The following is a 57671-nucleotide window of genomic DNA, read 5'->3' as shown; positions in this document are numbered from 1 at the left end:
GTTCTGGCCGGCGGTCGTGGCAGCCGCCTCAACGAATTGACCGACCGGCGCGCCAAGCCGGCGGTCTATTTCGGTGGCAAGACGCGCATCATCGATTTTGCCCTGTCCAATGCGCTCAATTCCGGTATTCGCCGCCTCGGCGTTGCCACCCAGTACAAGGCGCATTCGCTGATCCGCCACCTGCAGCGCGGCTGGAACTTCCTGCGGCCCGAGCGCAACGAGAGCTTCGATATCCTGCCGGCCAGCCAACGCGTATCGGAAACGCAATGGTATGAGGGCACGGCCGATGCGGTTTACCAGAACATCGACATCATCGAGGCCTACGGGCCCGAATACATGGTCATCCTGGCCGGCGATCACGTCTACAAGATGGACTATGAGCTGATGCTTCGCCAGCATGTCGACGCCGGCGCCGACGTCACCGTCGGCTGCCTCGAAGTGCCGCGCATGGAGGCGACCGGCTTCGGCGTCATGCATGTCGACAAGAAGGACACCATCATCTCCTTCATCGAGAAACCCGCCGATCCGCCCGGCATTCCCGACAAGCCGGATTTTGCCCTGGCCTCGATGGGCATCTACGTGTTCAAGACCAAGTTCCTGATGGAGCAGCTGCGCCGCGACGCGGCCGAACCGGGCTCGAGCCGTGACTTCGGCAAGGACATCATCCCCTATGTCGTCGAGCACGGGAAGGCGATCGCCCATCGCTTCGCCAAATCCTGCGTGCGCTCGACCGCCGAGAACGAAGCCTACTGGCGCGATGTCGGGACAGTTGACGCCTATTGGGAAGCCAATATCGACCTCACCGACATCACGCCGGAGCTCGACCTCTACGACCGCGACTGGCCGATCTGGACCTATGCCGAGCTGAAGCCGCCGGCAAAGTTCGTGCATGACGAGGATGGCCGCCGTGGCTCGGCGGTATCCTCGCTGGTCTCGGGCGATTGCATCGTCTCAGGCGCGTCGCTGAAGCGAAGCCTGATCTTCACCGGCGCGCGCATCAACTCCTATTCGACGCTCGAGGACGTCGTCATGCTGCCGGACTGCCAGGTCGGCCGCAGCGCGAGATTGAAGCGCGTGGTGATCGATCATGGCGTCAGGATTCCCGAAGGACTCGTGGTCGGCGAGGATCCCGTCCTCGACGCCAAGCGCTTCCGCGTTTCCGAAAAGGGCATCTGCCTCGTCACGCAGGCCATGATCGACAAACTGGGATTGTCGTGAATGCAGGTCCTGTCGGTCACGCCCGAGATATTCCCTCTGATCAAGACTGGCGGGCTTGCTGACGTGACCGGCGCGTTGCCGATCGCGCTCGCCGGCAAGGGCGTGACGATGCGTACGCTTGTTCCCGGCTATCCCCAGATCATGGATGCCTTCAAGAAGAAAAAACCCGTTCACCACTATCCGCTGCTGCAAGGCGGCAAGGCTTCGGTCCATGCCGTCCAGATCGCCGGGCTCGACCTGTTCGTGCTCGACGCGCCGCATCTGTTCGATCGCCCCGGCGGCCCCTATGGCAATGCCACCGGCGCCGACTGGCCGGACAATTGGCGGCGTTTCGCGGCCCTGAGCCAGGTTGGCGGCGACATCGCCGGCGGCGCCGTCTCGGGCTACCAGCCGGACATCGTCCATGCCCATGACTGGCAATCGGCGATGACGCTGGCCTATATGCGCTACGGCAAGGCGGTCGGCACGCCATCGATGATCACCGTCCACAATCTCGCTTTCCAGGGCCAGTTCGGCGCCGGCATCTTTGGCGAACTCGGGTTGCCGGCGGCGGCAATGGCACTCGACGGCGTCGAATATTATGGCGGCGTCGGTTTCCTCAAGGCTGGCCTGCAGGCCGCCTGGGCTATCACCACAGTCAGCCCGACCTATGCGCAGGAGATCCGCTCGCCGGAATTCGGCATGGGGCTCGATGGCCTCATCAACATGCGGTCCGTCGATCTCTATGGCATCGTCAACGGCATCGACACCGAGATATGGAACCCTGAAACCGACAAGCATCTGGTCTCCAACTACACGGCCAGGACATTGAAGGCGCGGCACCCCAACCGGACCGCCGTCGAGGATCGTTTCAACCTTGACCGCGACGACAGTCCGATCGTCTGCGTCATCAGCCGGCTCACCTGGCAGAAGGGAATGGACATACTGGCAACGGTCGTCGACGGGATTGTTGCGAGGGGTGCCCGCCTGGCGATCCTGGGGTCCGGCGACGCCGGCCTCGAAGGCGCGCTGCTGGCCGCCGCCGCCCGCCATCGCGGTCGCATCGGCGTCGTCGTTGGTTATGACGAGGCGCTTTCCCACACCATGCAGGGCGGTTGTGACGCCATCGTCATCCCGTCGCGCTTCGAGCCTTGCGGACTGACGCAGCTTTACGGCCTGCGCTATGGCTGCGTGCCGGTCGTCGCCCGCACCGGCGGTCTTGCCGACACCGTCATCGACGCCAATGAAGCGGCGATTTCGGCAGGTGTGGCGACCGGCTTCCAGTTCGCACCCGCCGATGCCGGCGCCTTGCTGCACGCCATCCGCCGGCTGGTCGCGGCGCACGCCAACCCTACGATCTGGACGTCGATGCAGCGGCAAGGCATGAAGGCGGATGTCTCGTGGGATAAAAGCGCAGAAAAATACCTCGAACTCTATCGCTTGCTGCTTTCGAAAAGGGCTGTCTGACGCATGATACGCACCGTCGCCACCAAACCTTATCTCGACCAGAAGCCCGGCACGTCCGGGCTGCGCAAGAAAGTGCCGGTGTTCCAACAGGAGCACTATGCCGAGAACTTCATCCAGTCGATTTTCGATGCGTTGGACGGGTTCAAGGGCAAGACGCTGGTGATCGGCGGCGACGGCCGCTTTTACAACCGCGAGGTCATCCAGAAGGCCATTGCCATGGCGGCGGCAAACGGTTTCGGCAAGGTGATGGTCGGGCAGGGCGGCATCCTGTCGACGCCGGCCGCTTCGAATATCATTCGCAAATACAAGACCTTCGGCGGCATCATCCTGTCGGCCAGCCACAATCCGGGCGGCCCGCACGAGGATTTTGGCATCAAATACAATGCCGGCAATGGCGGCCCGGCACCGGAAAAGCTGACCGACGCGATCTTCGCCAAGACCAAGGTGATTTCGAGCTTCAAGATCGCCGATATCGGCACGGTCGACCTCGACACGATCGGTACCGTCGAGGCGGGCGGCATGACCGTCGAGGTGATCGATCCGGTCGCCGACTATACCGAGCTGATGGAAAATCTGTTCGATTTCGATTCGTTGCGTGGGCTGTTCAAGTCAGGCTTCCGCATGCGCTTCGACGCCATGCATGCCGTGACCGGTCCCTATGCCAAGGAGATCCTGGAAAACCGGCTCGGCGCGCCGAAAGGCACCGCCCGCAACTTCATTCCGCTGCCGGATTTCGGCGGCCACCACCCAGACCCGAACCTGGTCCACGCAAAGCACCTCTATGACGAGATGATGGGACCGGAAGCGCCGGATTTCGGCGCCGCCTCCGACGGCGACGGCGACCGCAACCTGATCATCGGCAAGGGCATTTTCGTCACCCCGTCGGATTCGGTGGCTATCCTCGCCGCCAATGCTCATCTGGCGCCGGGCTACAAGGCCGGCCTGAAAGGCATCGCCCGCTCGATGCCGACCAGCGCCGCAGCCGACCGCGTCGCCGAAAAGCTCGGCATCGGCATCTATGAAACGCCGACCGGCTGGAAATTCTTTGGCAATCTGCTCGATGCCGACATGGCAACGATCTGCGGCGAGGAAAGTGCCGGAACCGGCTCCAATCATGTCCGCGAAAAGGACGGGCTGTGGGCTGTGCTTTTGTGGCTCAATATCCTCGCGGCCCGGGGCGAAAGCGCCAAGCAGATCGTCACCGAGCACTGGGCCGCCTATGGCCGCAATTACTACTCACGCCATGACTACGAGGAGGTCGAAACCGACCGGGCCAATGCGCTGGTCGACGAACTGCGGGCCAAGCTCGCTTCCTTGCCCGGCAGCAGCGTGCGCGGCATGAAGATCGCCAGCGCCGACGATTTTGCCTATCACGACCCGGTCGACGGCTCGATAGCCAGGAACCAGGGCATCAGGGTGCTGTTCGAAGGCGGATCGCGCGTCGTCTTCCGTCTCTCCGGCACCGGTACCTCGGGGGCGACGCTGCGCGTCTATATCGAGCGCTACGAGCCGGACCAGTCCAGGCACGATCTCGACACGCAGGAGGCGCTTGCCGACCTGATTGCGGCAGCCGATGATATTGCCGGGATTCGCAGCCATACCGGCCGCGCCAAGCCGAGCGTGATTACGTGAGCCTGGCGCAGCGCGCCGAGACGGTTGAGGGGTGTTGGACGGATCGCCGTAGGTGCCAGGCTGGAGCACCCCTCATCCGTCGCCTTTGGCGACACCTTCTCCCCCAAGGGGAGAAGGGGGAGCCAACCTGCAATCGCCCCAAACTGCCTACGATCCGTTGCTGTGAGTGCGCGTGAGTCAGCTCGGTGCCACCGTCACCCGCGGCGGCATCCGCTTTGCCGCATGGTCGTCCGCGGCCAGCCGGCTCTGGGTCTCGATCTTCGATGAGCGGGGAGAGAGGGAGATCGACCGGCTCGCACTCCAACCGGAAGGCGAGGGCGTTCACGCGCTTTTCGTTGCCGGCGTCGCCGCCGGCACCCGATACGGGCTTCGCGCCGATGGCGACTATGCGCCCGAGACTGGGCTTTGGTTCGATCCCGACAAGCTGCTGGTCGACCCCTATGCCGTCGAGATCGACAGGCCCTATGTCTATGACGGCAGGCTCGCCGCGCGCCGGGGCGAGGGCACCGACACTGCGCCGCTGCTGCCGAAGGCGATTGCCGCCACCCTGCCGCAGCCGGTGCCTGCCTTGCCGCCGCTGTTCCAGCCCGGCGGCCTGATCTATGAAGTGCCGGTGCGCGCCTTCACCATGCTGCATCCGGACATCCCGAAGCACCAGCGCGGGACGATTGCAGCGCTTGGCCATCCGGCCATCGTCGAGTATCTGAAAAAACTCGGGGTCGAGGCGGTCGAACTGATGCCGGTGACGGCATCGATCGACGAGCGGCATTTGCCGCCGCTCGGGCTGCGCAATGCCTGGGGCTACAATCCCGTGACCTTCATGGCGCTCGATCCGCGCCTGGCGCCCGGCGGTCTCGCCGAATTGCGGCAGACGGTTGCCACGCTGCGTGGGGCCGGCATCGGCGTCATCCTCGATCTTGTCTTCAACCACACCGGCGAAAGCGACAGGCTTGGGCCGACGCTGTCGCTGCGCGGCCTCGACAGCCGCGCCTACTACCGGCATCGGCCGGACGGCAGCTTGATCAACGACACCGGCACCGGCAACACCGTCGCTTGTGATCATCCGGTCGTCCGGGGAATGGTCCTCGACACGCTTCGTCACTTTGTCTGCCATGCCGGCGTCGATGGTTTCCGCTTCGATCTGGCGCCAATTCTGGGGCGGGTCGATGGCGCGTTCGACGCCGCTGCGCCACTGCTCATGGCTATTCGGAATGATCCGGTCCTTGGCGACCTGGTGCTGGTCGCCGAGCCTTGGGATATCGGCCCGGACGGCTATCAGCTTGGCAATTTTCCGCCACCCTTCCTCGAATGGAACGACAGATATCGCGACGACATCCGCCGGTTCTGGCGCGGCGATAGCGGCATGGTCGGCGCGCTCGCCACCCGGCTTGCCGGCTCGTCCGACGTGTTTGCCAAGCCAGGCCAGCAGACGAGCCGCAGCGTCAATTTTATCGCCGCGCATGACGGCATGACGCTGGCCGACATCGTTGCCTACGAGCACAAGCACAATGAGGCCAATGGCGAGCAGAACCGCGATGGCCACGACGACAACCTATCCTGGAACAATGGCGTCGAGGGCGAGGCCGGCGACCGGGCGATCGTTACGACCCGTTTCGATGACCGGTGTGCGCTGCTGGCCACGCTGTTTGGCTCACGCGGCACGATCATGCTGACCGCCGGAGACGAATTCGGCCGCACCCAGAAGGGCAACAACAACGCCTATGCGCAGGATAACGAGATCACCTGGCTCGACTGGGCCGGCCGCGATCAGGCGCTGGAACAATACGCCGTTTTGCTCGCCGCGTTGCGTCGTTCCGTGCCGGCGCTTTCCGGCACGCGCTTCCTGACTGGAGAGCCGCCGCCCGGATCAGAAAAACCGGACGCGGTCTGGCTCACTGAAACCGGCACGCCGTTCGACGAGGCAGGCTGGCACGATCCGGAGCGGTACCGCCTGGTCATGATGCTCGGCAGCGATGATCGCCGCCTTGCCGTTGTCATCAATGGCGATCGCCGGGCGTGTATGTTCACGCTGCCGGAGCGCGACGGATTTCGCTGGAAGCCAGCCATCGAAACAACGGACGGCGCAGCCGGAATTTCACGGCCGGTGCCGGGGCGAACGGTGATCTTCATGATCGAACACGAAGCCGCGCAGGCTCAGATAAAGGAGAACCCGATTGGCAAGTGACCACGCCGAGTGGTGGCGCGGCTGCGTCATCTACCAGATCTACCCGCGCTCGTTCCAGGACACGACGGGGGACGGCAGTGGCGATCTGCGCGGTATCACGTCGAGGCTGGCGCATGTCGCATCGCTTGGCGCCGACGCCGTCTGGCTGTCGCCCTTCTTCAAGTCGCCGATGGCCGATATGGGCTACGACGTCTCCGACTATACGGCCGTCGATCCGATGTTCGGCACATTAGAGGATTTCGACGCAGTGGTCGCCGAGGCGCACCGTCTCAGCCTGAAAGTCATCATCGACCAGGTTCTGTCGCATTCGTCCGACCGGCACGCATGGTTCGTCGAAAGCCGCGCGAGCCGCGATAATCCCAGAGCGGACTGGTATGTCTGGGCCGATCCGAAGCCAGATGGCACCGCGCCCAACAACTGGCTGTCGGTCTTCGGCGGCCCCGCCTGGGAGTGGGACGCGACCCGCAGGCAATATTACATGCACAATTTTCTCGCCTCGCAGCCGGACCTCAATTTCCACAATCCGGAGGTTCAGGACGCCCTGCTGGAAACGGTGCGGTTTTGGCTGGAGCGCGGCGTCGACGGGTTTCGCCTCGATACGGTCAATTACTATGTCCATGACCTCTGGCTGCGCAGCAACCCGCCCCTGGCGTCAAGCGTCGCAGGCACCAACACCGAAACCAATCCCTACCTCTATCAGGAGCATTTGTTTGACAAGACGCAGCCCGAAAACCTCGCTTTCCTCAAGCGGTTTCGGGCGCTGCTCGACGAATATGAAAGCCGCGCCGCTGTCGGCGAGGTCGGCGACGAAGCCCGTTCGTTGCAGACGCTCGCCGCTTACACCGGCGGCGGCGACAAGCTCGACATGTGCTACACTTTCGATCTGCTCGGTCCGCAATTCTCGGCGGCGCATGTGCGTGGATGTGTCGAAGCGTTCGAGAGTGCTGTCTCCGACGGCTGGGTCTGCTGGGCGTTTTCCAACCACGATGTCGTTCGCCATGTAACGCGATGGACGAGGCCCGGCGGCGATCCGGAAAGGATGGCGAAGTTCTCGATCGCTCTGCTGTCATGCCTGCGTGGATCGATCTGCCTCTATCAGGGTGAGGAACTCGGGCTGGAGGAGGCGGAATTGGCGTTCGAGGATCTGCGCGATCCCTACGGCATCCGCTTCTGGCCCGGCTTTAAGGGCAGGGATGGCTGCCGCACGCCGATGGTGTGGGAGAAAGGCGCCAACAATGCCGGTTTTTCGATCGGCAGGCCGTGGCTTCCAATCCCGGAAAGCCATCGCGCCCGCGCGGTCGATATCCAGAACGGCGAAGAAAAGTCAGTTCTGGCCAGCTACCGGGCGATGCTGGCGTTGCGCAAGCAGCATGCGGCGCTGGTACAGGGTTCGATCCGCTTTCTCGATGCCGAGGGCGATGTGCTTGCCTTCATTCGCGAAGGCGGCGGCGAGACGCTGCTGTGCGTTTTCAACTTCGCCGAGGAGCCGGCCAACTGGCCGTTGCCGCAGGGTATCGATGTCGCAGAGACGATCGACCTTGGCGCTGGTGCCGCCTTGCAGGAAAGAATTCTGTCGCTGCCGCCCTTGGGCTGCTTTCTCGGGCGAGCCGGCTGATCTCGCTATTGTCAGCTCACTGAACGACGATGTCGGTGCTGTTTGAAGGTCAAGATCGTCGGATCGTTGTTGCGATCTCAACGGCTGCAGAACCAGACCCCATTGACCCGCATCAATATCATGCGATCCGCTGAGGGCATTGCCCGTCCCTCGAGGTGCAAGGGTTTTCGTGCAGGATCTGACGTGCGGGTTGTTTCAAAATTGCTGCCGCTAGTTGCAACTTGTGTTTACCACTCACGGGTTAGAGTTACCCAAAGGCGGTTGGCGGAATGACGGCATCACATTATCTCCTGACACGCTTCGGGAAGCTCTCGCCTTTCAGGCAGACCTGCGTCGTGGTTCTGGCAGCCATCATCGGCGCGGATACACTCACGCTCGTTTTCTATGGTATCTTCTTTGCCGACCGCCTCCTCTTGGACTTGTTTTTGACAACGGTCATCACGATCGCGGTTGGATTTCCGCTCGGCTATTTCTTCCTGAGGCAACAGTTGAAGCTCGCCTTGATGGCCGCCAGGCTCGACCGGGCGGCACGCCTCGACCACCTCACAAGCCTTGCCAACAGGAAAACTTTCTTTGAGGAGGCCGAGGCAATCGTGGGTTCCGAGGCCTTTAGGGAAGGCGCCGTACTGTTCATCGACGCCGATCATTTCAAATCCATCAACGACACCTTTGGTCATGCCATCGGTGATGCCGTCCTCCAGGAAATGGGCAGTGTTATTCGGAGCTCGATTCGGGAAAGCGACTTGGCGGCGCGCATCGGCGGCGAGGAGTTTGCCGTGTTCCTGGTCGAAGCTGGCCGCGACAAGACATTGGAAGTAGCCGAGCGCATCAGACAGAACATGCGCGGCGTCAGGCGGGCAGTCGGCATCGAGGACCGAGAAATCACCGTCAGCATCGGGATTTGCGTGCACGGACCAGGCCAAACCTTGAACGACATCCTGCTGCGCGCTGATCAGAATCTCTATGTGGCAAAGAACAGGGGGCGCGACTGCATCGTCGCAACCACCGGGTTCGGACCGGTATTCGCGTGATCGTGACTGGCACGATTGCTCCACCTAACCAAACCCGGATCGGAATTAGAGAGAGGATGAACGCGTCGACGTTCTCTGCGCCTGCGGTTACGCTCTCGCATCCCCGCATCAGTGCGAACCGATCCGCCAACGACCCTCATCTTTGCTGCCACGCCATTCGCGGCAATGCCGCCATCAGCATCGGCCCGACCGAAAATCCCTGTCCTCGCCTTCTCGGTTAGCACCCGCAGACAGGCTGCAGATCGAACGGGTGGCTTGCATGACCCATCATGTGAGGCTAACTATCGCCTCACATGGAATGGAGAGTGATATGCTAGCGCTCGGAAATGTCGCCGACGTGTTGGGGCTGCCCGTTAAAGAGGTGGCAGCGCGGTCGCCCTTCGGGCTGATCTCCCGGATCGAGGATGGACTTCCCATTGGCGCACTTGAGCGCGTTGCGCATCTTCTGGCGCCTGGCGATGCTCAGTTCAAATACCGGCTGATCCCCAAGGCGACCTACGAGCGACGCAAGACGGTACATCGCCTCTCGTCGGACGAGGGCACACGATTGGCCCGCGTCGCGCGCGTCTGGGGCCTTGCCGTCGATGTCTGGCAGAACGAACAGGAAGCGCGCGATTTCTTGTTTCGGCCGCACCCGATGATTGAGGACAAGCGACCGATTGACGTCGTTATCATGAGCGAGTTCGGTGCCGAAATGGTGGTCGATATTCTCGCAGGTCTGAAGTACGGCAGTGCTGCGTGACGGCGCAGACTCTCGATCGCACACTATCGTCCTTTCGTATCGGCGATCCGGCCGGCACTTACCCGATCTTCGATGCGACCGGCTCGACAATCGCGCCAGGGCGATGGAACACGCCCGGAAGTCCTATCATCTACACCAGCGAGCACTATTCGACGGCCCTGTTGGAAAAGCTGGTGCATGGCAGCGGCCGACTGCCGCCCAACCAACACTACATCGAAATCACAATCCCGCGCGGACTGAGCTACGAGGTCTTTTCCCACCCGTCACTGCCCGGCTGGGACACGATGCCGGCGATGGTCAGCCAGGGATTCGGGGAAACCTGGTGTCTAGAACGGCGCAGCGCCATCCTGCTGGTGCCGAGTGTCGTGGCGCGTCTGGATTGCAATGTGCTGATCAATCCGGCGCATCCGGAGTTTTCAAAGATCCAGACAAGCCTGCACCAGCCGGTCTACTGGGACCGGCGGCTGTTTGGCGCGTAGCGGGGAGGGGCTTTCTCAAGAGGCATTGGTGAGATTGACGCGGAACCGGTCACGTCGGCGCTGGTATCTGCGTATCATCGCTCGGCCGAGGCGTGGCCGAGCTGCTTTTGCGCATAGCGCTTGTCGACCTCGGCCGACGAGGCAAGTCTGGCGCGAAAGCGAATGGCCGGAGAACTTGGCCCCCGTTCGGCTCCCGACGGCGCGGCGCGCACGCTGGCGGCAAGCGGAACCAATGGTCCTGAAGCCGCACGTCCGGCACTGTTTGTTGAAGGCAGCTCGAACATCGTCTGCGGGCAGCCGAGTAGGCTGCATCAGAAGTCGTTCCGGCCTGACGAACAGCGATCCGCCAAGAGCGAAAGCATCCGCAACATTGACAGCAGCAGCTGAAAAGGCTCGGTCCATGGTTTCGACCGCTGTTCTGCCGGTCGCGAAGTAGCTGTCGCTGCGCCTTACTTAGGGTGACCTCACGAGTCTGTTGAAATAAAAAATCACCACGTTACTGTTTGGCCACCAGCTACCGGAAAGGGAACCGGCGGCGCGCTCAAAGGGGCCAGCGAATCGGTTTCGGGGCGTCAACACTCAAGAGGCGTAGCGCAAGGGCCGCCTCGACAGGGAGAACTTCATGCTGAAAAACATGCTGAAGGCGACGGTGTTCGCCACAACCATGGCTTTGGCTGCCGGAACGTTCTACACGCCAGCCTTGGCCGAGGTCGTCTACAACAGAGGCAGCGCCGCCGAATCGGAGTCGCTCGACCCGCACAAGACCTCGACAATCTACGAAGCAAATATTTTGCGTGACCTGTTCCAGGGGCTGACCATGCAGGACGCAAAGGCGAACCTCATCCCGGGTGCCGCCGAAAGCTGGACAGTGTCGGACGACGGCACCGTCTACACCTTCAAGCTGCGCAAGGGCGCCGTCTGGTCGGATGGCGCTCCGGTGACGGCAGATGACTTCGTCTACGCTTTCCAACGGCTGGAAGATCCGGCCACCGGCGCAGAATACGCTTCGATGCTCTATCCCGTGAAAAACGCCGAGGAGGTGAACACCAAGAAGGCGAAGCCCGAGGAGATGGGCGTCAAGGCAATCGACGCAAACACTCTGGAAGTGACGCTGAAGGCGCCGACGCCCTATTTCCTCGAAATGCTGACCCACCAGGCGGCGTTTCCGGTCAACAAGGCCTCCATGGAAAAGCTCGGCGCCGATTGGATCAAGCCGGGCAATCTGGTCTCCAATGGCGCCTTTACCCTGGCGGAGTGGGTTCCCAACGACCACATCAAACTGGTCAAGAATCCGAAATTCTGGGATGCTGCGAGCGTCAAGCTCGACGTCGTCAACTACATCCCGACCGAAGATCGCTCGTCGGCGATGAAGCGCTTCGAGGCCGGCGAACTCGATAGCTACGACGACCTCCCGACCGAGCAGCTCGCCGACCTCAAGGCCAAGTTTGGCGATCAGATTCGCGTCGGGCCCTACCTCGGCACCTACTACTTTGCGATCAAGACCGACAAGGCGCCGTGGGACAACGTCGAACTGCGCAACGCCATCTCCATGGCAGTCGACCGTGATTTCCTTGCCGAAAAGGTCTGGCAGAACTCGATGCTGCCCGGCTATTCGATGGTGCCTCCAGGCATCGAGGGCTATACGCCGGCAATGGCCAAATACGCGGATATGTCGCAGATCGACCGCGAGGATGAGGCCAAGAAGGTACTCGAGAAGCTTGGCTATACGCCCGAGAAACCGCTGAAGATGGAAATCCGCTACAACACGTCGGAAAACCACAAGAACACTGCGGTCGCCATCCAGGAGCAGTTGAAGCCGCTCGGCGTCGAAGTCACGCTTCTCAACACCGACACCAAGACCCACTACTCCTTCCTTGAGCAGAAGGGCGACTACGACGTGGCGCGTGCTGGCTGGATTGCCGATTACAAGGATCCGGAAACCTTCCTCGGCATCTCCCGCAAGGCAAGCGGCAACAACTATTCGGGCTACAATAGCCCGGAATTCGAGAAGGCCATGGACGAGGCGGCCGCCGCCGGCGGCAAGCCCGAAGAGCGCATGAAAGAACTCGCCGAGGCCGAGCGCATCCTCGTCGACGAGGTCGGCAACATCCCGCTTCTCTACTACAGCTACAAGGATATCGTTTCTCCGAAGCTTCATGGCTTCGAGGACAACGTTATGGACGTGCATCCATCCCGCTTCATCTCCAAGGACTGATCTCCTTGGCCGGACTGCCGCTCCTTTACAGCGCCGCGCGTCCTTCGGGACGCGCAGAGGGCGCTGTAACGCCTTGATTACGCCTGATCCTTTCCGAACTTCGGTTCGGGGTCATGCGTCAGGGGCGGCGGTTCCGGTTTGCTAGCAAAGCGGGGAACCGATGCTGCGATACGTATTCCGGCGGCTCCTGACCGCCATCCCGACGCTGTTCGTCATCGTGACCCTGGCGTTCTTCCTGATACGTGTCGCCCCGGGCGGCCCGTTCAACCAGGAGCGGGGCCTGAGCCCCGAGATCAAGGCCAATCTTGAAGCGCAGTTCGGCCTCAACGACCCGCTGTGGCTGCAATATGTCCACTATCTCGGCAATCTGCTGCGCGGCAATTTCGGTCCGAGCTACAACATGCCGGATTTCACCGTCACCGAATTGTTTGCCAGGGGCCTGCCCGTTTCAATCCAGATCGGCGCCTCGGCCCTGATCCTGGCGCTGCTGCTCGGCGGCCTCCTCGGCACCATCGCCGCGCTCAACCAGAACAGGCTTGCCGACTACTCGGTGATTGCGCTGGCTGCCGCCGGCAGCACCATTCCGACCTTCGTCATCGCGCCGGTGATCCAGCTTTTATTCGGCCTGACCTGGAAACTGCTGCCGATCGGCGGCTGGGGCGACGGCGCCCTGCTCAACAAGATCGGCCCTGTGCTGACCCTCGCCTTGCCGCAGATCGCCATCGTCGCCCGCCTGATGCGCGGTTCGATGATCGAATCATTGCGCTCGCACCACATTCGCACCGCACGTGCGCTCGGCCTGTCGGACTGGTCGGTGGTCGTCAAGCATGCGCTGCGCGGTGCCATATTGCCGATCGTCTCCTTCACCGGCCCGGCGGCGGCGGCACTGCTCACCGGCTCGATCATCGTCGAGACGATCTTTTCCATTCCCGGCATCGGCCGCTATTTCGTCGAGGCCGCGCTCAACCGTGACTACACGCTGGTCATGGGCACCGTGGTGGTCATCGCGCTGTTCACCATCGTCTTCAACCTGATCGTCGACGTCATGTATGCCTTCGTCGATCCGAGGGTGCGCTATGACTGACATCGCAGCCACCGCTCCGGCCATCGTCGGCCGCTCCCTGTGGGGCGATGCCTGGGCCCGCCTCAAGGCCAACCGCGCCGCCATGTTCAGCCTGTATTATCTTGCCCTCATCGCGATCCTCAGCGTGTTCGGACCCTCTTTGGTGCCGCATCGATACACCACCATCTACGCCGACTATGTGCGCATGCCACCGAGCTTGTCGGCCTATCCGAAGCCCGACAAGATAGAAACCGCGCTCAACGAGGCGATCAAGCGCATGCGTGTCGAGATCAAGCAGTGGCGGCAGGAAGACAATCGCATCTTCGTCACCGTCACATCGCGCAAGCCGATCGACGACCGCAATGTCCGCTACCTCGATCGTTCCGATGCCTTCGACAACACCAAGATAGAGAGCAAATCGGCTGATGGCCTTGAAGCGGTGATGAGCGCTTCAATCAGGCAGCAGTATTTCCTGTTCGGCACCGACAATACCGGCCGCGATCTCCTGTCGCGGACGCTGATGGCCGGGCGCATCTCGCTGGCCATCGGCCTGCTCGCCGGGGTCGTGGCGGGCGTCATCGGCGTGCTCTACGGCGCTGCGGCCGGCCTTGCCGGCGGCAGGATAGACGAGGTGATGATGCGCATCGTCGATGTGCTCTATTCGCTGCCGTTCATTTTTTTCGTCATCATGCTGGTGGTGTTCTTCGGCCGGAACTTCGTGCTGATGTTCCTGGCAGTCGGCGCCGTGCTGTGGCTCGACATGGCGCGCATCGTGCGCGGCCAGGCGCTGTCGATCCGGCGGCAGGAATATGTCCAGGCGGCGGAGGCGATGGGCGTAGGCCAGCGCGGCATTCTGATCCGCCACGTCATTCCCAACCTGCTTGGCCCAGTAGTTATCTATATGACGCTGCTGGTGCCGCAGGTCATCATCCTGGAGAGTTTCCTGTCCTTCCTCGGGCTCGGCGTGCAGGAACCGATGACCAGCTGGGGCGTGCTGATCTCGACCGGCGCCAAGAACATCGGCACCGCCAACTGGCTGCTTTTGTTCCCAGCGTTTTTCCTTGTCTCGACGCTGTTCGCGTTGAATTTCGTCGGCGACGGCCTGCGCGACGCGCTCGACCCCAGGGATCGTTGAGATGGACACTTCCGAAACGATCCTCAGCGTCAAGGACCTTCGCGTCCGCTTCCGCACGCTTGACGGTGTGGTCGAGGCGGTCAAGGGCATCAACATCCACGTCAATGCAGGCGAAACCGTTGCCGTTGTCGGCGAATCCGGTTCCGGCAAAAGCCAGACGATGATGGCGGCGATGAGCCTGCTGGCCTCGAACGGCGAGGCGACGGGCGTCGTCGACTATCGCGGCCGCAACCTTTTGAGCCTGAGCAAGTCCGAGCTCAACCAAGTCCGCGGCCGCAGGATCAGCATGATCTTCCAGGAGCCGATGACCTCGCTCGATCCGCTCTATTCGATCGGCAACCAACTGATCGAACCGATCCGCCGGCATCGTGGGCTTGGCGCGGCGCAAGCACGCGAAGAGGCGCTCAAGCTCTTGCGACTGGTCCATATTCCCGATCCCGAGCGGCGGATGAAATCCTATCCGCACGAATTGTCGGGTGGCCAGCGACAGCGGGTCATGATCGCCATGGCGCTGGCCAACGATCCCGACATACTGATCGCAGACGAACCGACGACGGCGCTCGACGTGACCATCCAGGCGCAGATCCTCATGCTGCTCGCCGAACTGCAGCGCAAGCTCGGCATGGCGATCGTCTTCATCACCCACGATCTCGGCATCGTCCGGCGCTTTGCCGACCGCGTCTATGTCATGCGCTATGGCGAAGTCGTCGAGGAGGGCGAGGCGGAAGCGATCTTCGTCAGCCCGCAGCATGCCTATACCAGGATGCTGTTGGCCGCCGAGCCGACCGGAACCAAGGCGCCGCCACCGCCAAATGCGCCCGTCCTGCTCGAAGGCAGGAATGTCGAGGTGACCTTCAAGATCGGCGGCGGGTTTCTCGCCGGAGAACCGCTGATCCTGCGCGCAGTCGACCATATTTCGATCCGGCTCCAACGCAACCAGACCATCGGCATCGTCGGCGAATCCGGTTCGGGAAAATCGACGCTCGGCCGAGCCTTGCTGCGGCTGCTGCCAAGCGATGGCCTCATCCGCTTTGGCGATCGCGATATTTCCGCCGCCGACCGCCAGGCCATGCGGCCGCTGCGGCGCGAATTGCAGCTGGTCTTCCAGGACCCGTTCGGTTCGCTGTCGCCGCGCATGACCGTCGGCCAGGTCATCACCGAAGGGCTTCTGGTGCATGAGCCGACCCTGTCGGGCAGGCAACGCGATTTGCGCGCCGTCGAGGCCTTGCAGGAAGTCGGGCTCGACCCGAATGCGCGCAATCGCTACCCGCACGAATTCTCCGGCGGCCAGCGCCAGCGCATCGCCATCGCGCGGGCGATGATCCTCAAGCCCAAGGTGGTCGTCCTCGACGAGCCGACGTCGGCGCTCGATCGCTCCGTCCAGAAGCAGATCGTCGATTTGCTGCGCAAGCTGCAGGCCGACCATGAACTGTCCTACCTGTTCATCAGCCACGATCTTGCCGTCGTGCGCGCCATGGCCGACTACATCATCGTCATGAAGCAGGGCAAGATCGTCGAGGAAGGGCCGAGCGAGGCGATCTTCAGCAATCCGCAGGCACCCTACACGCAGACGCTGATGGCCGCGGCCATCGACGTCACACGGTTTCGCTTGAGCGCATAGCGCGGCCGGTCAGCAGCGGACGGTCGTTGAAAGATCCCGAGGCGAATAGACCGTCGTCTGCAGCGACGGCTGCCATGGCTTCGATCTCGATCATCGCCTCGGGTGTTTGGAGGGCTTTGATCTCGACGATCGTCTCAGCCTATAGGCCTGGAAAAACTACTTCCGGCGGAGTTCAACGACCTCCTTGAAGTTGCTCATGTCCTGCGCTGGATTCAACAAAACGCCCGAAGTTGTTCAGGATCGCCTGCCAGCCGTCACGCTGCATCTCGATGGAGTTCTGCGTCTCGGCATCGAATATGGTCGTCACCTTCGTACCGTTCCCTGCGGATTCGAAGGTCGTACGCGCCCTGCGCCCGTCGCTCATGGCGAATGCGATCGCCTTGTACGGCTCGACCTCTTCGTACACCGCCTCGAAATCGAAGCCGAAACTGCCGTCCTTGGCTTCCATGCGCGCCTTGTAGCCGCCGCCCACCTTTAGGTCGGCTTCCGCGCTTGGGCAGCACCAGTCGTCGGAAGCGAAGTTCCACCGCGTGATATCGCCGGGCGTCGTGTAGGCCTCCCAGACGCGTTCGATCGGCGCGGCGATCGTGGTGGCAATGGTGATCTGCTGGTTGGTCATTTTTGCTTTCCTTGTCGTCGCAGTCGGATAAGATCACGCAGGCGTTTTACTGCGTGATTTCGGGCTCGACGAGATTAGCAAGCTTGCGCAGCGACTCTTGCCAACCGAGATAGCATGCCTCCACTGGGATCAGATCGGGCACGTTCTCCTGAACCACCGTCATCTCCGTTCCGACTGAAACGGCCTTCAGCGTGACGGTCACTTTCATCTCGCCCGGCAGGTTCGGATCATCGAACACATCGCTGTAGACGAGCGTCTCGCCGGGGACGAGTTTCAGATAGGTGCCGCCGAAGGAATGGCTGTGGCCGGTCGTGAAGTTTCGAAAGGACATTCTGTGCTTGCCGCCTTCCTTCGCCTCAAGCTCATGCACAGTACAGGTAAAACCGAAGGGCGGGAGCCAACTCGCGACCGCGTCAGGTTCCAGAAATGCGCGATAGACCTTTTCGGGCTTCGTGGCCAAAACCCGGTGCAGTTTAACGGTGTTGGGCATGATCATCTCCATTCATCGAGTTCACCAGGGCGTCTTGCCTTGGATCGGGTCAGCCGGCTGCTGCGGCTTCCAGCGCTGCGATATCGATTTTCTTCATCGTCATCATCGCCTCCATCGCGCGCTTGGCCTTGGCGCGGTCGGGATTGGTCGTCAGTTCCATCAGCCGCTTCGGCGTGATCTGCCAGGAGAAGCCCCACCGGTCCTTGCACCATCCGCAGGCGCTCTCGCTGCCGCCGTTTCCAACGATCGCATTCCAGTAGCGGTCGGTCTCTTCCTGATCTTCGGTCAGCACCATTAGGCTGACGGATTCGTTCGCCTTGAAATTCGGGCCGCCGTTCAGGCCGAGAAAAGACTGGCCAAGCACAGTGAACTCGACCGTCAGTTCATTGCCTTCCTTGCCGCCGGGATAGTCCGATGCGGCCGCATTCAGCCGATCCACATGACTGTCGGGAAAGGTGGCGGCATAGAACTCTGCCGCCTTGCGTGCTTCGCCGTGGTCGAACCACAGGCAGGTTACGAGTTTCGCCATATATCTAATCTCCTCGGTTCTTGTTCGGTTCCTGGGGGTATTTGTTTGCGCCGCGACTGCCAGATCTCAGTCGAACCAGACCTTGGGCGCCTCGCCGGCCAGAACGGGACCGATGAACGCCCTAATAAGGTTGGCCTGGATCACACCGACCAGAGACGTGTTCGATGATCTAAACTCTCTCACGGGTCTTTCACCCATATTCGTTGCTTCGTGTCCAAAGGACGAACAAGTGGCGCGCCTCCCGACAACCAACCCTTATTTTTTTGCCACGCGGCTGGCCTAACCGAGTCGATCCCTCTGTGCCTGGTGAACGACTGATTGCCCGACCAAGGCCTCACCTCGCGAAGCCCTATGACCCTGCAATTGTTCTGGACCACGTCAAGAGGGTGAAGGGCGGGTCGGCGTAGGGTCGGGCCGTTTGCTTCAGCACCGGTTGTCCATATCGCGAGGCGTTCGCGAAGGAGGCGCTTGAGGTCCTCGGCGCGCTGATGCCCTTCGCGGAAACACGCTCAAAAGCATGCCTCGGGCCTGACGCAGGGCCTGACCCGAGGGTGTGCAGCGGTTTTGCGATGACAACATGCATAAAAACAACAATTTTGAAGTGCGCCGCATGAGGCCGGTCAAACGCGACGCGCTTTAGTCGCCCGCCGTCGTCGAAGGTGCTGGTGCACGCTGATCGGCTGCATCGCCTTCCCGACCAGGCCGGTTCACGGCAAGCACCGACAATTCATGCCGGCGCCCATCTCGCGCGGTCCACATGATCGACTGTCCGGCCGAGAGACCGAGCAGGGCCGTGCCGATCGGCGTAAGGATTGAAACCTTGCCGTCGGCGATGTCCGCATCGCCAGGAAAAACCAGCGTAACTGTCTTCGCGTCACCAGTATCGGGCTTGAACGTCACCGTCGAACCCATCTGGACGGCGCCCGCGGAGATCAAACCATCGGAAACGATGCGCGCTCGCTCGAGTTCGGCGAGCAATTCATCGGAAGCCTGCGGATTTCGTGCGGCCACGGCGCTGGCAAGCGCCGATAAACGCGTATGGTCCGATTTCGAGATGCGGATGGTGGGCTTGCGCCGGGCCTTCATGTTATCTTGCATTTTTGCGTACTCGTATTCTCAGTTGAGCGGGCTGCCTCAAGCATGGTGGAACCGGCCAATTCGAGGCAGATCTTGCTCAAAGCTGATGCCCCAAGAGCCGGTGCTGGCCTGCCTACGTTCGATGTTGATTTATGTGCTTGCCCCTCGGCCCGGGGCGCATGGCAGCCGAGCCGGGGGTTACGATCCCGCGATGGGGCAAACCCGGAAAAGAAAATCGCGACGGATCTTTTTTGTGGCGTTCATATAACCCTAGTTGGTGCCGAGATCGGGGAAGTCAAGACGACCCTGTAGCAAGGCGCGGCCATCAGCCTTCTTCGGCAGATGCCCCTGAAGTTCATGCCCTAGTAGACTAAGTTTTGTGGATTAAGCCATGGAGTTCGCGATGCGCATCGTCAATATCCACGAGGCCAAGACGCATCTGTCCCGCCTTGTCGACAAGGCAGCCAAGGGCGGCCTGCAGCCGCCGATCCAACGCCACAGGCCACCACACTTTCGTCATCCTAGGGCGGAGCAGGAGCGAAGCGACGTCGCGGAGACCCTGGGATGACGAAAGTGTGGGATGCATTCGCTAGTCTCAAAGGTTTGCGATTCGCCACTGACTCCACGTTCGCTGCCGATCGCCGGGCTGGGCCGGGCAGGCTTTACCGTCGATGTGCGACTTTTGCGTCGGGGCCCCGCTGCGCACGGCGGTCGTGATCCGGCGCGCCGACCTCATGAAGCGACTCTGATGTTGATCCCGGTATCATCTCGTGATGCCAAGCCGGAACAATTCGACAGCCGGTGAGTTTTCAGGATGAAGGGCGATCTGTTTCGGAGGAAACTGGGATGAAACGCGTCCTTGCCCAAACCGCTGTACGGCTGATGCTGGGCGGCGTAACCGTCGGCTTGCTCACGGTCGTCGAGATTACCAACCCGGTGGCGCCCCCGGTGGCGCCATGGTCGCTTGTGTCCGAGGCGAGGGCTGCCACCGACGTTTCCATTTCGATCAGCACATTTTACGATGAACTGTCTTCCCATGGTGATTGGGTTTCGTACCGGGGAGCGACCGTTTTCGTCCCGGTTGATGTAGCTGACGATTGGCGTCCGTATACCCTTGGACATTGGGTCTATACCGAGCAGTATGGCTGGCTCTGGGTGTCCGATGAGCCGTTCGGGTGGGCGACCTACCATTACGGCCGCTGGGGCTATGCCGACGACATCGGCTGGTACTGGGTTCCCGGCACTCGTTGGGCGCCGGCATGGGTGAGTTGGCGGCGCGAACGGGAGCACGTCATCTGGGCTCCGCTGCCGCCGCGCCGCGATCCCGATTTGATTTCAATCGAGGTGACCTTCGACACCGCGCCGGATTTTTACTGGGTCGTGGTCCCCACCCGCGAATTCCTCGCTGACGACATTTCCGTCGTCGTTATCCGTGATGAGACGGAGTTTGTGCGCATTGTCGAGGCGGCCGAGCCGGCCGGCGACGTGACGATCCACAACAACGTGGTGATCAACAAAGTCATTGATGTTGATGTGATCGAGAAGGAGACGAACCAGCAGGTGACCGTCGTTGAGGTCAGCGAGACCGAGACGCCCGAGCAGGCCGGCAAAGTGGAAAACAATACGGTCACGGTCTTTGAAGCTGAGGTGAAAGCCGATCCCGAGGCCAAACCAGCTGAACTCAAAGACATCGAGGAGGTGAAGCAGATTCAGGCAGGCCGGAAATCGAAGCCGACGGAAGGCGCAGCAACGACCGAACAGGCGCCGGATGACGAAGTCAAGCCGGAAGAGACCGCCAAGCCTGAGAAGCCGACGACCGACGAGCAACCGGCCGCCGAGCAGGAGCAGACCGAGCCCGAACGGGCGGCCAAGCCTGAGAAGCCGAAGTCCGAGGAGCAGCCCGCCGCCGAGCAGGAGCAGGCCGAGCCCGAACAGGCGGCCAAGCCTGAGAAGCGGAAGGCCAAGGAGCAGCCCGCCGCCGAGCAGGAGCAGGCCGAGCCGGAACAGGCGGCCAAGCCTAAGAAGCCGAAGGCCAAGGAGCAGCCCGCCGCCGAGCAGGAGCAGGCCGAACCGGAACAGGCGGCCGAGCCCAAACCACAGAAGCAGGAAAACAAGGCGTGCGATCCGCAGACTGGGGCGAACTGCTAGGTGTGCGGCTACAGACTACGGCACCGCGATCGTTTCACCGCGGTGCCCGCTGCGAGCCGAGCCTTCATTGGTCGCGGTGATTTTTGGGGTCGCGGTGATTTCCGGCGAACTCGCCACCCGCCGTAAGCCATCTTGCGTCGAACCAGCGGTCCGCCGGCCCGTCATAGGGCAGACGCGTGATATCCCAATGGCTGACGAAGCGCGCGTAGGCGTCCCATACTGGTGGACCGCCGCCGATGAAGACGACGCGGCCGACGAAGCGCTGCAGTGTGTCCTCAGGATCCATGCTGGAGCGAACGACGACAAGTTCCCGATCCGCGCGAGCAAAATCCGGAATGCTCGCGATCGTCTTGGGACCGGCGAGCAAGACGTGTCCTCTGGTGAGGTCGAAAAATCGTGCAACGTCGGCGACGAACTCCGGCGACCGGTTGCCTTCCCAGGGAAGGCCTCCTTTGAGGCCGAGCTGCCCCGCTTGGCCGATGGCACAGACAACTCTAACGACAGTCTTTTTCACGAGTACTCCACCGATAGCCGGCCTGATCGCATTCGCAACGTTTGCACGTCACGCGGCGCCACCTGCTTTCGTAACCCAAAACGGCCTCGAACACCGCTCCCTTACTCCGCTGCGGTTGGCTGGTCCACCGCATCGTTGAGGAGGTGGTTTTGAGTGTCGTCGTCGGCCGGACCATGGAATTGGCGCATTCAGGACGTGCGTCGATTGTTTTCGCAATCCTCGAATTCAGCGCCGCAGTTCGAGGACCTGTGCCTTGCCTCGCTTGACAGAGGACTTGTCGCGACCGCAAGGTCTCAGTGATGCAGACGATTAGTTGGAATAGAATTGCGCGTGGTGCGGCCATCGGAACAATCGTGCTGATGATTGGCACAAATGTGCCTGTGCCCGCGCGTGCCGATGGCCCGCTCCTTCTCACAAGCCCGTCCCAGCCAGCTAATGTCGGCGACGCGATGCTGGCGGCCGCCAATTATCATGATTCCGGCGCATATGATCGCGACCTTGCCGCAGTAGCGAAGCAGGCAGGCGATTGGGTCGTCAAGCGCGCAACTGAGGTGCCTCGCCCCGCCCTGGTGCTCGACATCGACGAGACGGCTTTGGCCAACTGGGAAGTGATCACGCGTGACAATTTCGGCCGCCCGATCGGCGGCGCCTGCGACATCGCAATCGACGGTCCCTGTGGCTGGGCCGCCTGGGACCAACTCGCGAAGGATCCGGCCATCGAGCCTGTCCTGGAGGTCTTCCGGCAAGCGCGAACGGCGAAAGTCGCAGTGTTCTTCATCACCGGACGTCCGGAGGACCAGCGTCATGCGACCGAACAGAATCTGCAATCGGCGGGCTATGCCGGCTATGAGCAACTTCATATGGTCCAGCCGGGAGCCAAATATGGTTCCGCCGCAGATTTCAAGGCACCCATAAGAGCCGAAATCGAAAAGGCCGGCTACACGATCATTGCCAATGTCGGTGACCAGCCATCCGACCTGTTTGGGGGACACGCCGAGAAGCTGTTCCTGCTGCCGAATCCGTTCTACAGGGTTCGCTGACGGCCTGCACTGCGCAAGCCGGGACGCTAGGCTCCTTGCTGTGCAACCATCTGCGCTGCCCAACGAAATGCACGCTAACCTTCGCAGCATCACTGGGGAAGATCCAGAATTGGCGCATTGTGCCGTTTCGGAAGGCAGCAGATAATCTGCGATTAGATCGGTAGGCGGGCTGCATTATCTCTGGGGCCGTTCCGGGCCTGAACAGCACGGAGCTAATTCGCAGAATTTGCCGTAGCAGAAGTTTCGGCGGATCGCCTGGAAAGGCAAATCATCGACTTCAAAGGGCAGGGCGCCGGCGATGCCTCCTCCACCTTCAACCTGCCTTAGACGTTCTGGGTGACGCTATGGCCGAGACCGTAGTCGTTATCCACTCGCCTTGTAGCATCCCACCCGAAGGGCGCGCTGGCTGAGTTCCGCCGCGTCCTGAAGCTCGGCGGGCGGCAGGTGTGAGACTCAGATCCCGAGCACGCTGCAAAGGCATCTTGTCGGACTGAGGGGCTGGCTCCCGGTGCTGCCATCTGACGCGCGAGCCAGCGTGGCTGATCGCGGACGCCGGTTTCACCATCCAGCCCCAAGAAAGAAGGCGGGTTCCCGCGCGACTCCGGCAGCTCGGAATTCACACCGCGCGGGAAGCGCTCCCGGCGCTGAAACAAACGAAACACTTCGCGTTCGGCGTGGAAAAACGCCTGAAACAGCGATGGTTTAAATCCAATGCCATCGCTGCACCCGCGGCGCCAATCAATGGAGTGTTGCAATGTCGATAATGCGAGCAGCTTACCGCTCTTTCCGGGCCTATCGGGTTCACCGTATGGCGGAACGGACTCTGGCGGCAATGGACGATGGCTTCCTGAGGGACATCGGGATCAGCCGGTCCGAAATTGGTTTGGTGGTCCGCGGCTTGCAGCGCGGCCAAGAAGACAAGGCGGGCTGAACCATGAAGCTTTCATTTAGGCTTCCGCTACTGGCCTGTGCGAGCGCGGCCGCCCTTCTGGCGGCGCCCGTCGCGAATGCCCATGAAACGGGCGTTCCGCACCGCCAGGCCAAGGCGGCGGTTGCAGAGGATTCGACAAGCGTCCCGCTAGTCGAAAACCTCGGCAGTCATTCCTACCCTGTCACCACCGCCAACCCGCTGGCGCAGGCCTATTTCAACCAGGGCCTGCGCTGGGCGTGGGCATTCAACCACGCCGAAGCGCAACGCGCTTTCAGGGCCGCGCAAAAGCTGGACCCGACCTGCGCCATATGTTTCTGGGGCGAGGCCTACGTGCTCGGCCCCAACATCAACGCCGGCATGGGCCAGGAGGCGGCAGCGAATGCCGCCGAAGCCGTCGCGCAGGCGCGCAAGCTAGCGCACCTCGCCTCCAGCCGGGAAAAGGATCTTGTCGCCGCGCTCTCCAAGCGCTACAGCGCCGATACTTCGGCCGATCAGGGTGCCCTGAACCAGGCCTATGCCGCGGCGATGGCGGAACTGGCAGACCGCCATCCGCAGGACGACGAGATCGCCACGCTCTACGCTGACGCACTTATGAACCTGATGCCGTGGGACTACTGGCTTGACGGCGGGGTAACGCCAAAGCCGGACACGGCCAAGCTTGTGGCCTCGTTGGAGCGGGTGCTGGCGCGCAATCCGGATCATGCCGGTGCGATCCATCTCTATATCCATGCCGTCGAAGCATCCGCGACGCCGGAAAGGGCCGAAGGTCATGCCGACCGGCTTGCCGCCCTCATGCCCGGCGCCGGACACATCGTGCACATGCCAGCGCACATCTATCACCAGGTCGGCCGGTGGATCGACAGCCTGGAGATCAACCGCGAGGCGGTGGCAGCGGACGAGGCCTATTTCGAGCGCGTCGGCATAGCGCCGGAGAGCACGCCCGGTGTCTACACGGACGGCTATTATCCGCACAACCTGCATTTCCTGATGACCTCCGCACAGATGGCGGGCGACGTCGAGGCAATCGCCGAGGCGGCCAAAAAGCTCGAATCGCTGGTCTCCAATACAACGGCCAGCAAGGTGGCCGGGCTGCAGCCGATCAAGGCGGCGACCTATTTTGCCCACGCCCAGTATAGCGATCCCGAGGCCATACTCGCGCTGCCGCTGCCGGCAAACGCCTTGCCTTATGTCGAGGCAGCCTGGCGATATGCGCGGGGCGTCGCCTTCGCCGCAAAGGGTGCGAGCGAGGCGGCGCGGGCCGAGACCGCCGCAATCCGCAAACTCGCCGCCGAGACCGATTTTTCCACGGAGACGGCGGGAGGACTTCCGGCGCCGGATTTGCTGGAATTGAGCGCGCTGATCGTGGAGGCCCGCATTGCCCAGCACCAGGGCAACCTGCGGGAAGCGCGCAATAAGCTTGAGGCGGCGGTCGCGATCGAGGACGGCCTTGCCTATATGGAACCGGCCTACTGGTATTATCCGGTCCGACAGACCCTCGGCGCGGTCTGCATGGCCATGGGTGAGCACGAGGCGGCCGCGGCAGCCTTCGAGCACGTCCTGGAGCAGACTCCAAACAACGCCTGGGCGTTGTGGGGCCTGCGCGAGGTTTTCCGTAGGACCGACAGGACAGCGGACGCCGAAGAGATGGATGCGCGCTTCAAGGCCGCCTGGGTGGGAGCGCCGGATTTTCTCGGCATCGAACGGCTCTGACCCGCGCTTAAGGTGCCGGCGTCGTTGTCGGCTCAGGAAACGTGTCGCAGCCTCGCAACCCGGCTGCGACACACAATCCCAGGTCGAAAAAGGCAATGCTTGGCCGGTAAGCCTGCCTTTCAGTGCCACACGTCATAGTGGAAACGCAACGCAGCTTGATCCCGAAAATCAGAGGTTGAGCGGGGCTATCCCCTGGCGCCACAAAATCGCATAAGCCGCAAGGGCTGAGGCGCTGGTCCAACCAGCCAGCGGCGCGCTCAAGCGTAGAGGTAACCCATGCCGCGGATCGTCCTGATCACCTCGGGCTTCGAGGGATCGACCTCGATTTTCTTGCGCAGGCGCGAAACGCGAATGTCGATGCTGCGATCGAAGGGATCCCACCCGCGGTCATGGGCGAGATCGAGCAGTTGATCGCGGTTGAGTACGCGTCCGCGATGTTCGCTGAATACTTTCAGAAGCCGGAACTCCATCGGGGTGATCGCTATTTCGATCCCGTCGGCGTTGTATAATTTGTGTGCGTCCGGGTCGAAGCGGCACTTGCCGAACTGGACCTGGAGAGGGCCCGCAGTACCCGCTTTCTCCGCAGCTCGTTCGCTCGCCGATGTTCTGCGCAGCACCGCCTTGACCCGCGCCAGCAGCTCCCGCAGGTCCACGGGCTTGGCGACATAGTCGTCGGCGCCAATCTCCAATCCGACAACGCGGTCGACGATTTCCGCCGATCCGGTCAGCATGATAATGGCAACGTCTGAGTGCTCTCGTAGATATCGCGCCAGGGAGAGGCCGTCCTCACCTGGCATTCGGATATCCAAGATGACCACATCGACGTGCTGGCTATCCATAAGTTCACGCAGGGCAGGCCCCGCATTGGCCGGCGTCACGGCATAGCCATGGTGCTCCAGATATTCCGCCACCGTGTCGCGGATATCCGGTTCGTCATCGCAGACCACTATGTGTGCGTGCGTCGTCAAAATCGACCACCGAGCAACCAGCCTAATGGATAAGTTGCCTCTAAAGTGACGTGCAAATCAACGGGCCTGTCAAGTATTGTTGTTGACCAGATTTGAGACAAACGAACGGAGCTCGTTCGGTTTGATCGGTTTCTCAAGATAGGGCCGTTTCGCGGCGCGCAGGAACATCTGCGCGTCCGGACTGATCGTGTCCCCCGTCAGGAAGGCCAACCTGTCGAGCTCGGCCGGATGGAGCTTGGCAATCTGGTTGAACAATCCCCGTCCGTCCATATCAGGCATTTTCAGATCGCTCAGGATCAGCGCGAAACTGCGGTTCTTGAGGTGCAGCAGCGCTTCTTCGCCGGATCTGGCAATGATGACGTTGAAACCATCTCGCCTGAGCACCTCAGCAACCAGCTCACCCACTTCCTCTTCATCGTCCACCACCAGACAAGCAATGCCGGTTGAATTCGGGAGCTCGTCTTCGGCCGTTTCGGTTCCTTCGTCCATACGGTCCGAGGCAGGCAGCGAAAGTATGAAGGTCGAGCCACCCCCCTCGGGAGATTCGACCTCGATGGTTCCTCCATGGGATTGAACGATGCGATGACAGAAGGATAGCCCGATCCCGGTTCCTGCCCCAATCTCTTTCGTCGTGAAGAACGGCTCGAAAATGCGGGGAAGTATCTCTTTGGGAATTCCCGGACCCGTGTCGGCAACGCTGACGACTATGTTGCCGGTTATGGGATCAAGCCGCGTTGAAACCGTGATCGTTCGTCGCCCTTCCCAGCCGTGCAACGCCTGTTCTGCATTGACAAGCAAGTTGATCAGCACTTGGCCAAGCTGATCGGGATCCGCCCAGATCGGGGGAAGACCAGGTTCAAGGTGAACCGAAAGACCGATGTCCGACGATCGAATCGAATAGCTCGCCACTTCGACCGCTTCGGAAATAATATCATCGATCGCAACGTTTGAGGTTCGCGTCGGCTGCTGTCTGGCCATAGCCAGGAAAGTCTTGACGATCCTGGCGCAGCGTTCGGCTGCCTTGCTTATCTTGTCGGCGCGTTCCACGACCTTGGCGTCGGTAGCGGTTTCCTTCAACAGCGATGCCAGGCCAAGCACCACCGAGAGCGGATTGTTGAGCTCATGCGCCACCCCGGCCAGCAATCCACCGAGCGCCGACATTTTTTCGTTCTGGTGCAGCGTCTCGCGCTGCCGCTCCAATTCCTGCTGCATTTGGATACGGTCGGTGAGATCGTAGGCGTGGGAAACGATCACCTTCTCACCATGGAAATCGATCAGTCGAGACGAAATCGAGCACCAGCAGGTTCCACCGTCCTTGCGTTTGAGCTGCGTTTCGAAATCGTCGACCAACCCCGTCGCGAGCAGCCGCTCGACGTATCGGATCCGCTCTGAAGGATCGACATAATAGTCAACGGCGCTGGTGACGTCGCCGAGCAGATCAACGGTGGCGGGGCTGCGGTAAAGCAGCTTCCCGTCATGCGCGCGGGTCATCTGGATGTTGACGGGGCAGGCTTCGAGGACTTTCCGGACCAGTTCATCCGCTTCCTTGGCGGCCTCCTCGGCCCGCTTGCGCTCTGTAATGTCGACACGGGTGACCACGAACCCGCCTTCGCGGGTCGGACAGTTCGAGACGAAGAACCAGCGCCCGTCCGTATGACGGAATTCCTGTTGCCGGAATTCGCGGCGGTCCCTTGCCCTCTCGGCAAGCCAGTCATCGATCTTGTCGCGTGGGACCGGAAACTGGTTGCGCACTGCGGTCACGCGGAGGAAATCGAACCAGTTCACCCCGGGAACGAGTACATCCGCGCTTATCGCGTGCATCTGGCGGTATCTGCTGTTGGCCAGCACCAGGCAATCGTTCCTGTCGTAGAGGGCAAACCCTTCGGCGAGAGATTCGATCGCGTCGATCAGCCGCTCGTTGGCCCTGCGCGTTTCTTCCTGGGCGGTGATCATGTCGGTGATATCAGTCGTGTTCGACACTATCACCTGCCTTCCCTGGAAATCGATCAGGCGAGCGGAAATCGAAGCCCAGAAGGCCTTGTTCTCGGTGTTGTACTGCTGGACCCGAAAATCATCGATCCTGCCGTTTTCGATCAAGGTGCGCTCCAATATCGCGCTGCAGCCTGGATCGACATAGTGGTCGGTTATCCGAGGACGGTCGGCGTAGAGATCTCTGGTAGCAGGATTGCGGTAGAGCGTTTCTCCCTCGAAGGTGGTCATGCGTATCGGCGAAGGGCAGGCATCTAGCACCTTTTGCAGCAGTGTCGTGGCGTCGCGCTCGAAAGCCTCGGCCTTCTTGCGCTCGCTGATGTCGGCGCGCGTTACGACGAAGCCGCCAAGATCGGTGGGATGTATCGATACCGAGTGCCATTTGCCGTCGGCGAGGGGGACCTCGAAATGGGAGTGGAACTCGATCCGGCTTTGGAGCCGCTCGTCGAGCCACTCATCCTCGCGCCCAATCGCATTGCGGTACACGCCGCGCCTGGCGGATTCGCGAAGCAGTTCGTTCCATTCCACGCCCGGTTCAAGGAGATCCCGCACCGGGTGGTTCAGTTCGCGGTAAAGGCTGTTGCACATGACCAGGCGGTGGTCTTCGTCGTATAGCGCGAATCCCTCGGAGAGTGATTCAACGGCGTCTGCGAGCATCTCCCGCGCCGCGGCGACTTCGCCGTCACGCTTCTTCTGCTTGGTCACATCGGCGATGCCGGCGAGAACCACTTGCCGGCCCTGGAACTCGACGATCCTGAGATTGCCCGTGGCCCAGAACTCCTGACCGTCGGGTCTTTTAAGCAGCACCTCGCAATTTTCAACGACGCCTTTTTGCATGAGCTCCCGATTGATTTCCCGGTGTTTTTCGGGGTCGACAAAGTAGTCGCCGAGCCGCACCGTCTCACGTTGCGCCTTTTTGCTCCATCCAAGCAGCCGTTCGGCAGCATTGCTCTGGTAGATGAGCTCCCCCGAACTTGCATCGTTCATCCATACCGGCAACGGATGATGCTTGATCAGGAAACCAAACAGATCCTCGCGCTGCTTGCGTTCGGTGATATCCAATACCCCGATGATGAGCGAGGGGCGCCCGCCATAGACGCCGCGACGGCAGTTGGTCGAACACCAGACGGCCGATCCGCTCGTGTTTCTGAGCTGGATTTCGTGATCCCGGACGATCTCGCTGTTGCTGGCGAGAGAACTGATTTCATCGAATTCGCCAGAATTTACGAAATGATCGGTCAGGAATTGCGGCTCGTTCGGGGTCCATTTTCGGCCAAGCAGGTTCGACGCATCGAGGCTTTCATAGAGGATCTGCCCGTTTTCCGAGTCCACCACCCAAACCGGCAGCGGGTGACTGTCGGTGATGCAGCGGAATATTTCTGCGTTTTCCTGATGCGCGATCTGCGCTCGCTTCATCTCGGTAATGTCGACGCTTACCAGGGCCATGCCGCCATCCAGCCGAGGATGTGCGGTGAGCAACTTCCACCGGCCATCCAATGTCTCGGCTTCAACTGGAGCGTCGTCGATTTGCGTCCATCGCGCCGCGGCGCTTTCAACGAATGCGTTGCCCGGCTCGATGGGGCGGCCGTCGAAACTCTTTAGATGTGACAGGGCTTCGGCGACGGCGGCAATGGCGTCCATCGGCTGCTTCTCGCCGCGGTCGAGCCGCTGGTTTCCAAATATCTGCGGATTGCTGTCGACGAGAACGCTGTTGGCGTCAAAAAGGGCATAGCCTGTATGTGTGGATGGCACCGGATTATCAGGCCGCATGGTTGTTTCCCTTTGTTCGCGGTGATCCCGCGAGGGCGGATAATAGCCCCTCTTTGTTTCAGCACACATTCAGACGCTGCGTGATTTGTTTCAACTGTTTCGGCGCGCTGGAGTCTTCGCCAGCGCCGACGCCGTCCCGCTGAAACAAACGAAACACTCCCACCGCACCACAGAAAAACGTCTGAAACGAAGGCGGTGTATGACAAGAAGAGCCGCAGATGCGGCAGATTCAACCGGCGAAACGCAAATACCCAGCGCCCAGGACGGACATCTAGTCTTGGCGAGTTGCCGACGCGTCTTGCTCCGAAACCTGAGGGTTCAAAATGGATAAGCCAATAACTTCGTACGATTTCCCCGACCGGCTCCGCGCCAACATTATTGACCAAAATCATCCGGCCTATGAAGAGGCGCGCGGGCTCTACAACGCCATGATCGACAAGCGGCCGCGCTGGATCGTCCCCTGCGCCGAGGTCGCTGACGTCGTCGCGGCAGTCAATCATGCCCGAGAGAAGCATTTGCTCCTTGCCATTCGCGGCGGCGGCCACAACGGTCCAGGCTTCGGCAGTTGCGACGGCGGAATGGTCATCGACATGTCGCCGATGAAACGGGTCGATGTCGATCCTAGGACCAGCACGGTCCGCGTCGAGGCCGGCTGCACCCAAGGCGATGTCGACACCGCGCCACCAGCGCTCATGGGCTGGCGGTGCCGGCTGGCCTCGTCTCGACCACAGGCATCGCCGGACTGACGCTGGGCGGCGGCACTGGCCATCTGACGCGCAAGCACGGCCTCACCATCGACAATCTGCTTGCGGCCGAGGTCGTGCTGGCCGACGGCAGCGTCGTGACGGCAAGCGAGGACCAACACCCGGAGCTGTTCTGGGCGCTGCGCGGCGGCGGCGGCAACTTCGGCGTCGTGACGCGCTTCACATTTCAGGCGCATCCGGCGAAGGATGTCTATGCCGGGCCGATCTTCTTCGACATCGAACATGCCCCAGAGATCATGCGCTGGTACCGTGACTTCCTGCCCGGGGCGCCGCGAGAGCTCGGGATATTCTTCGGCATCAAGACGGTGCCCTCCTGCGACCCTTTCCCGCGCGAGATCTGGGGAAGGCGCATCTGCGCGCTGATCAGTTGCTACAACGGCGCGGAGGAGGACGGCATCCGGGTGATGCAGCCCGTGCGAGCCGCGCTTCCCAAGCCTCTGATGGACGGTATGATCCAGATGCCCTTCGTCGAGCTGCAGGCGCTGTTTGATCCGCTGCTGCCGAAGGGCTTGCAGTGGTACTGGAAGGGCGATTATGTCGACGAGCTGTCCGATGCGGCTATCGCAGCCCATGCCGAGCACGGCTCGAAGACCCCGAGCGAGCTGTCGCTGATGCATCTTTACCCCATCGACGGAGCGGTCCAGGAAGTGGCTCCGGACGCCACCGCCTGGGGAGCGCGGCGAGCGCGTTGGTCCATGGTTATCGCCGGCATCGACCCCGACCCGACGAAGGCGCCGGAGCTAAGACGCTGGGCAAGCGAGTATTGGGCCGCGGTGCACAAGCACAACCCGCATGGTGGCGGCTATATCAACTTCATGATGGACGATGAAGGCGAAGCGCGCGTACGCGCCGCCTACGGCGCCAATTATGAGCGGCTTGTCGCGGTCAAGCGCAAATGCGACCCGGCGAACCTCTTCCGCGTCAACCACAACATCCGGCCGTAAGCCGAGGCTGAGCCTGTCCGTCCTTTGGGTCGCGCCGAGGCGGACAGGCCTGTGGATCCGGAGCAAACGACCCGGACACACAACCATCAACAAAATGCGGCCCGCCCCATCGCTCGTGCCGCTGAAACAAACGAAACACTTCCACCGCACTACAGAAAAACGCCTGAAACGAAAGCGGTGTATGACAATAAGAACCGAAGACGCGGAAGATTCAACGGGCGAAACGAAAATATCCAGAGCCGAAGACCGAACATCTAGTCTTGGCGAGGGTCGACACGTTTTGCTCCGAACCTGTGGTTCAAAATGCATAGGCCAGTTACTTCATACGATTTCCCCGACCGGCTCCGCGCGAGCCTTGTTGACCAAAACCATCCGGCCCATGAAGGGGCTCGCCGGCTCATACAACGCCATGATCGACAAGGGGCAGTCGTCAACCCCGCTATGCGACGGTTGATCGGGAACAGCAGCCATTCGTACAGGCCGCGCTGACGCCGCCGATTGGTGTTGATCTCGGCTGCCATTGAGCAGCCCACCGAACAGCGCACGAGCGCAACAAGAGACCGTGCGCTGAACAACCTGCCGCCGCACATCCAGGAGGATAGCGGTTGGTCGGTTTGGCCCAAAGGGCGTGAAAAGACGGCCTCATCGATGCGGTGCGGGGCACGGCGCGTCGAGGCCAAACGCTAACCCTCAAAAATGGAGAATTGAAATGCTTAAGATCGTTCTTGCCACTGCCACCTTCCTGTTTGCCTCCGGCATGGCTTTTGCCGGCAGCGACCACTATGGCTCCGACTACAGCCATGGCTCCTTCTATCCGAAGACCGGTCACAATTCGATGGTGTCCGACAACGGCTATGCGCTCGACCCGAGCGGCACAGCGAGTGTCGGCACGGCCGACAGCGCACCGACCTCGGCAGGAAATTCGATCTTCGATATCCCCGCGCCTGGTTATGGCCGGGGGAATTGGGGGCGCTGACAACAGCGTTCGGCCGCACGGTCGAGATTCGACTTCCAGGCGGCGGGCTCGCCCGCCGCTTGGAATCACCTCACGCCCAGCGGAGGGAAGATCCTTTTCGATCTCGTAGCGTGGGCTGGAGCGGGTTTGGTTGCGCAGCCCAATCGGGTGCGTTTCAGGAGAACTCCCCTCGGCCCGAGCTTTGAGAGCTGCATCATCATTTAATCTGAAGCCGCGCCAAGTCGTGAGTAGGCACCGCCGCGCGCCACCAGTTCGTCATGCGGACCTTGTTCGACGATGCCTGCATCGGCGACCACCACGATGCGATCGGCATTGCGGATCGTCGCCAGCCGGTGCGCAATCACCAGTGTCGTTCGGCCTTGCGCAAGCTCTGCCAGCGACTGCTGGATCTCCCGCTCGGTCTGCGTGTCGAGCGCCGACGTCGCCTCGTCCAGGATGAGGATGGTCGGGTTCTTCAGGAACATACGCGCGATTGCCAGGCGCTGCTTCTGACCGCCCGAAAGTTTCACGCCGCGCTCGCCGATGATCGTATCGAGGCCCTCCGGCAGCGAGGCGATGAGGTCGTCGAGGCGCGCGCGGCGCGCCGCCTCGACGATCTGGCTCTCGACCGCGTCCAGCCGGCCATAGGCGATGTTCTCGCGGATCGTGCCGCCGAACAGGAACACGTCCTGCTGCACGATGCCGATCTGTCCGCGCAACGAGGCCAGCGTCATGTCGCGGATATCCAGACCGTCGATGGTGATGGCGCCGCTGTCGACCTCGTAAAAACGCGGCAGCAGCGAGCACAGCGTCGTCTTGCCGGCGCCGGATGGCCCGACGAAGGCGATGGTCTGCCCTGCTGCGATGTCGAGATTGATGCTCTTCAAGACCGGCCGTTCGCCGCTATAGCCGAAGCTGACATCCCGGTAGCTGATGTCACCCCGGAGCGTCGGTGCGTCAAATGCACCGGGCCGATCCGCGATGTCCGGCTCAGTGTCGAGGAGGGCCGCATAGCGGCGAAATCCGGCGATGCCTTTCGGATAGGTCTCGATCACCGAATTGATCTTGTCGATCGGCCGGAAGAACACATTGACCAGGAGCAGGAAGCCGACGAAGCCGCCACTGGAAAGTTCGCCGCCAAGCACGAGGTAGCTTCCGGCGATCATCACCACCAGTTGGATCAAGCGCATGCTCACGTAGCTCAGCGATGTGCTGGCGGCCATGATGCGATAGGCGTCGAGCTTGGTCTTGCGATAGCTGGCGTTGTCGCGCGCGAATAGGTTGCGCTCGTGGTCTTCATTGGCGAAGGCCTGCACTACCCGCATGCCGCCGACATTCTCCTCGATGCGAACGTTGAAATCGCCGACCCGCCCGTAAAGCGCCTGCCAGTTGCGCGTCATGCGCGCGCCATAGCGGCTTGTCACCCAGGCGACCAGCGGCACAATTGCCGCCGTAATCAGCGCAAGCTGCGGATTGACCAGGAACATCAGCGCGAAGGCGCCGATGAACGTCATGATCGCGATGAACAGGTCTTCCGGGCCATGATGGGCAACCTCGCCGATTTCCTCCAGGTCCTTGGTGACCCGGGCGATAAGGTGGCCGGTCTTGTGATTGTCATAGAAGCGGAACGAGAGCTTCTGCAGGTGATCGAAGCTCTTTCGGCGCATCTCGGTGTCGATGTTGATACCGAGCATATGGCCCCAGTAGACCACGACCGCCATCAGTCCGGTGTTCACCACGTAGATGGCAAGCAGGCCGGCCGACGCAGCAAGGATCAGCAGCCATTGCTCAGTCGGCAACAGTTCGTCGACAAACAGCTTGACCGCCATCGGAAACCCGAGTTCCAGCAGGCCAGACAGAACCGCGCAGCAGAAATCCAGGATGAACAGACCTCTCCAGGGGCGGTAGTAGGCGAAAAATCTGCGCAGCATCGGGACGCTTTTTCTGTTCGAAGGTCTGGCCTGCCAGGAGCATTGGCTATGCGAGGGCTGTCGCTACAGGCATTTCATGCGGCGACTGCTCAGCGACGCCGACTTGTCCGAACGGATAGCTTACGATAAGTGGAGTGTAAACATCATATTATGAGGTCTCGATGCTGACTGCCACCACGCGCTGCGAAACGCCGAATGCGGGCAAATATCTCCAGCCACTGGCCTGGCGCGATTGAAGCGTCGTTTGCGACACGGAGCATGCTCATGAGATGGCTCAAGTCGGTCCTGGCCTTGCCGGCATTGGCGCTTTTCCTCGTTCAGGCGTTCGCAACCGAGATCGAAACCGCGAAAGGCCCGGTAACGGTCGGCAAGACGCCGCAAACGCTCGCGGTGTTCGACATTGCGGCCGTCGATACATTGAACAGCCTGGGCGTGAAGATCGCCGGTCTGCCCGACAAGCTCTATATGCCCGAACTCGCCGAGTTGAGGGATGGCGCGGAAATCGTCGGCACCCTCTTCGAGCCCGATCTGGAGGCGCTGAGCGCGCTGGCGCCGGACCTCATCATTGTCGGCGGGCGCTCCTCGCCGCAACTGGCGGCGACCAGCCGGATTGCGCAGAGCATCGACATGACGATGAATGGCGATGATCTGTTCGCGCAGGCAAAGCAGCGCCTGATGGCCTACGGCGCACTCGTCGGCAAGCCGGCCGAGGCGGCGGCGCTTGCTTCGGAACTCGACGACGCGCTTTCGTCGACACGTGCCGCCGTCAAGGGCAAGGGCACGGCACTGATCCTGATGACCAGTGGCCCGAAGGTGACCGCCTTCGGCAAGGAGTCCCGCTTCGGTTGGCTGCATTCGGCGCTTGAGCTTACGCCGGCGGTCGAGGATGTCGAGGCCGCCACCCACGGCGAAGCGATCTCCTTCGAGTTCCTCCGCGACGCCAATCCGGACTGGCTCATCGTGCTCGATCGCGCCGCGGCGATTGGTTCGGGGGAGCAGAATGCCAGGGCGACGCTCGACAATGAACTGGTGGCCGAAACCACGGCCTGGAAGAAAGGGCAGGTGGTCTACATGCCGGCAGCCGATTTCTACATCGCTGCAGGCGGCGTCCAGTCGACGAAGCGCGTGCTTAAGACCATTCGAGACGCTTTCTCGCGGACCCAATGACCGCAGGATCGCTTGGCTTTCAAAGCTTCGCCTACCAGGCAATCGGTGCCGCAACCCTGCTGGCGCTGTTTGTGGCCAGTCTGTTCGTCGGCGTCGGCGAGCTTGCCCTAGGCAGTCTGGCCTCCGATCCGGAAGCCTTGCGGCTGATCATGATCAGCCGCTTGCCGAGAACGTTGGCGGCACTTCTGGCCGGCAGCGCCCTGGCCATCGCAGGGCTTGTGATGCAGACGCTTGCCCGCAACCGTTTCGTCGAGCCTTCGACGGCTGGAACCGCGCAATCCGCAGCACTCGGCATACTGGTGGTGACGCTGGTTTGGCCTGATGCATCGCTTGGCTGGAAAGCAGCCGGCGCGGCGGTGACCGCTCTCGCCGGGACATCCGTTTTCCTCATGCTCGCGCATAGGTTGTCGCCGACACAGCCTTTTCTCGTTCCGCTGTTCGGATTGGTCTATGGCGGCCTCATTGGCGCTGCCGCGATCTTTGCCGCATGGCACCTGGACCTTCTGCAGTATCTCGAAGTGTGGATGACGGGTGAGTTTTCCGGCATCCTGCGTGGGCGCTATGAACTGTTGTGGGTTGCGGGCGCACTGGTCGTATTGGCCTGGTGGACGGCCGACCGCCTGACGATGCTTTCACTAGGCAGGGACGTCAGCATAGGGCTCGGCCTGAACTATGCCGGCATGCTTCGGCTCGGCCTGGTCATCGTCTCGGCGATCACCGCGCTGACCGTGGTCGTCGTCGGAACGATCCCGTTCGTCGGCCTTGTCGCGCCCAACATCGTATCGCGCTTCGCCGGCGAAAACCTGCGCCACACCTTGCCATGGGTCGCCGGCAGTGGCGCGGCGTTGGTGCTTGCCTGCGATATTTTGGGCAGGCTCATACGTTTCCCTTACGAGGTTCCGGTCGGCACGATCCTCGGCGTCGTCGGAGCGGTGCTTTTTCTGTTCCTGCTGCTTGGCCGAAACCGCAATGACTGAAGTCGTGATGCAACGCCGCCTGGTGCGGTACGAGGGCCGCCTCGCGATGATGGCGGCGGTCGCAGTACTGGTCGGCGTGGCCTTCATGACCATCGGCCTGCGCGGCGATCTCGCCTTCGTGGTCGAACTGCGTGCCGTGCGGCTGGCGGCGATGGTTCTGGTCGGCGTGGCGGTGGCGGTTTCAACGGTCGTGTTTCAAACCGTTTGCGCCAACCGCATCATCACGCCATCGATCATGGGCCTGGATGCGCTCTACGTCTTTTGCCAGACCGCGCTGGTTTTTGCGCTGAGCGGTTTCGGCTTTGCCGGCATCGATCCCCGCCTGCACTTCCTCGGCAATTTCACGGCAATGACGGGCCTCGCGCTGGCGCTGTTCCTGCCGATGCTGCGCCGGCGTTTCGACCTGACGCTGATGCTGCTGACCGGCGTCGTGCTGGGCGTGCTGTTCCGATCGCTGACGACATTGCTGGCGCGGCTGCTGGATCCGAACGATTTCGCCGTACTGCAGGGTACGGTCTTCGCCAGCTTCAATGCGGTCGAACCCGATCTGCTGCTGTTGGCCGGCGTGATCACCGTGGCTTGTGTCGCCATCGCCTGGCGGGCGCGACATGTTCTCGATGTGCTCGCGCTGGGCACCGACACAGCCATTGGGCTCGGCTTGGCGTGGCGCGGCACGGCTGCCGGGCTGCTGGTTCTTGTCGCAGCCCTCGTGTCGGCGTCAACGGCGCTGGTTGGACCGATGGCGTTTCTGGGGCTGCTGGTGGTTTCGCTCACTGGGCGCATCGTCGGCACCAACCGGCACGCCATCCTCCTGCCGGCAGCCGCGCTCACGGCGATAATCGTGCTCGTCGGCGGCCAGACGGTCCTCCAGCATGCTCTGGGCGGGGAAGGCAGCCTCGGCATCGTCGTGGAATTTGTCGGCGGCATCGTGTTCCTCGCCATTCTGTTTGCCAGGGGCCGGCGATGATCGAGATTGCTGGCGTCTCCCTGGCTCTTGGCGGCAGCCGCATTCTGGATAATGTCAGCCTGATCGTGCCGAAGGGCGGCGTCACGGCGCTTGTCGGACCGAATGGCGCCGGCAAGTCCAGCCTGTTGTCGTTGATCGCCCGCATGCAGCCCCTGCAAAGCGGCCGCATCACTGTCGACGGGCTGCCGGTCGATGCGACGCCGAGCCGGCAGTTGGCCAGGATCATGGCCATCCTGCGACAGGATCCCGGCGTCGCAAGCCGCCTGCGCGTCGCCGAGCTGGTGGGGTTCGGTCGTTTCCCGCACAACCGCGGGCGGCTGACGGCGAAAGACCGCGAAATCATCGCGGCGTCGCTCGAACAGTTCGATCTCAGCGATCTGGCGCTGCGCTTCATCGACACCTTGTCGGGCGGGCAACGGCAGCGCGCCCTCGTTGCCATGACCTTCTGCCAGGGGACGGATTACATCCTTCTCGACGAGCCTCTGAACAATCTCGACATGTTTCATGCAAGAAACCTGATGCGGACGCTGAGACGCATCGCCGACGAGCACGGCAAGACGGTGCTCATCGTGCTCCACGACATCAATCATGCAGCCTCATACGCCGACCGTATCGTCGCGATGAAGGACGGCGTCGTTATCGCATCGGGCGAAACCGGCGACATCATCCGGCCGGATATACTGGAGAGCATTTTTGGCTTCTCGATGCGGGTCGAAAACATCGCCGGTCGGCTGACCGTCCTGCACCACGCCTGAGTAAACTCCGCGCCTGCTGCGCTCGAAGAGCGCAACAGTTACAACGGCTTGCATAACTGGATTTTTACTATCAAGTTTATTGCCGCAGCGCAACCGATGCGTTAAGGCAGTCCCAACAGGCGCGGTTCGCGCCAGCCCGAGGCTACCGTATTCGAGGGGATTTAGCCGATGTCGCCAGAACTGTTGCGAGCGCTGACCGTCAGCGCCGCGATGTCCATTTTCTTGTGTCCCGAAGCGCTGGCGCAGTCTGCTCCCGTCCCAGAAACGGAAGCCAGGACGAGCACGACCGAAGAAAATGAAGAAGCCCAAGCTCCCGCCGGGGACACGCAACTCGACACCATTCTCGTCGTCGACGTGGGGGCGGGCGCCAACGCGACGGCCGGCGCCGACCTGATCACCATCGACCAGCAGGAGATCGATCGCAAGAAACCGCAGGATTTGAGGGAGGTGTTCTCCGGTGAACCGCAGATCGCGGTTGGCGGCGCGATCCCCAGCACGCAGAAGATCTACGTCAACGGCGTCGATGAGAACAATCTGGCCGTGACCGTCGACGGGTCACGACAGAACAACAAGGTGTTCCACCACAACGGCACCTATCTGCTCGACCCGGCACTTCTAAAGGCAGCGTCGGTGCAGGCAGGCGTCGCGCCGGCCGACGCCGGTCCGGGGGCACTCGCGGGGTCGCTCGGGTTCGAAACCAAGGACGCGGTCGATCTGCTCGAACCCGGCCGCAATTTTGGCGGTTTCGTCACCGGCATATGGGACACCAACAGCGAAACATTCACCACCGGGGTGAGCGGCTTCGGTCAGCAGGACGGCTTCGAGTACCTCGGCTACATCAATTACGGCCGTGGCGGCAATTTTACCGCCGGCAACGGCCAGGAGATGCCGGGGACCGGCACCGATCTGATCAGCGGGCTGGCCAAGATCGCCTACGAGAGCGTCGATGGCCATCGTTTCGAGCTCAGCCACGAGCAGGTCCGCGACGACGCGCTGCGCCCCTATCGCGCCAACGTCTATATCAATCGGCCGGGCCGGGAACCCGAATTGCGGAACTACGATCTGCGCCGCCAGAATACGGTCTTTACCTATACGGACACGTCTCCGGAAGGCTGGTGGGACCCCAAGATCGTGCTCGCCTATAGCAAGACGCAGATCGCGGCGCCTGAATATTTCGTCGACGTTGTTTCGCCGACGGAAGGCGCAACCAGCAGCTTCAATGGCAAAGTGGAGAACCGGTTCGCGCTCGACATCGGCAGCGTCACTGCCGGCTTCGACTTCTACAACGACAAGGCCGACCTGGATTATCTCAACCCGACGGAGCCGTTCTTTACGGACGAGCGCGCCACCAATATAGGCGCCTATGCCCAGGCGCGGCTGGAGCCCTTCGACCGCACCAGGATTTCCTTCGGCGGGCGCGCCGATCACCAATGGTTTACCGGCGTCGACGACTCGGACTGGAACAATGCGGGCCTGAGCGGCAACATTTCGGGCGAGTATGACCTTATGCCGGAGTTCCTGACGGTAAAGGCTGGGACCTCGCATGTCTGGGGCGGCGTTCCGCTGGCGGAAAACTATCTGCAGAACCCCGCCTGGACCTATGGCGACGGCCCGGAACCGGTGACGTCAAACAACTATACGGCCGGTCTGGAGGCGCGCTACAACGGCTTCACCTTCGAGGCGAACGTGTTTCGCACCGACATCAACGACGCGCGCCTGCCGGTATTCGGACGTGGCGCGCCGGTCCCAGAGGTGACGTCGATCCGAACGCTCGATCTCGTTTCCAAGGGCTGGGAGATCGGCGGTCGCTATGATTGGGACGCCGGCTTCGTCAGTGTGAAATACGCCGACATCAACGCCGACGTCGACGGCGAACCGGCTGATACGGAGATCGGCCGCTATTTGACGACCCCTCTCGGCCAGATCGTGATGATCGGCGCCGGCTACACATTCGACGATTGGGGCGTCAAAGTCGGTGGCGACATCGAAATCGCCTTGAAGACCGACAGGACGCTGGTGCGGCATCCAACCGATCCGACAAGCGCAAAGAAGGAACTGCCCGGCTATGAGGTGGTGAACGCCTATGTCGAGTGGACGCCGCCTTCGAAGCCGAACTTCACGCTGCGCGCCGACGCCCTCAACATTTTTGACGAGGCCTACACCGACCGCGCTGCCTACGGGCAGGATTTCGTCGGCGTGGCGCCGCACTTTGATCCCGGCCGCTCGTTCCGGCTAAGCGCGACGGCGCGGTTCTGACAAGAAACGTCGGCCCCACGCCTTTGGGATAGCCAGCTGGAGTTTCAACTACTGATAGGATATTTCGAGGTTCTGTCGCCATCCGAGCGCGGTTCCGGTTCGTTGCCTGCGGCATACACTTGACGCTATATAAGGTTGAGAAGCACGCGAACATGAAGGAACTGCGTTTCGACGCCGCCGACGGTGTCTGGAGAGTCGCGTTCGCTTTCGACCCTGAGAGGAAAGCGATTCTTCTCGTTGCCGGAGACAAATCTGGCGTCAGCGAAAAGCGCTTCTACAGGAAGCTGATTGAGATCGCCGACCAGAGGTTCGATGCTCATTTGAAGCGACTGAAAGAAAAGCAGAAAATCCGTAAGCAAGAGCAGAAGAAGGAGAAAAAGTGATGGCTATTTCCGCTGATGATGTATTTGCCGAAACGATGTCTCCCGAACTCATCGAGGCTTCTGACCGCCGTACCAGGGAACTGCTCGAGGAATTTGAGACACTTCAGCAGCTTCGCAAGGCTCGATCACTTACCCAAGAGCATGTCGGCAAGAAGCTGGGCAAGAAGCAAGTCTCAGTTGCCCAGCTTGAAAAGCGGTCAGATTTTCTCCTGTCGACCCTGCGTGGATACGTTAGGGCACTCGGTGGCGAACTGGATCTCGTCGTCAGGTTCAAGGACCATGCTCCCGTTGTACTGGCGGGGGTAGGTGAGGAAAGTCTCGCCGAGGTGCCGCGTGCTCCAAATCGTGCCGAATCGGCGAAAAAGAAAAAGCGGAGCGCGCGTCAGGCGGTGGCATGATCTTGCATTCACCGCCTGGCGCTAACGGCGGCACCGCTTGGGCGACTGTCCGCGCCACGTCTCGCGATATGCGACGGTGATCGCCGACGAGCACGCCAGCTACAACGACTTGGCTGGGCTGAACAAGCTGAAGGTGAACCATTCAAATGTCTGCCAGCCTGAGGACGGCACCAACACCAACTAGGTGGAAAGCTTCTTCTCTCGCGTCCTGCACGCCATCACGTACCTGTGTGGCTACTGGCAGGGCAACAAGCCATCACGCCACGCCGGCGCGGATCGGTGCTTCGCGGTCCGCCCGCAGCAGACGCATGTTGCGGGCGTCGTTGGCGAGGATATTGAAGCAGTCGCCGCCGAACCATTCCAGCGAGGCATCCACCTCCTCGCGCTCGAACAATTCGTCGAGGAATTGCAGATAGTCCACCGCGCCATCGAAAAGCGCGGTCATGCCCGTCCGCTTTCCGGCCGCGACGTAGACGTTTGCCGGCTCAAAGACGGCGAGGTCGGCGCGCGATCGGACATTCTTCAGATGATAGTGCCGGATATGCGGCAACAGGGCGCGATGCGCGGCGATCGGATCGGCGCCGCCTTCCCAGACGTGCAAGGTGTCGAAATTGACGCCCAGCGCCGGATGGTCGACCTCCTCAAGCAGGCGTTGCGTCGACGAAAGCGTGTCGGCAAGCGTTCCCGGATGTGTCTCCACCAGGATCTCGCAGCCCTGGTCCTGCGCAATCATGCAGGCATCCTTGAGCCGCGCCGACAGGCGCCAGCGCGCTTCGGGCGAGGTATCCCGGCTTGCCGACTTGCCGGCGAACGTGCGCACCTTGTGGGCGCCCCAGCGGCCGGCCAGGCGGCAGAGGTTCGACGTGGCGTGGCGCAGCGACGCGAGATCGTCATCGAGAGGCAGATAGTCGCTGAGCATCGGTACTGAAAGGCCGAACGCCGCCATCCAGTCGGCGTTGCGGTCGGTCATATGCTGCATGTTGCGCGCATGTGCTCCCCAGAGCTCGATACCCTGGAAATCGTTCGCCGCCGCCCACCGCGCGATGTCCTCCAGCGACAGCAGATGATGGCGGAAGGTGATCGTGCAGAGCGACAGCCTCATGCGACGGCGTCCTCGACATCGTGGTGCGGCGCGTGCAGGAGGCCGCGCGTGTCGCACCACACCCGATAGGTTTGGGCAAGGCGGCGCTTCAGCGACCGCTCCTTCGCGTCCAGCACATCGAGTTTCTCGAATACCTGCGACGCCAGGACTTCGTCGCCTGTCTGGCTGAGTTTCATGATGGCGTAATGAAGCGCCTTGAATTCCTGGATCAGAGATTCGATGTCGTCGCAGATCGTGTCGAACTCGGCGTTGGAAAGCTGCAGCGATCGCCAGAAGAAGGCAAAGCCGTGCTCCAGCGCGTATTTGCGGATCGAGATGACCGGCAGCTCGCGCAGCGCCATCGACAACTCGGGCAGTTTCACGCCGTCGCGGCCGTCCAAATGCGCCCGAACGACTTCGCCCGTTGCGCGCGTCAGCAGATTGTCGTCTTCATGGAAACAGGCAAGGAAATAGTCGCGCAGATCGACGGCGGACGGTTTCCTGATGTCGGCAGCGTCAAAGATGAAACCGCCGGCAACGGTCGGCTGCATGATCGCATCGATGACTTTCTGCTTCTCGATCCTTCCTTCCCAGCGGAAATCCGGGTCAAGAACCATCCAAACCGCCGGATCCTCGGTGTGTTCCAACATCAGATAGTGCGGGAATGGATTCTGGTTGAACTTGTTCTCGCGCTCCGGCAGGTGGAAGAGATCGAGCATGACCATCAGGTACTCGCTCTGCTTCTTGCGCTCCAGAAGCTCCAGCATCGTCGCCAGGTTCTCTACCTTGGCGGCGTCCGGCCGATACCATCGGCGGACCTTGGCGCCGTACAGGCGCTCGAACCAATCGCGGAAGAAGTCGTGGTTGATTTCAGGCGCGTGATACGCCAGCCGCCAGCTTTTATCGACGGCGAAACCCGCATCCCAGACGCCGAAGAAGAAAGGTCGATGATCAAGCTGCCTTTGCTTCACCGCGTGGCAGACATTGCTGACGAAGCAATGGACCTTGATGTCGACGAAGTCCTCGCCATGCACACCGATCCGCTCGGCCACTTCTCGTTCGGCGCGAGCGAGAACAAGTTCCTTTGCCGGCTTCACAAGTGTTCCATTCGGTTCCGAGGCCTTGACGAACAGCCGCGCCAGGTCGTCCACGGTGGCCAGATCCTGGCGACTGATCACCTCCTCGGGCAGCGCGACACCGTGGTCGAGTTCAAGCGCCAGCATGATCTCGAGAATAAGCACGGAATCGAGATACAGATCCTCGTTCAGCCTGGCTTGCGGCGCGAAGGCATCCATGTGCTGGCTGTCGAGCTTGTCGCGCAGGATCGTCCCGATCGCGTCGAGTATTTGATCGTAGGTCATCAGGCTGCCTCCGTCCGTACCGGCGCGAATTCGCCCGTGCCGTAGCGAACAGCCACGTCGCGCCGGCTGATCTTGCCGTTCGCCTGGCGCGGAATCCGCTCCACCTGAACGATCTCGGTTGGCATCTGGTGTGCTGCAAGTCGCTCGCCGCACCATTGCCGAAGCTGCGTCCGGTCGACCGCATGTTCGGCGCTGAACAGAAGCGCGACGCGCTCGCCAGCGAATGCATCCTGCTTGCGGAACACGACCGCGTCGCCAATGCCGCCGAATGTCATGACCACGTCCTCGACTTCCTTCGGATAGACGTTGAGACCGGAGACGTTGATCAAATCGTCGAGACGCGACAGGAATACCAGCATGCCGTCATCGCGGCGATAACCCAGGTCGCGTGTCTCGACCGCCACGCCTTTGCGCTCGACGGCAATTTCCTTCGGCTCACTGGCCGTGCCGGCGTCGCGCAACGCAAAGCACGGCAGCACATAGCCGACTTCATTAGCCGCCTGCACATCCGGGTTGATCGCGATGCAGCCGGCTTCCGAGCAGCCGTACTGCTGGAACATGTATTTTGATTTGGCCCTGATCTGCCCGAACCAGGGGTCGGGTAAGAGGGTGCCGGATGTCATCGTTGCGTGGATCTGCTCGCCGGCCGGCAAAAGCCTGGCGAGCGTGTGAAGGATGGCCGGCGATGAGATCAGATAGGGCCGCTGCGTTTCGCGCAGCTTGCGCAGCACGAATTTGGGGTTCCCGGTGTCCAGTATGGCGGGCGACTGGCCGCGCTTCAGCGCCACCATTACGCCGCAGATCAAGCCGTAGGAATGGGTGGTTGGACCGGCGATCAACGGGGTCATGTCCTGTGGCTCGACAAACGCCGAGGTGTAGCTGTCGACCTCGTCGTCTATCTCGCTCCAGGCGCGCGCGACGCATTTCGGCTCGCCGGTCGTGCCAGAGCTCATCTGCAACAGCTGTCCAGCTTCGCTGGCGCGCTCCTCGCAGATCGGCTCGCCTTCCAGCCGGTTGTAGAAAAGCCAGTTGCACTTCGCCGTCTCCGCCTGCCGGCGCGCCGCGGCATATGGCGTCGAGGGATGCAGCGGCAGCACGCTGGCGCCGGCCGCGCGCGCGGCAAAGAAGAACACCAGCCAATCCTGCGCCTCGGAGAAACAGACTGCAAAACGGTCGCCTGCGCGCTTGTCGAGTTGCGCCGCGGCCGCAATGCGGTCCGCCGCGTCGCGGAAATAGGTTTGATCAAAGACCGTGTCGTTGATTGCGATCATGTTTGTGTCTCCTTACGCGACTGCAAGGCTGTTTGGGATTTCGTGGGCGCATTCGCTGCCCGGCGGCGAGAGCTTGCGTCGCAGCAGCGATTCCGTGCGGATGCGCGGCTGGAACAGGCCAAGCGCGGCTTGCCGGTGCGACAGTCCGAACTGCCGACAATGGTCCTGCAACCGTCTGCCGACTCCGGACCAGAAGCTGTCTTCGTCGAGACCGTAACAATGGCGCAGCAGATGCGAGATCTCGGCCAGGTTGTAGACAAACAGGGCGTCCAGGCAGAGCTCGCCGAGCAAATCGGCGCTCTCCATCCAGTAGTACTGGTTGGGCGCGGCGTCACGATAGGCAGGGTTCAAGGCGACGAAGTCGGGAACAGTGGAGGGATCGCGCAGGAAGCCAGGCACATATTCGACGCTGTCGTGGAAGTCGCGCATCGCCAGCCTCACTGGCCAGCCATCGCGATGGATCAGGACCAGGTTCTGGCCATGCGCTTCCGTCGCGATGCCATGGCCGACGAGCAGGTGAAACACCGGCATCGCCACCGTAGCCACAAGCCTGTCTAGCCAGGCGTCCAGCCCGTACTCATCGATCCAGTCCGCGACGAACGGCCGGCCGTCACTTTCCAGGGCCATCAGCGCGTTGAGCGGCACCGCGGATTCGCCGGCCTGAAGGCTGCTGGTAACGTCCTCCCGCCAGATCGCGGCGATCTGTCCTGCCAGCGGTCCTTCCCGATTTGCGATCGTGCCGGCATATTCGCCGAGGATGGTGAGCGGATATCGCGCCTCGAACAGCGGATCGCTGGCGACCATGTCCTTCAGCCAGCGGCTGATCGACGGCGCGCTGCACACCGAATGCGGTTCGATGATGCGCATGGCCGACGAGTTGACGAGATTCATCGGCAGTTTGAGATTGGCGCGTCGCGGGTGATCGCGATTGAAAAGCGTCCGCACGGATTGGCTGGCGGTATAGCGATCGCCGGCCTGGCCGAGGAATCCGGCGGAGCCCTCCGCCAGCCAGCGCGACAGTTCCGAGCCCTGTAACGCTTTCCATTGCCAGGGATGCAGCGGCATCAGGCCGAAACGCCTTGCATTGTCGCCGAGCCGGGCACGGCGCTCGTCCAGCAGCGAACAGGTTTCGGCGCCGAGTTCGTGCGTCCAGAAAGCCTGCTCGTCCGTGGGAAACGCCGAGTGCAGACGTTCGGGCGCGACCGCCAGCCAGGCCAGTTGGAAGGCGTTGCCTGCTTCCGGGCCGTACGCCGCGTGGTCGGCGTAGTCGAATCCGGTGCGCGACTTGAAACACGGATGATAGGGATGACCCTCATCGATCGCGCTGTCGAGTTGCGCAAATGGCAGATCGCGGCGCGGTCTGGGCCGGAGATTGCGCCCGTTCCAGGCGCTGAAATCGAGCGTCCGATCCAGTTCGGATGTGAGTTGTGCACGCCGTTCAGGGCAGGTGTCTATGCTCGCCAGGAGATCGCCGAGCGTCGCCGGTCGCCATTGGTCGTCGCAGCCCCGCACGATCGTTTCGGCGACAACCCTGACCCGGCCGAAGGCGCCGATCGATCCCTCGCAGCGTATCGAGGCGCCGCCGCAGCGCCATTCGAAACCGGCTTTCGCGCCGCCGCGCGACACCGCGCAACCGACCAGGCCCTCATAGACCAGGGCTTCCGCGAGCTGGCGCATCACACGCAGCTCGGGGATGCCGTGGAGATCAAGAGGCAATGGCATGTGCCTGCTCCGCGGCCACAAACAGGCCGACACGGCTCAGTGGATTGGGAAAATGCGTGTAGATGGCGCTGCCGCCCTCGGCCAGCTCATCGACATCCCCGAGTCGGATCGCCAGGTTGGCCTTTGCGGTGATGTGCGGCTTGTCGAGCAGGCTAGTCGCGAATTCCCGTCCCGCGCCAGTGAGTTCTCCCGCCAGTTTTTTGAGCCGCGCTCGAAGGATACCGAGCAGTTCGGCCTCGCTTGCCAGGCCGTCATGCCCGGCGCGTGCGATGACCGAGAAGATCTGATTGACGATGAGATAGTAGGAGAGCCGTTCGCGAATCTCGCGGTCGTCGAAGAACAGACTGCGGATCTGGACAACCTCAGGCACCAGGCCATACCACCGGGCTTTGGCGCCGTTCGAGAGGTAAAATCCCTGGCTGTCGCGATAAAAATATCGGCTGGGCAGCCCCTGTTGCGACAGGTCAAGCAAGCTGTTCTGCTGATGCGCTTCCAGCGCGACGCCGAACCGGTCGTAGAGTTTGACCAGCGGATCGAGCGCACAGTCGAGATAGCATTCGAACCAGCGACGGCACGCCTGCCGCACCGATATATCCTGATCCTGCGCGACACGCCGGACGATTTTTTCGAACAATGAGCTGTGCCCGGGACGTGGTTCGGCCGTCAGTGCCGAAACGGTGATCACGGGATCGTCGGCGCGGCCCCGGAACGGGTTTTCACGGAAAATGACTTCGAAACCGCTCTCGGCCTGTCCGGAAATATCCAGCGTCGCGTATGCGCTGTCGTGGAGAAAGCCGAGGCGCTGCTCGAACATGTCGATCCCGGCGCGTTCGAACAGGCGCGCCACCGCAACGCCTGCCTCCAGCTCGTGCCGCCTGTTGACGCGCTTGGAGTTGGTGATGCGGACGGGCAGCGAGAATTTCGGCATCCAGGCGGCATCGTCGCTGTAAACCGTGCGCACCGAAGAAGTCGCCGTGAACACCGGCCCTGCCGGACCGAGATACCGGATCTGCCCTGAATCCATGAGCGCGCGCACCGCCGGGTCGAGCATCAATGCTTGCGCCTGAAGCGGATGCATGGGCAGGAGCGTCTCGCCGTTCCCTGCGGCAACCGTGCCGGCGTCATTCCCCAGTAGTGAGCTGACGATCGAGGTCACCGCGATGCCGGCGGAATCCTCGCGGACAAGGTGGGCAGCGGCAGCGAAATACGCCAGCTGGAAACCGCCGCGCAATTCGGGGGCATAGACATCCTGCTGCCAGTTCGACATGCCTTGCAGGCTCTTGGGCGTCGGATGCAGCGGATGTCCAAAATACAGGGATTGTTCCGCGGCTATAAAGCCGATCGGTGGCGGCGCCCGATCGGCGGCGTCGAGGTAACGCTTCGTCGCCTGACAGCTCTGAAGAATCCGCTCGAGAAGCTCGACGTCGGCTTGTCGATGCGTGGCCGATCCGGCTTCTCTGGCTCCCAGCACAAGCAGATGCACGGCCAAGATCGGTTCTATCTCGTGCCAGTTCGGACCTACATCCTGACGAATCCAGATCTGTCCAAACAGGTGCATTCCGCAAAGCGATCGGGATTTCATTTCGATGCGCAGCACGGCATGCCGCGACGGCAGGGAAATCTCCACGCAATCGAAGTTCCGTTCTCCGATGCGGTGGAACACCGGAATCCCGGAATTCAGCTCACGCAAATAGCTGTTTGCCAAGGCTCGAAAAATTGCCTGTTCTGCTGCAATCTGATTCTTGTCGATCATTCGTTGCGGACGCCATGTCGCACAGACGCCGGGCAGGCGCTCTGCGCTGAGTTTCAAAGGTTTTGATGGCGCCGCGCGTGAAGGGCCAGCCTTGCTGCGGCCGCGGCTAAAACTAAACTACGATTGTCATGTTATCCTAGTCAGCTGCGCGGATCAACCTCCGAAGGCAGTCATCTGGGCAATGCCACCGCGGCTCATCTGGACAGTTCGATCTCGGCCGCGATTGCCCTTTTAGCCGAAACGGTTGGCGCGGAAGGTTGCAAGCATGGGGTGCGGATTGCCGGAGGCGATTTCTTTGGCCAGCAATTCGCCGACGATCAGTCCAAGCGTGGCGCCGCTGTGGCTAAAAGCGACGTGAAGGTCGGCGACGGTCTCGACGGAGCCAAGCACCGGCTCGCCATCGCCGGGGATAGGCTTCGGGCCAACGGCGTAGGTTGCGAGTTGGAGCCGCGGATTGCCGTCGAGCACGGCGGTAGCTTCGTCGAGCAGTCCCTTTACGGTCTTGTCGTGCACGGTGTAAGTGCCGTCTGAGTTGACCGCGACTTCTTCCTCCGACCATGCCGAATCCAAAACAAGTGCGCCATCCGGCGTCGGGCGCACCGCAACACGCGGCGTATTCAGCACGGCACGGAGGTCGGTCTTGATCGGTTTGGTCTTCAAGAGAAGTGAAATCGGGGTGGCGTCGGGGACATGGACTCCGATCTCCGCAAGCATGCAAGGCGTCGCTGGCCCTACGGCAAGGACGACTGCATCCGTCTCGACCGGCGTACCGCCAGCAGTGATGACGCCACGTGCGCGACCGCCTGTGGCAACTATCCGCACGCGTCCAGCGTCCTGAACAAGCTTGCCGCCGCGGGAGCGGAATTCATTGAGCAGCCGATCGATCAAAGACGGCAGGTCAACCCATCCTTCGCCAGGATTGAAGATGGCGCCCTGCGGGGCGATCGCACTGGCATCGATGCCGGGCGTCACTGCGCCAACTTCGGCAGGGTCGAGCAGAAGCGCGTGATAACCAATATCCTGCTCCAACTGCCACATCGACGCGATCTGGTTCGCCTCGTCATCTGCATCCCAGGTGAGGCCGCCGTCAAAGCGAAGCCACGATGCGGCTTCCGGCCTTGTAGCGGCCAGGGTCCGATAACGATCGATGCCTGCAAGCCTCAAGCGGTGATAGGCAGTGTCCGCGCGTCGCGCTGAGTTCAGCCAGGAAAGTGAACGGCCGGATGCACCGTTGGACGGCGCGCCGTCGTTGACAATGGTCACGTCAAGCCCAAGGCGGGCGAGGTGCAGCGCGGTCGAGGTGCCAAAGATGCCTGCGCCGACAACGACGACATGGCGCGGCTTTGGGGATGCAGTCATAGAGAAATCCTTCTACGCAGAAGATGGGCTGGGAGTGTGAGATCGCCACACGTGCGGCGGGCCTAGTAGTCCGACAGCTTCTTCATGTAGCGCCGGCCCTCGAGCATCGGCCGATCGCGCAGACCTGCCAGCTTGTAGGCAAAACGCCATAGAGTGTCGAAGAAGACCAAAGGCACGAGATAGGGTTTGATGTGTTCGGACATACCGCCGAGGTCGAGTTCGGCTCCATCGAGCACCAGGATGTTTTCCCGGCTGCCGTACTTGAAAAGGAAATCACGGGCACGTTCGGAGAGGCTCCGCGTTTCGTCCAAACCCAGCAAGACAATGAAGCAAGCATCCCTATCCACCACTTCGAATGGGCCATGAAAGAACTCGTTCGCGTGTATTGCCTGCGAGTCGTACCATTGCATTTCCATGAGCACGCAGATGGCGTAGGAGTAGGCCGCACCGTAGCTGGCACCGCTGGCCAGTGTGTAGATTGCCTGTCGAGGTGCGAAGCGAGCGGCGAAGGTCTCGAACCGGTCTGCGTAGGCCCGGTGCGCGCGCTCGATGGCCGGTTGAAGATGGCTCAGGCTGATCAGCAGGTCGTTGGTTAGCCCGCCATCCTCCCGAGCATCGATCAGACCGGCGAGCAGCATGTAGAGCACACCGTAATTGCTATAGGCTGCATCGATTGCTTTGCCCGTCGTGTACGAGGCCTGGTAGGCAATCGGGTGGTCGACCGCCCGCGCGAGGGGCGATGTTTGGTCGAGCGTCATGCCGATTGTCGTTGCGCCTCGCGCCCTGGCATGATTGGCTGCCCGCACTGTCTCCTTGGTAGTTCCTGTCTGCGAGCAAAGGACAACGAGCGTGTCAGGTCCCAACCGCCGCGGATCTCGGCAGACGAATTCATCCGCGTTGTAGCTGTCGCAGGCAATTGCGCCATTGTGGCGGTCGAGGAAGTATTTGCCTGCCATCATGATTGAGAGCGAGCCGCCGCACGCCACGAGAAAGAGGTGCGAAAACTGCCTGCCCGCCGTGGCGTTCAGAGCGCGTTCTAGGTCGGCGGGCAGGGCGGAAATCATGAGCTTCCTCGTCTCGTTGACAGAGCTTGGGCCGGCGCACAATTGACAGGCAGCAGTCATTGTGCGAACGTTATCACATCCTATAAGCTGAAAGTCCTGCAATGGTCAAGATTGCCGCCATGGGCGATAACGTGGTCGATTGCTATCTTGCTCGCGGCGAGATGTATCCTGGCGGAAACTGCCTCAATGTCGCCGTCTACCTGAGCCGCTTCGGTGGGCAGTCGGCCTATGTCGGAGCGATCGGCAAAGACCGGGCTGGGGACCTGATCTGCACTGCACTGGCGTCGGAGCGCGTTGACGTCACCCGATTGCGGCGCCTCGAAGGGCCGACCGCTTACTGCCTCATCGGTCACCACAAGGCCGATCGGATTTTCCTGGATTTCGACCTCGGCGTTTCGATGTTCACGCCGACGCGTGAAGATCTGGATTTTCTCTCAGGCTTTCAGGCCGTCCACATCGGCCAGTCCAGCGGGTTAGACCAATGGGTTGCCGCAGTTTCGAGTAAATCACGGTTATCGTACGATTTTTCCACACGGCGGGAACCGGAACACCGGCGCGAGGTTGGACCATATTGCTATCTGGCTTCTGTCTCAGGGGATGGTCTCGACGACAAGGAATTGACCGCAATGGTATCCGAACTGCTTGCATGCGGTTCAAAGTGGGTTTTGGTGACTCGCGGTCGAGCCGGCGCGGTGCTTCACACCGACTCGGTTTCCTACCACACTCCGGCGCGGATGGTCGAACCCGTCGACACCCTGGGCGCGGGCGACACCTTCATCGCCCGAACGCTGCTCGGCCTGCTTAACGAAGAGGCGCCTCACGACATTCTCCGCCATGCCGCAGAGGCGGCGGCTGCAACCTGCCAGTACTACGGCGCGATCGGCCATGCGTCAGCAATCGATATCGGCAACATATCGCCCGAGATCCTCAGCACCGCGCGGCACGCTCCACCCGGGAAGCCGTCTAGCCGCGAAATTCTCCGAAACAATTGACCCGATGATCGGACAGTGCTAGGAAAAGTGATAACGTTCTCATCCGCTCAACGAAACGCCGCTTAAGAGCATTTTTGATGGATCAGACGTCGAGTGGGACCGCAAGGCCGGGTTCGGCCGATTAAGAGGAGAAGACACATGCAAACAAATTCGAGCAGGCGCCACCTGGTGAAATGCGGTCTGGCGCTGACCATCGCGCTGGTGACAGGACTTGGCACACTGGCCTGGTCAACGCAGGCAAAAGCGAGCGACAACCCCTACAATCTCATCGACCCGACGGTGATCAGCGTCGGAACGATGGGCGATGCGAAACCCTACGTCTTCACCGACGCCAATGGAAACTTCACCGGCTTCGATGCTGAACTCTTCCGCGACGTGGCGCGCCGGCTTGGGTTCAAGGAGGAGCAGGTCGTCTTCACCGGCCAAGAATTCTCGGCCTTGCTGCCATCCGTCGCCAACGGCCGCTTCGACGTCGCTGTCGCCGCCATTGGCACGACCGCGGAGCGCAAGAAGACCGTGGATTTTGGCGATGGCTATCTCGCGGGTTACCTTTCGATCATTTCGGCCGATCCGGCTCTGACGAGCAATGAGAGCACCGCCGGAAAGCGCATCGGCGTCATCCAGGGGACGCTGCAGGAAATCTATGCCGAGAAGAACCTGAAGGGCGACATCGTCAAGTTCCCCGACAACAACACCGCGGTGGCGGCGCTGAACAACGGGACGATCGATGGCCATTTCACCGACTATGAGTCGGCCAAGCAGTATGTAGAACGCTATAAAAACCTGAAGATAACCATGAACGTGCCGTCCTTCGATGCGCCAGCCGGGTTCGTCGTGAGGAAAGGCAACGATGCCTTCCGCGAGGCACTGAACAAGGCACTGCGCGAGGCCATGGAGGATGGCACTTGGAAACGGCTGCACGAAAAATGGTTCGCGGGCACCCCCATGCCAGATCAATATCTGCCCAAGATGTGAATTCGAGCGACTTCGCTGTGTTTTCCGGCCGGGCCCGTGAGCAACGGTGCCCGGCCGAGTTATAGATGGACTTGATATGAGCTGGTTCGACACCTTCTCCCGCAGCTTCCTTGATTTCCAGGCGATGGCAGAAGTTCTGCCAAACATGGTGAGGGTCGGCCTCAAGAACACCCTGATCCTGGCCGTCGCCTCGACGTTTTTCGGGACGCTGATCGGTATCGTTCTCGCGGTGATGGGGATCTCCGAGAACCGGCCGCTGAAGCTCCTCGCGCGGGTCTACACCGATGTCTTCCGTGGGCTTCCCGCCATTGTCACTATTCTGATCATTGGCCAGGGCTTCGCACGGTTGGGCCGCGACCTGTTCGGTCCATCGCCTTATCCGCTGGGCATTCTGGCACTCAGCCTTATTGCCGGCGCCTACATCGGAGAAATTTTCCGAGCCGGCATTCAGAGCGTCGAGCGCGGTCAGATCGACGCCACCCGCACGCTCGGGATGACGTATGGCCAAGGCATGCGCCTGGTGGTGATCCCGCAAGGCATCCGCCGCGTCCTGCCGGCACTAGTCAATCAGTTCATCGGCAACGTCAAAGACTCCAGCCTGGTCTATTTCCTTGGCCTGCTCGCCTCCGAACGCGAACTGTTCCGTGTCGGCCAGGATCAGGCTGTGCTGACCGGCAACCTGTCACCACTCTTGCTGGCCGGCGTGTTCTACCTCGTGATCACGGTGCCGCTAACCCACCTCGTCAACTACATCGACGCGCGCATGCGCGTCGGCAAGCGTATCACCGGCGTGCAGAGCGGCCTCAAGGAAGTCGCCGAACTGGCTGACGCCGGTTTACCGGGCGCAGCGAAGTCGCCCGCACGCTTCAAGGGTGGCAGCATCGAAGTCAAGAATATCGACATGGCCTACGGCGCCATCCAGGTGCTCCATGACGTCAGTCTGAAAGTGGAGCCCGGGACGGTCACCTGCCTGATCGGGCCATCCGGCTCGGGCAAGTCGACCTTGTTGCGTTGCCTCAACCGCCTCATCGAATGTCGAGCCGGAGACATCCTGCTCGATGGCGAAAGCATCTACAGCCAGACCCCTGACCAGCTCCGGCGGCGTGTCGGCATGGTTTTCCAGCAATTCAACTTGTTCCCCGACCGCAGTGCGCTCGCCAACATCACCCTGGCGCTGCGCAAGGTAAGAGGCATGTCGCGCGAGGAGGCTGAGCGCGCGGCCTCAGCGAGGCTGCATGAAGTCGGACTCTTGGAGCGCAAAGACCATCGGCCGGCAAATCTTTCGGGCGGACAGCAGCAGCGGGTGGCTATCGCGCGCGCCCTGGCCCTCGAACCGGAGATTATGCTGTTCGACGAAGTCACCAGCGCCCTCGATCCGGAATTGGTGAAGGGCGTCCTGAACTTGATGGCCGAGCTCGGGCGAGGCGGGATGACGATGGTCGTCGTTACGCATGAGATGAACTTCGCCCGCAAGGTTGCAAACCAGGTCGTATTCATGGACGAGGGGCGGATTGTCGAGGCAGGGCGACCAGCGGACCTTTTCGACAATCCGCAAAGCCCACGTCTTCGGCGCTTTCTGTCTGAGGTGCTCTGATTGCAATAGTGTGTGCAACGGCGAGTGCTGCTGTGTTCGGGCTTGCGGGGTGGGCCTAACTGCCACTAGCTCGTCTTTGCGACGCACGAATGGGCGGCGGGGCTTGCTGAGTGATTCAAAGATTGTCAAAAAACGCAACCATCATAGAGGTTGCTCGCCGGGCCGGGGTCAGCTCCGCCACGGCGGGGCGTGTGCTTGGCGACTATGGCTACAGCAGCCCCGAGGTTCAGGAGAAGGTGCGCGCCGCCGCAGCTGCGCTCGGCTATCGCCCCAATCGCCTGGCAAAAGGTCTGATCACCGGTAAGACGCAGACTATCGGAGTTGTGGTCGGCGATATCGAAAGCCCGTTCTACGCGAGCGTCTTGCGTGGAATAGGCGATGTCGCGCGCCGTGGCGGCTTCGGGGTTATCGTTACGAATAGTGACGAAAATGCCGAACTCGAGCGAGAGGCAGTGCAACTGCTGCTGGAAAAACAGGTCGACGGATTGATCGTCTCGTCGACCTTCGCGGATAAGCCGGATCATCTTCGTGAGGCAGTGGCGGCCCGCTGTCCAGTCGTGCAGTTCGACCGCATCGTGGCGGGCCTGGAAACCGATTCCGTGGTGGTCGACAACGTGTCTGTAACGCGCAGCAGCATCGCCGCGATGATTGAGGTCGGACACAACCGCATCGGCATACTGGCCGAACTGGGTCCGGGCCAGCGCGATGATGTCGGCTCGTTTGTGGCGAACCGCGATCTCTCCAGCGCTGACGTTCGCTGCCACCATCCAAGCTGGCAACGGCTGTTGGGTTATCTGGAAGCTCATCGTGCCGCAGGTATCGAGCCGGATCTGCAGTTGATCCGCCGCGTGGCGGTCTATTCCAGCGAGGCGGCCCGCAAAGAGGCGCTCGATCTGCTGACGATGCGCAATGCGCCGTCTGCTCTATTCACCGCCGATGGTGTGATGTCGACAGGCGTTCTGGAGGCGACTTCCGCATTGAAGCTTGCGATTCCAGGAGACGTTTCGCTGCTTTGCTTCGACGATCTCGACTGGATGCAGTTTGTGGCCCAAGGTATCACAGCCATCGCGCAACCCGCGCATTTGATCGGAGCGGCGGCGGCGGAGCTTCTCTTGAAGAGGCTGGCGGAGGCCACCTTACCTTTCGAGCACCGTGTCCTGGCGGCCCGCTTGGTGGAACGCAATTCGATTGCCGTGCCTGTATAAGGCTGGACGATCTGAAGTCCCCTGAGAGGCGAAGCAGGCCCGTCCCTGACATTCAACCACTGCCTGCGTTGACCTAAAACGGTCGTAGTCATTCAGGAAAGCATCGACAGGTCAGTTGAAACCGCTGACCTGAGCCTGCCCGGCTGTTCTTCACCAACACTGGCGGTCCCATCGGTGCTCGTCATTGCCAGCCAGTCGGCTCCGGACCGTTCACACGCACGAGGACGGCCGCTGCGATGGCGGCGCTTGTCGTCTCGGCCGGTCGGGCTCACCAAGCAGGCGTGAAATATATTTCTGTATGTGAATTTTATTGACACTCAAGCCAACTCCTGCGAATGATCAGCTGCTGGGCCTCGGGAGGAGGTTTGGCCTCATCAACCACAAGCGGCGGCACGTCAGTGTCCGACCGCTCATTGACCAGGCTTCCGAGGGAGGACTCTTGCGCAAATTTTTGAGCATGCTCGCCATTTCGGCAGCCGCCATCACAGTGTTGGGGGCAGGTCACGCTGCTGCCCAGGCCGCTAACCCGTTCAAGTGCGAGCCGGGTGAAAAATACGTCATGAACGTCATGGTTTCCGGCGTCGAATACTGGTTCCCGGTCTACGAGATGTTCAAGCAGGCTGGAAAGCAGTTCGGCTGCGAGACCGAATATACCGGGACGCCCGAATACGACGTGAACAAGCAGATAGCGACGTTCGACCAGGCGCTGGCTCAGAAGCCGGCTGGCATCCTGGTCCATCCGATGAACTCCGATCCGTTCATCGAGCCCATCAATCGGGCCATTGAGCAGGGAACAGCAGTAGTCACATTCGCCGCAGACTCGCCCAACTCCAAACGAGTGTCCTACATCACCTCCGACAACGTCGCCGAAGGCACCTATGCCGCCGATGCAGTCGCCAAGGCGATGGACGGCAAGGGCGAATACGCGGTCCTCGAAAACCCCGGACAGGACAATCACGACAAGCGCATTGCCGCCTTCATCACCCGCATGGAAGCCAAATGGCCGGATATGAAGCTCGTCGGCCGCGCGGCGTCGAACCAGGATGCGACGAAGGCCTATCAGGCCGTGCTCAGCCTTGCTCAGGCGCATCCCGATCTGGGCGCAGTGTTCATGCCGGAAGCCAACTCGGCAATCGGCGCCGCTCAGGCCGCGAAGGAAGGCGGCGGCAAGATCCGGGTTATGCTGGCCGACGTCAACGCCAAGATCCTCGACATGATCAAGGCCGGCGAAATCTTCGGCTCAGTCAACCCGAACCAGGGCATGCAGGGCTATATGGGGTTCATGCTGCTGTGGCTGGCCAAGCATCCCGAGCTGATCGACCCGATGAACGACGCCCGGCGGTCGGGTTTCAACGGCATGAGCGTGCCCTTCGTCGACAACGGCTTTTCCATCGTCACCGCGGAAAATGCCGACGATTTCTATTGGGACGCCTACCTCAAGCGGCGCGGCACCAAGGGCATCGAGGAATAAGGCTGGCCGCTCACGGAGCTCTTTCGGAATGCTCGACCGGACGGGGGGGGGGGGGGGGCCCCCCCCCCCCCCCCCCAAAAAAAAAAAAAAAAAAAGGGGGGGGGGGGGGGGGGGCCCCCCCCCCCGCCCCTAAAACCCAAACAAAGAAAAAAAAAGACG

The 57671-nt window shown here is 61.5% G+C and carries 49 protein-coding genes and 2 pseudogenes (1 of these 51 cut by a window edge); 35 read left to right on the top strand and 16 right to left on the bottom strand.

All coding sequences use genetic code 11. From position 1 onward, the window contains the following. The 8 genes from glgC to AC0L16_RS00995 all read left to right on the top strand — a co-directional run. Positions 1–1218 carry the 3' portion of a glucose-1-phosphate adenylyltransferase gene (gene glgC, locus AC0L16_RS01030; protein ID WP_473618503.1) on the top strand. Its footprint begins 51 nt before the window's first position, so only the last 1218 of its 1269 coding nucleotides appear in the window; the start codon falls outside the window, past its left edge; it ends in the stop codon at positions 1216–1218. Continuing rightward, positions 1219–2664 carry a glycogen synthase GlgA gene (gene glgA / locus AC0L16_RS01025; RefSeq protein ID WP_473618502.1) on the top strand — a complete coding sequence of 482 codons (1446 nt, stop codon included), beginning with the start codon at positions 1219–1221 and terminating at the stop codon, positions 2662–2664. Positions 2665–2667: 3 nt separating this feature from the next. Further along, the gene (locus tag AC0L16_RS01020; RefSeq protein WP_473618501.1) at positions 2668–4296 is read left to right on the top strand and encodes an alpha-D-glucose phosphate-specific phosphoglucomutase; all 1629 of its coding nucleotides are present in this window, start codon (positions 2668–2670) and stop codon (positions 4294–4296) included. A gap of 172 nt (positions 4297–4468) precedes the next feature. After that, entirely contained in the window at positions 4469–6481 is a 2013-nt protein-coding gene (glgX, locus tag AC0L16_RS01015; RefSeq protein ID WP_473618500.1) for a glycogen debranching protein GlgX, read from the top strand. Further along, positions 6471–8096: a beta-galactosidase BglA gene (gene bglA / locus AC0L16_RS01010; protein ID WP_473618499.1), complete on the top strand. Its 1626-nt coding sequence runs from the start codon at positions 6471–6473 to the stop codon at positions 8094–8096. Before glgX ends, bglA begins: the two co-directional genes overlap by 11 nt. Before the next feature lie 335 nt (positions 8097–8431). Continuing rightward, positions 8432–9127: a GGDEF domain-containing protein gene (locus tag AC0L16_RS01005; protein ID WP_473618498.1), complete on the top strand. Its 696-nt coding sequence runs from the start codon at positions 8432–8434 to the stop codon at positions 9125–9127. A gap of 310 nt (positions 9128–9437) precedes the next feature. Then, entirely contained in the window at positions 9438–9869 is a 432-nt protein-coding gene (locus AC0L16_RS01000) for an antitoxin Xre-like helix-turn-helix domain-containing protein (protein ID WP_473618497.1), read from the top strand. Then, positions 9866–10348, top strand: a complete 483-nt coding sequence (locus tag AC0L16_RS00995; RefSeq protein ID WP_473618496.1) for an RES family NAD+ phosphorylase — start codon at positions 9866–9868, stop codon at positions 10346–10348. Before AC0L16_RS01000 ends, AC0L16_RS00995 begins: the two co-directional genes overlap by 4 nt. 15 nt (positions 10349–10363) lie before the next feature. On the opposite strand, the pseudogene AC0L16_RS00990 reads toward AC0L16_RS00995, so the two are convergent. Then, a pseudogene (locus tag AC0L16_RS00990) lies at positions 10364–10572 on the bottom strand (integrase); the annotation flags it as partial. On the opposite strand from AC0L16_RS00990, the gene AC0L16_RS00985 reads away from it, so the two are divergent. From AC0L16_RS00985 to AC0L16_RS00965, 5 genes are all read left to right on the top strand, one after another. Further along, positions 10511–10735, top strand: coding sequence for a hypothetical protein (locus AC0L16_RS00985; protein ID WP_473618788.1), 225 nt, complete (start codon positions 10511–10513; stop codon positions 10733–10735). The pseudogene AC0L16_RS00990 and the gene AC0L16_RS00985 overlap by 62 nt on opposite strands. A 235-nt stretch (positions 10736–10970) precedes the next feature. Continuing rightward, the gene (locus tag AC0L16_RS00980; protein WP_473618495.1) at positions 10971–12563 is read left to right on the top strand and encodes a peptide ABC transporter substrate-binding protein; all 1593 of its coding nucleotides are present in this window, start codon (positions 10971–10973) and stop codon (positions 12561–12563) included. Positions 12564–12723: 160 nt separating this feature from the next. Continuing rightward, the gene (locus AC0L16_RS00975) at positions 12724–13647 is read left to right on the top strand and encodes an ABC transporter permease subunit (protein ID WP_473618494.1); all 924 of its coding nucleotides are present in this window, start codon (positions 12724–12726) and stop codon (positions 13645–13647) included. After that, a complete protein-coding gene (locus AC0L16_RS00970) occupies positions 13640–14761 on the top strand; it encodes an ABC transporter permease (protein WP_473618493.1) in 1122 nt (373 codons plus the stop codon). The genes AC0L16_RS00975 and AC0L16_RS00970 overlap by 8 nt, the downstream gene beginning before the upstream one ends. A gap of 1 nt (position 14762) precedes the next feature. Then, positions 14763–16382, top strand: a complete 1620-nt coding sequence (locus tag AC0L16_RS00965; protein WP_473618492.1) for an ABC transporter ATP-binding protein — start codon at positions 14763–14765, stop codon at positions 16380–16382. Between the two features lie 172 nt (positions 16383–16554). Here the strand turns inward: AC0L16_RS00965 and AC0L16_RS00960 are convergent, their stop codons facing one another. The 4 genes from AC0L16_RS00960 to rnk form a co-directional block, all read right to left on the bottom strand. After that, a complete protein-coding gene (locus AC0L16_RS00960) occupies positions 16555–17001 on the bottom strand; it encodes an SRPBCC family protein (RefSeq protein WP_473618491.1) in 447 nt (148 codons plus the stop codon). A 46-nt stretch (positions 17002–17047) separates the two neighbouring features. Then, a complete protein-coding gene (locus AC0L16_RS00955) occupies positions 17048–17491 on the bottom strand; it encodes an SRPBCC family protein (protein WP_473618767.1) in 444 nt (147 codons plus the stop codon). A 49-nt stretch (positions 17492–17540) separates the two neighbouring features. Then, positions 17541–18020, bottom strand: coding sequence for a VOC family protein (locus tag AC0L16_RS00950; protein ID WP_473618490.1), 480 nt, complete (start codon positions 18018–18020; stop codon positions 17541–17543). A 636-nt stretch (positions 18021–18656) separates the two neighbouring features. After that, positions 18657–19118: a nucleoside diphosphate kinase regulator gene (gene rnk / locus AC0L16_RS00945; protein ID WP_473618489.1), complete on the bottom strand. Its 462-nt coding sequence runs from the start codon at positions 19116–19118 to the stop codon at positions 18657–18659. Positions 19119–19488: 370 nt separating this feature from the next. Between rnk and AC0L16_RS00940 the strand changes: the two genes are divergently transcribed. Continuing rightward, on the top strand, positions 19489–19665 hold the full coding sequence (locus AC0L16_RS00940) for a type II toxin-antitoxin system Phd/YefM family antitoxin (protein ID WP_473618488.1): 177 nt from the start codon (positions 19489–19491) through the stop codon (positions 19663–19665). 278 nt (positions 19666–19943) lie between these two features. Next, a complete protein-coding gene (locus AC0L16_RS00935; RefSeq protein ID WP_473618487.1) occupies positions 19944–21245 on the top strand; it encodes a DUF6600 domain-containing protein in 1302 nt (433 codons plus the stop codon). Between the two features lie 64 nt (positions 21246–21309). Here AC0L16_RS00935 and AC0L16_RS00930 read toward each other — a convergent pair whose 3' ends face one another. Next, complete coding sequence (locus AC0L16_RS00930) at positions 21310–21759, bottom strand: dihydrofolate reductase family protein (protein ID WP_473618486.1); 450 nt, start codon at positions 21757–21759, stop codon at positions 21310–21312. A gap of 359 nt (positions 21760–22118) precedes the next feature. Between AC0L16_RS00930 and AC0L16_RS00925 the strand changes: the two genes are divergently transcribed. From AC0L16_RS00925 to AC0L16_RS00915, 3 genes are all read left to right on the top strand, one after another. Then, positions 22119–22799: an HAD family acid phosphatase gene (locus AC0L16_RS00925; protein WP_473618485.1), complete on the top strand. Its 681-nt coding sequence runs from the start codon at positions 22119–22121 to the stop codon at positions 22797–22799. 754 nt (positions 22800–23553) lie between these two features. Then, positions 23554–23730, top strand: coding sequence for a YjiS-like domain-containing protein (locus tag AC0L16_RS00920; RefSeq protein ID WP_473618484.1), 177 nt, complete (start codon positions 23554–23556; stop codon positions 23728–23730). Between the two features lie 3 nt (positions 23731–23733). Next, the gene (locus AC0L16_RS00915; protein WP_473618483.1) at positions 23734–25440 is read left to right on the top strand and encodes a tetratricopeptide repeat protein; all 1707 of its coding nucleotides are present in this window, start codon (positions 23734–23736) and stop codon (positions 25438–25440) included. A 257-nt stretch (positions 25441–25697) separates the two neighbouring features. Here AC0L16_RS00915 and AC0L16_RS00910 read toward each other — a convergent pair whose 3' ends face one another. After that, positions 25698–26408, bottom strand: coding sequence for a response regulator (locus tag AC0L16_RS00910; RefSeq protein ID WP_473618482.1), 711 nt, complete (start codon positions 26406–26408; stop codon positions 25698–25700). A 69-nt stretch (positions 26409–26477) separates the two neighbouring features. Further along, positions 26478–30167, bottom strand: a complete 3690-nt coding sequence (locus AC0L16_RS00905; RefSeq protein WP_473618481.1) for a PAS-domain containing protein — start codon at positions 30165–30167, stop codon at positions 26478–26480. A 323-nt stretch (positions 30168–30490) separates the two neighbouring features. Between AC0L16_RS00905 and AC0L16_RS00900 the strand changes: the two genes are divergently transcribed. The 3 genes from AC0L16_RS00900 (at position 30491) to AC0L16_RS00890 (ending at position 32851) form a co-directional block, all read left to right on the top strand. Then, positions 30491–30913, top strand: a complete 423-nt coding sequence (locus AC0L16_RS00900; protein ID WP_473618480.1) for an FAD-binding protein — start codon at positions 30491–30493, stop codon at positions 30911–30913. Continuing rightward, positions 30871–31875 carry an FAD-binding oxidoreductase gene (locus AC0L16_RS00895; RefSeq protein WP_473618479.1) on the top strand — a complete coding sequence of 335 codons (1005 nt, stop codon included), beginning with the start codon at positions 30871–30873 and terminating at the stop codon, positions 31873–31875. The genes AC0L16_RS00900 and AC0L16_RS00895 overlap by 43 nt, the downstream gene beginning before the upstream one ends. A 709-nt stretch (positions 31876–32584) precedes the next feature. After that, positions 32585–32851 carry a hypothetical protein gene (locus AC0L16_RS00890; protein WP_473618478.1) on the top strand — a complete coding sequence of 89 codons (267 nt, stop codon included), beginning with the start codon at positions 32585–32587 and terminating at the stop codon, positions 32849–32851. 200 nt (positions 32852–33051) lie between these two features. Here AC0L16_RS00890 and AC0L16_RS00885 read toward each other — a convergent pair whose 3' ends face one another. After that, entirely contained in the window at positions 33052–34761 is a 1710-nt protein-coding gene (locus tag AC0L16_RS00885; RefSeq protein ID WP_473618477.1) for an ABC transporter ATP-binding protein, read from the bottom strand. Between the two features lie 264 nt (positions 34762–35025). On the opposite strand from AC0L16_RS00885, the gene AC0L16_RS00880 reads away from it, so the two are divergent. The 8 genes and pseudogenes from AC0L16_RS00880 to AC0L16_RS00845 all read left to right on the top strand — a co-directional run bounded on the left by AC0L16_RS00880 (position 35026) and on the right by AC0L16_RS00845 (position 41848). Then, positions 35026–35928 carry a siderophore ABC transporter substrate-binding protein gene (locus AC0L16_RS00880; protein ID WP_473618476.1) on the top strand — a complete coding sequence of 301 codons (903 nt, stop codon included), beginning with the start codon at positions 35026–35028 and terminating at the stop codon, positions 35926–35928. Continuing rightward, positions 35925–36905, top strand: a complete 981-nt coding sequence (locus AC0L16_RS00875) for an ABC transporter permease (RefSeq protein WP_473618475.1) — start codon at positions 35925–35927, stop codon at positions 36903–36905. The genes AC0L16_RS00880 and AC0L16_RS00875 overlap by 4 nt, the downstream gene beginning before the upstream one ends. Beyond that, complete coding sequence (locus AC0L16_RS00870; protein WP_473618474.1) at positions 36898–37872, top strand: iron chelate uptake ABC transporter family permease subunit; 975 nt, start codon at positions 36898–36900, stop codon at positions 37870–37872. Before AC0L16_RS00875 ends, AC0L16_RS00870 begins: the two co-directional genes overlap by 8 nt. Further along, positions 37869–38627: an iron ABC transporter ATP-binding protein gene (locus AC0L16_RS00865; RefSeq protein WP_473618473.1), complete on the top strand. Its 759-nt coding sequence runs from the start codon at positions 37869–37871 to the stop codon at positions 38625–38627. Before AC0L16_RS00870 ends, AC0L16_RS00865 begins: the two co-directional genes overlap by 4 nt. A 168-nt stretch (positions 38628–38795) precedes the next feature. Beyond that, the gene (locus tag AC0L16_RS00860; protein WP_473618472.1) at positions 38796–40883 is read left to right on the top strand and encodes a TonB-dependent receptor domain-containing protein; all 2088 of its coding nucleotides are present in this window, start codon (positions 38796–38798) and stop codon (positions 40881–40883) included. Between the two features lie 140 nt (positions 40884–41023). Then, positions 41024–41266: pseudogene (locus tag AC0L16_RS00855) on the top strand (type II toxin-antitoxin system RelE/ParE family toxin); the annotation flags it as partial. Further along, positions 41266–41664: a helix-turn-helix domain-containing protein gene (locus AC0L16_RS00850; RefSeq protein WP_473618471.1), complete on the top strand. Its 399-nt coding sequence runs from the start codon at positions 41266–41268 to the stop codon at positions 41662–41664. The pseudogene AC0L16_RS00855 and the gene AC0L16_RS00850, both read left to right, overlap by 1 nt. A gap of 37 nt (positions 41665–41701) precedes the next feature. After that, complete coding sequence (locus tag AC0L16_RS00845) at positions 41702–41848, top strand: hypothetical protein (RefSeq protein ID WP_473618470.1); 147 nt, start codon at positions 41702–41704, stop codon at positions 41846–41848. Between the two features lie 72 nt (positions 41849–41920). On the opposite strand, the gene AC0L16_RS00840 is transcribed toward AC0L16_RS00845, so the two are convergent. The 5 genes from AC0L16_RS00840 to AC0L16_RS00820 are packed head-to-tail and all read right to left on the bottom strand — an operon-like array spanning position 41921 to position 48375. Continuing rightward, a complete protein-coding gene (locus AC0L16_RS00840; RefSeq protein WP_473618469.1) occupies positions 41921–42766 on the bottom strand; it encodes a sugar phosphate isomerase/epimerase family protein in 846 nt (281 codons plus the stop codon). Next, entirely contained in the window at positions 42763–44106 is a 1344-nt protein-coding gene (locus AC0L16_RS00835; RefSeq protein WP_473618468.1) for a DUF6005 family protein, read from the bottom strand. Before AC0L16_RS00835 ends, AC0L16_RS00840 begins: the two co-directional genes overlap by 4 nt. Further along, positions 44106–45377, bottom strand: a complete 1272-nt coding sequence (locus AC0L16_RS00830) for an AMP-binding protein (protein ID WP_473618467.1) — start codon at positions 45375–45377, stop codon at positions 44106–44108. The genes AC0L16_RS00835 and AC0L16_RS00830 overlap by 1 nt, the downstream gene beginning before the upstream one ends. Before the next feature lie 12 nt (positions 45378–45389). Beyond that, positions 45390–47099 carry an IucA/IucC family protein gene (locus AC0L16_RS00825; RefSeq protein ID WP_473618466.1) on the bottom strand — a complete coding sequence of 570 codons (1710 nt, stop codon included), beginning with the start codon at positions 47097–47099 and terminating at the stop codon, positions 45390–45392. Beyond that, positions 47083–48375 (bottom strand): IucA/IucC family protein, encoded by a 1293-nt coding sequence (locus AC0L16_RS00820; protein WP_473618765.1) that lies wholly within the window; start codon positions 48373–48375, stop codon positions 47083–47085. Before AC0L16_RS00820 ends, AC0L16_RS00825 begins: the two co-directional genes overlap by 17 nt. Before the next feature lie 24 nt (positions 48376–48399). On the opposite strand from AC0L16_RS00820, the gene AC0L16_RS00815 reads away from it, so the two are divergent. Beyond that, positions 48400–48918, top strand: a complete 519-nt coding sequence (locus tag AC0L16_RS00815) for a hypothetical protein (RefSeq protein WP_473618787.1) — start codon at positions 48400–48402, stop codon at positions 48916–48918. Positions 48919–49083: 165 nt separating this feature from the next. Here the strand turns inward: AC0L16_RS00815 and AC0L16_RS00810 are convergent, their stop codons facing one another. Beyond that, entirely contained in the window at positions 49084–50211 is a 1128-nt protein-coding gene (locus AC0L16_RS00810; RefSeq protein WP_473618465.1) for an NAD(P)/FAD-dependent oxidoreductase, read from the bottom strand. 62 nt (positions 50212–50273) lie between these two features. Continuing rightward, positions 50274–51275 (bottom strand): SIS domain-containing protein, encoded by a 1002-nt coding sequence (locus AC0L16_RS00805; protein ID WP_473618464.1) that lies wholly within the window; start codon positions 51273–51275, stop codon positions 50274–50276. A 101-nt stretch (positions 51276–51376) separates the two neighbouring features. On the opposite strand from AC0L16_RS00805, the gene AC0L16_RS00800 reads away from it, so the two are divergent. The 5 genes from AC0L16_RS00800 (at position 51377) to AC0L16_RS00780 (ending at position 57512) form a co-directional block, all read left to right on the top strand. Further along, complete coding sequence (locus AC0L16_RS00800; RefSeq protein WP_473618463.1) at positions 51377–52267, top strand: PfkB family carbohydrate kinase; 891 nt, start codon at positions 51377–51379, stop codon at positions 52265–52267. Positions 52268–52405: 138 nt separating this feature from the next. Further along, the gene (locus tag AC0L16_RS00795) at positions 52406–53242 is read left to right on the top strand and encodes an ABC transporter substrate-binding protein (protein WP_473618462.1); all 837 of its coding nucleotides are present in this window, start codon (positions 52406–52408) and stop codon (positions 53240–53242) included. 76 nt (positions 53243–53318) lie between these two features. Next, entirely contained in the window at positions 53319–54836 is a 1518-nt protein-coding gene (locus tag AC0L16_RS00790) for an amino acid ABC transporter permease/ATP-binding protein (RefSeq protein WP_473618461.1), read from the top strand. Between the two features lie 110 nt (positions 54837–54946). Further along, a complete protein-coding gene (locus AC0L16_RS00785; protein ID WP_473618460.1) occupies positions 54947–56041 on the top strand; it encodes a LacI family DNA-binding transcriptional regulator in 1095 nt (364 codons plus the stop codon). 439 nt (positions 56042–56480) lie between these two features. Continuing rightward, the gene (locus AC0L16_RS00780; RefSeq protein WP_473618459.1) at positions 56481–57512 is read left to right on the top strand and encodes a substrate-binding domain-containing protein; all 1032 of its coding nucleotides are present in this window, start codon (positions 56481–56483) and stop codon (positions 57510–57512) included. Positions 57513–57671: the final 159 nt, after the last annotated feature.

It is taken from the genome of Mesorhizobium sp. WSM4848 (assembly GCF_055811375.1).
The sequence above is the reverse complement of the archived record's forward strand: the minus strand, read 5'-3'. Positions and strand labels throughout refer to the sequence as shown.

Excerpts from the sequence above, each read along its gene's own strand:
- AC0L16_RS00920 (WP_473618484.1), top strand. The coding sequence starts at position 23,554 with ATGTCGATAATGCGAGCAGCTTACCGCTCTTTCCGGGCCTATCGGGTT.
- AC0L16_RS00950 (WP_473618490.1), bottom strand. The coding sequence starts at position 18,020 with ATGGCGAAACTCGTAACCTGCCTGTGGTTCGACCACGGCGAAGCACGC.
- AC0L16_RS00840 (WP_473618469.1), bottom strand. The coding sequence starts at position 42,766 with ATGAGGCTGTCGCTCTGCACGATCACCTTCCGCCATCATCTGCTGTCG.
- AC0L16_RS00900 (WP_473618480.1), top strand. The coding sequence starts at position 30,491 with ATGGATAAGCCAATAACTTCGTACGATTTCCCCGACCGGCTCCGCGCC.
- AC0L16_RS00835 (WP_473618468.1), bottom strand. The coding sequence starts at position 44,106 with ATGACCTACGATCAAATACTCGACGCGATCGGGACGATCCTGCGCGAC.
- AC0L16_RS00915 (WP_473618483.1), top strand. The coding sequence starts at position 23,734 with ATGAAGCTTTCATTTAGGCTTCCGCTACTGGCCTGTGCGAGCGCGGCC.
- AC0L16_RS00805 (WP_473618464.1), bottom strand. The coding sequence starts at position 51,275 with ATGATTTCCGCCCTGCCCGCCGACCTAGAACGCGCTCTGAACGCCACG.
- AC0L16_RS00885 (WP_473618477.1), bottom strand. The coding sequence starts at position 34,761 with ATGCTGCGCAGATTTTTCGCCTACTACCGCCCCTGGAGAGGTCTGTTC.
- AC0L16_RS00960 (WP_473618491.1), bottom strand. The coding sequence starts at position 17,001 with ATGACCAACCAGCAGATCACCATTGCCACCACGATCGCCGCGCCGATC.
- AC0L16_RS00865 (WP_473618473.1), top strand. The coding sequence starts at position 37,869 with ATGATCGAGATTGCTGGCGTCTCCCTGGCTCTTGGCGGCAGCCGCATT.
- AC0L16_RS00790 (WP_473618461.1), top strand. The coding sequence starts at position 53,319 with ATGAGCTGGTTCGACACCTTCTCCCGCAGCTTCCTTGATTTCCAGGCG.
- AC0L16_RS00935 (WP_473618487.1), top strand. The coding sequence starts at position 19,944 with ATGAAACGCGTCCTTGCCCAAACCGCTGTACGGCTGATGCTGGGCGGC.
- AC0L16_RS00875 (WP_473618475.1), top strand. The coding sequence starts at position 35,925 with ATGACCGCAGGATCGCTTGGCTTTCAAAGCTTCGCCTACCAGGCAATC.
- AC0L16_RS00825 (WP_473618466.1), bottom strand. The coding sequence starts at position 47,099 with ATGCCATTGCCTCTTGATCTCCACGGCATCCCCGAGCTGCGTGTGATG.
- AC0L16_RS00850 (WP_473618471.1), top strand. The coding sequence starts at position 41,266 with ATGGCTATTTCCGCTGATGATGTATTTGCCGAAACGATGTCTCCCGAA.
- AC0L16_RS00870 (WP_473618474.1), top strand. The coding sequence starts at position 36,898 with ATGACTGAAGTCGTGATGCAACGCCGCCTGGTGCGGTACGAGGGCCGC.
- AC0L16_RS00830 (WP_473618467.1), bottom strand. The coding sequence starts at position 45,377 with ATGATCGCAATCAACGACACGGTCTTTGATCAAACCTATTTCCGCGAC.
- AC0L16_RS00975 (WP_473618494.1), top strand. The coding sequence starts at position 12,724 with ATGCTGCGATACGTATTCCGGCGGCTCCTGACCGCCATCCCGACGCTG.
- AC0L16_RS00880 (WP_473618476.1), top strand. The coding sequence starts at position 35,026 with ATGAGATGGCTCAAGTCGGTCCTGGCCTTGCCGGCATTGGCGCTTTTC.
- AC0L16_RS00890 (WP_473618478.1), top strand. The coding sequence starts at position 32,585 with ATGCTTAAGATCGTTCTTGCCACTGCCACCTTCCTGTTTGCCTCCGGC.
- AC0L16_RS00955 (WP_473618767.1), bottom strand. The coding sequence starts at position 17,491 with ATGCCCAACACCGTTAAACTGCACCGGGTTTTGGCCACGAAGCCCGAA.
- rnk (WP_473618489.1), bottom strand. The coding sequence starts at position 19,118 with ATGCAAGATAACATGAAGGCCCGGCGCAAGCCCACCATCCGCATCTCG.
- AC0L16_RS00925 (WP_473618485.1), top strand. The coding sequence starts at position 22,119 with ATGATTGGCACAAATGTGCCTGTGCCCGCGCGTGCCGATGGCCCGCTC.
- AC0L16_RS00965 (WP_473618492.1), top strand. The coding sequence starts at position 14,763 with ATGGACACTTCCGAAACGATCCTCAGCGTCAAGGACCTTCGCGTCCGC.
- AC0L16_RS00980 (WP_473618495.1), top strand. The coding sequence starts at position 10,971 with ATGCTGAAAAACATGCTGAAGGCGACGGTGTTCGCCACAACCATGGCT.
- AC0L16_RS00940 (WP_473618488.1), top strand. The coding sequence starts at position 19,489 with ATGGAGTTCGCGATGCGCATCGTCAATATCCACGAGGCCAAGACGCAT.
- AC0L16_RS01020 (WP_473618501.1), top strand. The coding sequence starts at position 2,668 with ATGATACGCACCGTCGCCACCAAACCTTATCTCGACCAGAAGCCCGGC.
- AC0L16_RS00795 (WP_473618462.1), top strand. The coding sequence starts at position 52,406 with ATGCAAACAAATTCGAGCAGGCGCCACCTGGTGAAATGCGGTCTGGCG.
- glgA (WP_473618502.1), top strand. The coding sequence starts at position 1,219 with ATGCAGGTCCTGTCGGTCACGCCCGAGATATTCCCTCTGATCAAGACT.
- AC0L16_RS00810 (WP_473618465.1), bottom strand. The coding sequence starts at position 50,211 with ATGACTGCATCCCCAAAGCCGCGCCATGTCGTCGTTGTCGGCGCAGGC.
- AC0L16_RS00985 (WP_473618788.1), top strand. The coding sequence starts at position 10,511 with ATGGCCGGAGAACTTGGCCCCCGTTCGGCTCCCGACGGCGCGGCGCGC.
- AC0L16_RS00970 (WP_473618493.1), top strand. The coding sequence starts at position 13,640 with ATGACTGACATCGCAGCCACCGCTCCGGCCATCGTCGGCCGCTCCCTG.
- AC0L16_RS01000 (WP_473618497.1), top strand. The coding sequence starts at position 9,438 with ATGCTAGCGCTCGGAAATGTCGCCGACGTGTTGGGGCTGCCCGTTAAA.
- AC0L16_RS00860 (WP_473618472.1), top strand. The coding sequence starts at position 38,796 with ATGTCGCCAGAACTGTTGCGAGCGCTGACCGTCAGCGCCGCGATGTCC.
- AC0L16_RS00905 (WP_473618481.1), bottom strand. The coding sequence starts at position 30,167 with ATGCGGCCTGATAATCCGGTGCCATCCACACATACAGGCTATGCCCTT.
- AC0L16_RS00815 (WP_473618787.1), top strand. The coding sequence starts at position 48,400 with ATGTCCAAAATACAGGGATTGTTCCGCGGCTATAAAGCCGATCGGTGG.
- AC0L16_RS00800 (WP_473618463.1), top strand. The coding sequence starts at position 51,377 with ATGGTCAAGATTGCCGCCATGGGCGATAACGTGGTCGATTGCTATCTT.